Annotated in this window: 41 protein-coding genes (2 of these 41 running past the window's edge); 35 read left to right on the forward strand and 6 right to left on the reverse strand. The window is 45.9% G+C overall.

The features are described 5' to 3' along the window. A protein-coding gene (locus D829_RS0124205) for a diguanylate cyclase (protein WP_017691496.1) crosses the window boundary here: on the forward strand, positions 1 to 1634 show its 3' portion. The gene continues 76 nt to the left of window position 1, outside the view; the window shows 1634 of its 1710 coding nt (coding positions 77-1710); the start codon falls outside the window, past its left edge; it ends in the stop codon at positions 1632 to 1634. Positions 1635 to 1708: 74 nt separating this feature from the next. Here the strand turns inward: D829_RS0124205 and D829_RS0124210 are convergent, their stop codons facing one another. Beyond that, positions 1709 to 3430, reverse strand: a complete 1722-nt coding sequence (locus tag D829_RS0124210; RefSeq protein WP_017691497.1) for a hypothetical protein — start codon at positions 3428 to 3430, stop codon at positions 1709 to 1711. Between the two features lie 606 nt (positions 3431 to 4036). On the opposite strand from D829_RS0124210, the gene D829_RS0124215 reads away from it, so the two are divergent. Both D829_RS0124215 and D829_RS0124220 read left to right on the forward strand, forming a co-directional pair. Then, positions 4037 to 4396 (forward strand): type II toxin-antitoxin system RelE/ParE family toxin, encoded by a 360-nt coding sequence (locus D829_RS0124215; RefSeq protein ID WP_017691498.1) that lies wholly within the window; start codon positions 4037 to 4039, stop codon positions 4394 to 4396. A 376-nt stretch (positions 4397 to 4772) separates the two neighbouring features. Continuing rightward, positions 4773 to 5051 (forward strand): helix-turn-helix domain-containing protein, encoded by a 279-nt coding sequence (locus D829_RS0124220; protein ID WP_017691499.1) that lies wholly within the window; start codon positions 4773 to 4775, stop codon positions 5049 to 5051. A gap of 284 nt (positions 5052 to 5335) precedes the next feature. Here the strand turns inward: D829_RS0124220 and D829_RS0124225 are convergent, their stop codons facing one another. Further along, positions 5336 to 5683 (reverse strand): helix-turn-helix transcriptional regulator, encoded by a 348-nt coding sequence (locus D829_RS0124225; RefSeq protein ID WP_017691500.1) that lies wholly within the window; start codon positions 5681 to 5683, stop codon positions 5336 to 5338. Positions 5684 to 5848: 165 nt separating this feature from the next. Between D829_RS0124225 and D829_RS31790 the strand changes: the two genes are divergently transcribed. The 10 genes from D829_RS31790 (at position 5849) to D829_RS0124275 (ending at position 16664) form a co-directional block, all read left to right on the forward strand. Next, positions 5849 to 6655: a hypothetical protein gene (locus tag D829_RS31790; RefSeq protein WP_017691501.1), complete on the forward strand. Its 807-nt coding sequence runs from the start codon at positions 5849 to 5851 to the stop codon at positions 6653 to 6655. 96 nt (positions 6656 to 6751) lie between these two features. Then, complete coding sequence (locus D829_RS0124235; RefSeq protein WP_017691502.1) at positions 6752 to 7585, forward strand: hypothetical protein; 834 nt, start codon at positions 6752 to 6754, stop codon at positions 7583 to 7585. 244 nt (positions 7586 to 7829) lie between these two features. Continuing rightward, positions 7830 to 8990, forward strand: a complete 1161-nt coding sequence (locus D829_RS32645; protein ID WP_017691503.1) for a WXG100 family type VII secretion target — start codon at positions 7830 to 7832, stop codon at positions 8988 to 8990. Positions 8991 to 9011: 21 nt separating this feature from the next. Further along, entirely contained in the window at positions 9012 to 9416 is a 405-nt protein-coding gene (locus D829_RS0124245; RefSeq protein ID WP_017691504.1) for an Imm7 family immunity protein, read from the forward strand. A 223-nt stretch (positions 9417 to 9639) separates the two neighbouring features. Then, positions 9640 to 11190 carry a nickel ABC transporter substrate-binding protein gene (gene nikA / locus D829_RS0124250; RefSeq protein ID WP_017691505.1) on the forward strand — a complete coding sequence of 517 codons (1551 nt, stop codon included), beginning with the start codon at positions 9640 to 9642 and terminating at the stop codon, positions 11188 to 11190. Then, positions 11190 to 12137 carry a nickel ABC transporter permease gene (nikB, locus tag D829_RS0124255; protein ID WP_017691506.1) on the forward strand — a complete coding sequence of 316 codons (948 nt, stop codon included), beginning with the start codon at positions 11190 to 11192 and terminating at the stop codon, positions 12135 to 12137. Before nikA ends, nikB begins: the two co-directional genes overlap by 1 nt. Then, a complete protein-coding gene (gene nikC / locus D829_RS0124260; protein ID WP_017691507.1) occupies positions 12134 to 12988 on the forward strand; it encodes a nickel transporter permease in 855 nt (284 codons plus the stop codon). The genes nikB and nikC overlap by 4 nt, the downstream gene beginning before the upstream one ends. Continuing rightward, positions 12985 to 13785, forward strand: a complete 801-nt coding sequence (locus D829_RS0124265; protein WP_017691508.1) for an ABC transporter ATP-binding protein — start codon at positions 12985 to 12987, stop codon at positions 13783 to 13785. Before nikC ends, D829_RS0124265 begins: the two co-directional genes overlap by 4 nt. Then, a complete protein-coding gene (locus D829_RS0124270) occupies positions 13782 to 14780 on the forward strand; it encodes a dipeptide/oligopeptide/nickel ABC transporter ATP-binding protein (RefSeq protein WP_017691509.1) in 999 nt (332 codons plus the stop codon). Before D829_RS0124265 ends, D829_RS0124270 begins: the two co-directional genes overlap by 4 nt. Before the next feature lie 378 nt (positions 14781 to 15158). Continuing rightward, a complete protein-coding gene (locus tag D829_RS0124275) occupies positions 15159 to 16664 on the forward strand; it encodes a malate:quinone oxidoreductase (protein ID WP_017691510.1) in 1506 nt (501 codons plus the stop codon). Between the two features lie 233 nt (positions 16665 to 16897). Here the strand turns inward: D829_RS0124275 and D829_RS0124280 are convergent, their stop codons facing one another. Continuing rightward, positions 16898 to 20017 carry an ATP-binding protein gene (locus tag D829_RS0124280; RefSeq protein WP_017691511.1) on the reverse strand — a complete coding sequence of 1040 codons (3120 nt, stop codon included), beginning with the start codon at positions 20015 to 20017 and terminating at the stop codon, positions 16898 to 16900. Positions 20018 to 20169: 152 nt separating this feature from the next. On the opposite strand from D829_RS0124280, the gene D829_RS0124285 reads away from it, so the two are divergent. The 5 genes from D829_RS0124285 (at position 20170) to D829_RS0124305 (ending at position 30854) form a co-directional block, all read left to right on the forward strand. After that, positions 20170 to 21306 carry a response regulator gene (locus D829_RS0124285; protein WP_017691512.1) on the forward strand — a complete coding sequence of 379 codons (1137 nt, stop codon included), beginning with the start codon at positions 20170 to 20172 and terminating at the stop codon, positions 21304 to 21306. Positions 21307 to 21484: 178 nt separating this feature from the next. Then, positions 21485 to 25282 carry an S-layer homology domain-containing protein gene (locus D829_RS0124290; protein WP_017691513.1) on the forward strand — a complete coding sequence of 1266 codons (3798 nt, stop codon included), beginning with the start codon at positions 21485 to 21487 and terminating at the stop codon, positions 25280 to 25282. Between the two features lie 329 nt (positions 25283 to 25611). Next, positions 25612 to 27720, forward strand: a complete 2109-nt coding sequence (locus tag D829_RS0124295; RefSeq protein ID WP_017691514.1) for a TerD family protein — start codon at positions 25612 to 25614, stop codon at positions 27718 to 27720. Between the two features lie 343 nt (positions 27721 to 28063). Continuing rightward, entirely contained in the window at positions 28064 to 29689 is a 1626-nt protein-coding gene (locus tag D829_RS0124300; RefSeq protein ID WP_017691515.1) for a rhamnogalacturonan lyase B N-terminal domain-containing protein, read from the forward strand. Between the two features lie 214 nt (positions 29690 to 29903). After that, positions 29904 to 30854, forward strand: a complete 951-nt coding sequence (locus D829_RS0124305) for an SMI1/KNR4 family protein (protein ID WP_017691516.1) — start codon at positions 29904 to 29906, stop codon at positions 30852 to 30854. 138 nt (positions 30855 to 30992) lie between these two features. On the opposite strand, the gene D829_RS0124310 is transcribed toward D829_RS0124305, so the two are convergent. Continuing rightward, positions 30993 to 31490, reverse strand: coding sequence for a DinB family protein (locus D829_RS0124310; RefSeq protein WP_017691517.1), 498 nt, complete (start codon positions 31488 to 31490; stop codon positions 30993 to 30995). Between the two features lie 172 nt (positions 31491 to 31662). Between D829_RS0124310 and D829_RS0124315 the strand changes: the two genes are divergently transcribed. From D829_RS0124315 to D829_RS0124350, 8 genes are all read left to right on the forward strand, one after another. Continuing rightward, complete coding sequence (locus tag D829_RS0124315; protein ID WP_017691518.1) at positions 31663 to 32826, forward strand: response regulator; 1164 nt, start codon at positions 31663 to 31665, stop codon at positions 32824 to 32826. Then, entirely contained in the window at positions 32823 to 35963 is a 3141-nt protein-coding gene (locus D829_RS0124320; RefSeq protein WP_017691519.1) for an ATP-binding protein, read from the forward strand. The genes D829_RS0124315 and D829_RS0124320 overlap by 4 nt, the downstream gene beginning before the upstream one ends. Positions 35964 to 36130: 167 nt before the next feature. Further along, complete coding sequence (locus D829_RS31800) at positions 36131 to 37450, forward strand: ATP-binding protein (RefSeq protein ID WP_017691520.1); 1320 nt, start codon at positions 36131 to 36133, stop codon at positions 37448 to 37450. Continuing rightward, positions 37422 to 37586: a hypothetical protein gene (locus D829_RS33825; RefSeq protein ID WP_017691521.1), complete on the forward strand. Its 165-nt coding sequence runs from the start codon at positions 37422 to 37424 to the stop codon at positions 37584 to 37586. Before D829_RS31800 ends, D829_RS33825 begins: the two co-directional genes overlap by 29 nt. Positions 37587 to 37846: 260 nt before the next feature. Next, a complete protein-coding gene (locus D829_RS0124335) occupies positions 37847 to 38821 on the forward strand; it encodes an iron ABC transporter permease (RefSeq protein ID WP_277422762.1) in 975 nt (324 codons plus the stop codon). Next, the gene (locus tag D829_RS0124340; protein WP_017691523.1) at positions 38818 to 39843 is read left to right on the forward strand and encodes an iron ABC transporter permease; all 1026 of its coding nucleotides are present in this window, start codon (positions 38818 to 38820) and stop codon (positions 39841 to 39843) included. Before D829_RS0124335 ends, D829_RS0124340 begins: the two co-directional genes overlap by 4 nt. 23 nt (positions 39844 to 39866) lie before the next feature. Continuing rightward, the gene (locus D829_RS0124345) at positions 39867 to 40808 is read left to right on the forward strand and encodes an ABC transporter substrate-binding protein (protein ID WP_017691524.1); all 942 of its coding nucleotides are present in this window, start codon (positions 39867 to 39869) and stop codon (positions 40806 to 40808) included. Between the two features lie 160 nt (positions 40809 to 40968). Next, entirely contained in the window at positions 40969 to 42093 is a 1125-nt protein-coding gene (locus D829_RS0124350) for an SGNH/GDSL hydrolase family protein (protein ID WP_017691525.1), read from the forward strand. A 125-nt stretch (positions 42094 to 42218) separates the two neighbouring features. On the opposite strand, the gene D829_RS0124355 is transcribed toward D829_RS0124350, so the two are convergent. Then, positions 42219 to 42785, reverse strand: coding sequence for a dihydrofolate reductase family protein (locus D829_RS0124355; RefSeq protein WP_017691526.1), 567 nt, complete (start codon positions 42783 to 42785; stop codon positions 42219 to 42221). Positions 42786 to 42854: 69 nt separating this feature from the next. Between D829_RS0124355 and D829_RS0124360 the strand changes: the two genes are divergently transcribed. The 4 genes from D829_RS0124360 (at position 42855) to D829_RS0124375 (ending at position 46024) form a co-directional block, all read left to right on the forward strand. Then, the gene (locus D829_RS0124360) at positions 42855 to 43763 is read left to right on the forward strand and encodes a YafY family protein (protein ID WP_017691527.1); all 909 of its coding nucleotides are present in this window, start codon (positions 42855 to 42857) and stop codon (positions 43761 to 43763) included. 60 nt (positions 43764 to 43823) lie between these two features. Then, positions 43824 to 44750 (forward strand): oxidoreductase, encoded by a 927-nt coding sequence (locus D829_RS0124365; RefSeq protein ID WP_017691528.1) that lies wholly within the window; start codon positions 43824 to 43826, stop codon positions 44748 to 44750. A 271-nt stretch (positions 44751 to 45021) separates the two neighbouring features. Continuing rightward, positions 45022 to 45291 carry a CD3324 family protein gene (locus D829_RS0124370; protein WP_017691529.1) on the forward strand — a complete coding sequence of 90 codons (270 nt, stop codon included), beginning with the start codon at positions 45022 to 45024 and terminating at the stop codon, positions 45289 to 45291. Positions 45292 to 45475: 184 nt separating this feature from the next. Next, entirely contained in the window at positions 45476 to 46024 is a 549-nt protein-coding gene (locus tag D829_RS0124375) for a hypothetical protein (protein ID WP_017691530.1), read from the forward strand. 80 nt (positions 46025 to 46104) lie between these two features. On the opposite strand, the gene D829_RS0124380 is transcribed toward D829_RS0124375, so the two are convergent. Beyond that, on the reverse strand, positions 46105 to 46965 hold the full coding sequence (locus tag D829_RS0124380; protein WP_017691531.1) for a GNAT family N-acetyltransferase: 861 nt from the start codon (positions 46963 to 46965) through the stop codon (positions 46105 to 46107). Between the two features lie 231 nt (positions 46966 to 47196). On the opposite strand from D829_RS0124380, the gene D829_RS0124385 reads away from it, so the two are divergent. The 5 genes from D829_RS0124385 to D829_RS0124405 all read left to right on the forward strand — a co-directional run. Beyond that, positions 47197 to 47640, forward strand: a complete 444-nt coding sequence (locus D829_RS0124385; RefSeq protein ID WP_017691532.1) for a hypothetical protein — start codon at positions 47197 to 47199, stop codon at positions 47638 to 47640. Positions 47641 to 47908: 268 nt separating this feature from the next. Beyond that, positions 47909 to 50059: an ATP-binding protein gene (locus tag D829_RS0124390; RefSeq protein ID WP_017691533.1), complete on the forward strand. Its 2151-nt coding sequence runs from the start codon at positions 47909 to 47911 to the stop codon at positions 50057 to 50059. 4 nt (positions 50060 to 50063) lie between these two features. Then, positions 50064 to 50759, forward strand: a complete 696-nt coding sequence (locus D829_RS0124395) for a response regulator transcription factor (protein WP_017691534.1) — start codon at positions 50064 to 50066, stop codon at positions 50757 to 50759. 712 nt (positions 50760 to 51471) lie between these two features. Continuing rightward, complete coding sequence (gene minD, locus D829_RS0124400) at positions 51472 to 52260, forward strand: septum site-determining protein MinD (RefSeq protein WP_017691535.1); 789 nt, start codon at positions 51472 to 51474, stop codon at positions 52258 to 52260. A gap of 403 nt (positions 52261 to 52663) precedes the next feature. Beyond that, a protein-coding gene (locus tag D829_RS0124405) for an InlB B-repeat-containing protein (protein WP_193748504.1) crosses the window boundary here: on the forward strand, positions 52664 to 57671 show its 5' portion. It continues 2093 nt past the right edge of the window; only the first 5008 of its 7101 coding nucleotides appear in the window; its start codon is at positions 52664 to 52666; its stop codon lies beyond the right edge, outside the window.

Consider the following 57671-nt stretch of genomic DNA (forward strand, 5'->3'; position numbering starts at 1 on the left):
TTAGAATTACGAACTTACATAAGGTGTACTTTTTATTTCACGGGTTGATGATGCTCTGGCCTTTTTGTCAATTTGCGAGTACGCTCACAAATGATTCCGGTCTGCAATTGTTCTACGTTACCTTATCTTTCGTTGCGGTCTCCTTGCTTGGGAGCGGGTGGCTTCTACTGACGATCTTTATTACCGGTTATTCAGAGCGTCTGAGTGCAAAAGGAACCTTCTTGCTATTTGTCCCAGCGGTGATCGGGGCTATAGGTGTGGTAGCAAATCCATGGAACGAGTTCGTCATTCCACTGGAGGGCGGGTACATCGAGCGGGATTACGGCCCTTGGTTCTGGGTTGTGATGGTTATTCTGGTGAGCTATTTCTTGGCATCCCTCGTCGTTCTGTTCCGGGCGGTGTATTCATCGCAGACGTCTGCCATGATCAAAAAACAGGTGAGAATCACCCTATGGGGCATCTTTGTCTTGGCTGTTTTTGCAACGATCGATGCGATCCTAAATGTTGTTCTAGCCCGGTGGTTGCCGATCATTCCTGGCATGACTTCGCTGGGGATCTTTCTGTCGGACCTGTTCTTTGTCTATGTGATCAAAAGATACAATGTGTTCGATCTGGTCTCCATCGCGCATGAGGACGTGATCAATACCATTCCATATGGCATCCTGGTACTGGATGAGAATGAAGTCATTGTTGAAGCGAACAAAGCCTCTCGATCCTTTATGGATCTGCATGTGGGGGATTCTTTTGATATGGAGGTATTTCTGGAGTCTGTTCAAGTTGTGGGCAGCTGTCAGGCGTTCGTGAATCACTATAAGAAAAAAGAAAATACCCTCTCTCAGATTGAAGTGATCGTGGAGCGGGATAACAACATCCGGCACTTTATCCTGCAATCGTCTCCGATTGTGGATTCGGCTCTTGTGCCGATCGGTCATATCCTGACGTTCCAGGACGTCTCGCAAGAGCGCTTCTATGTGAAAGAGATGAATCGCCAGAACGAGACGCTCCAGGAGCGAAATCAGGCGCTAGATCTGATCCGTCAGGAGTTATCCGAGGCCAATCGCAAACTGGAGGAACTCGCGCTCACGGACAGTTTAACCAACTGTTACAACCGTCGTTATCTGACCCAACATCTGAATCACGAGGTCATTACCAATATTCAATACAAAACACCATTCTCACTCCTGCTGCTCGATATCGACTACTTCAAAGCGATCAATGATCGCTATGGGCATGTCATCGGGGACGAAGTGCTCGTCCGCACAGCGGAGGCCGTCAAACAATCGATTCGCAGTACCGATATCCTGACGCGTTATGGCGGGGAAGAGTTCATGATCTACCTTCCGCATACCGAGCATGACTTGGCGAACCAGATCGCGGAACGCGTGAGAACAGCTGTAGAGTCCAACCTCATTATGGTGGATCACGAGAGTACGCAGGTGTCCATTACGATTAGTATTGGAATTCTGTCCTTTGAGGATTTTGAAGTTGTGCATGTGCCGGACAATCCAGAGGGGTATTTGACGCAGCTATTCGCTGCGGTGGATAAGGCCTTGTATCAGGCGAAGCAGAACGGGCGGAACAGAGTGGAGTTTGCGGAGTTTGAGATTAGAGGAGTAGCAGAATTAAGTAATTAAACAAAAAATTGAATTATCTATTTTGAAGGTTTCCCTTATAAAATAGATAATTCAATCGTAATATCTAAAAGATTTTAATTTTCTGATTCATAATAATAGTTTTTCCCTTGTTTAGATACAATATTTATTAAGTTTTTCTTAGCTAATACAAAGGAACCCCAAGAAGAAACTTTTTGCCTACTGCAACCGACTGCGTCCGCAATTTCCTGCGCACTCATTGCTTCATGTAATTCAAGTGAACTAATCAAGCCGAGTATCTTTATCTCGACTTCTACATAATTTCCTTCTGTCCTAGGCATTTCTTTGTGAATGATTTCTTCAAGTTTTGTGTCGTCTTCAAAACATCTTTTAACTTTAAATTGCGAAACCGACTGCTCATCATAGATTGTTCCACAAGCATTGCAACGATAACTCTTTATTTTATCTTTTATGAAATAAGGGTCAAACTTAGAAAGTTCCACATCGTAAATGAAACGAACTGCTGTGAATTCATCTTTTTCTTCAGCATATTTTATATTATTATCTAAACATATATCATAGTCTATAGCATATAGATTATAGTTGCCACCTGCCTTTGATGCTCTACCTTCCTCTAGAAAGTGCACCAAAAAATTCTCGCTTAAGATGTTCAAGTAATCTTTTCTTATTGGATCAATTAAGAAATGACTGGCTGGTCTATCAGGAGATTTTGTTTTTTCTGATATTGCTTTATTAATTATAGCATCCCACAAATCCATATAGAAGGCTGGGATTAAGCGCTTCTTCACACTACCTTGGAATTGTTTGAAATATATTTTACGTGCACTTCTTATGCCAAAACTCAACTCTTGTAAGCCTATTCTATCCGTAGGGGTATTGTTATCTTGACATTGTTTCCAAGCATTTTGTAGAACCCAACCAATTGTCCTCGTTACACCCATAGATGCTCTTGCCAATCTATTCATAACAACTTCTTTTTTTATTTTAAAAACATCATTAAAAGACACATCAGGACAAAAAATGTCAAAACGTTTCTCTAGTAACTGTTCAATGAATACCTCCATTTTTTTTATTGCATAAATGGTACCGTTATACTTTTCTACGTGTTCATTGAGATCTAGTGGAATTGGATAGAGATCTCTGCCTAAAATAATCTTATCCCCAAAGGAATATCTATCTGTGATCACTCCAATTTTAAAAAACATATTAATTTTTGAAGCAAGTAGATTTTTCAATAATTTTGAAAAATTAATTTGGGCTTCGTCTGTTAAATCAGAGAACTCATCTATAAAAACATAAATACGATCAATATTTGCTTTTCTTTTAATATCACTGATTTTATTGATAAAGTCTTGTACATTAAGCCCCTTTATTTCAGTGTACTTTTGTGATTGAACCTTCTCATCGGATTGAGATATATCAGTTGAAATTGAAGGCTGTAAACTTAATGTACCCTTTATGCTTCCATTTTCGCTTCTCTTTAAACTATCTTCAATCGCAACTTTGCGTTCCCTTGAGATTGTAACTCCTTCAATTAATATCTTTTCAATAAATTCAAGATCATCAAGAGCAGGATTTTCTTTCTTGAAAATTAAAAGGCTCTTCTCATCATACATTACTTCCAATTGTCTTTTTAATGACTCTATTATTTGTCGTATAAAATGAACCTCAATATTAGTATCATCTGAGAAGAGTTCATTACAATTACTTAAATCAATAAATATAGGTAGAATTTTATTAGTGCCAAAAGTGTGAGACTTTCCTCTAAGCTTTGGAGAAATCGTTTTAAGACATTCGTAATAGCCTCGCAATAGCATCGTAGTTTTTCCGCATCCTCTTCTGCCGGAAATATAGTTGTCCTGTTGTTGTAATAAGAGACTGACACTGTTATAAACGTCTATGTAATACCTCTCCAAATCTTCTAACTGATCAAATCCATCAATTGATATATAGTCAGCTCGTAAAATGGATTCAAATGCGCTTTTTACATTTTGGTTTTGTTTAATGGTAATAATAAGAGATCCCCCCAGTCAAATTATCTCAATATTATAGTAACATATTCCTCTTAAACCTAATAATATATCTACTAGAGTTTGTATGATTAGTTAGCAAAGTGCATCTATATTTGTACAAGTTATGGATGTTAAGAAGGAGAACGAACTTAAACTTCTACTAGTACAGTTGAAGGAAAACTTGGAGGCTGTGAACGATACGCAGTGCTGCAGAAAGGTTTTTTTATAACTATGAATGGATCAGCATTTTGAAATTTACATAGTAATGCTGAAATAAATGCATGAAGAGGCAACAGCAGAGCAGATTTGACGGTGGGTGGATTGACAAATTGGTTTTAAAAGTGTTACCATTTTTGCTGGGAAGTTTCTTCCTATCATATATTTTATAATTATATATTGGGGGCTGGGTTCATGAATACATACCGAATTCAGCAGCAAGGTAATCTTGTTTTCTCCGAAGAGGCCTTCCAATTCAACAAAAGTCCAGAGGTATGTCAAGATGCCCTCAGAAAAATTTATGAGGCTTTGACACTTTTAAACCAGCATGGTACAGAAAGAGATTATCTTGGTAAAAGAATTAAGTTTACCAAGAGGTCTGGTCTTTGGGAATTGAGAATTAAAGGTAAATCCAAAACAGAATGGCGATTCTTGTTTAAACACCTTTCTGACTCGGAGTATGCACTTCTTCACTTCTTTTTAAAAAAAGATGAGAAAATCAAAGAACTAGATTTTGCTGCTGCGGAACGTATTGCGGAGAGAGAAGGGTGGTAACTCACCTTCTCTTCAAACACTGCCATCAATAAGTGAGAAATAAAATGAATATGTTTAGGAAAGAACTATAAGAGTCGGAAAAAACTAATTAAGAGAGGAGTTACTGCAGCTAAGTATTACTATCTATTTAAAACAATACTAAATATTTTATTTATTAATAAAAATTTGGAGGATTAACTATGCTTATAAACAATTGAGTAAACATTTTTAGAGTTGAGCGGACAGCATTTAAATAATATTCAATATTTATATAATAAAAGGGGATTAGTAAACACTGTGAACTTTATCAAAAAAAATATTATTCGTTTTATGACGTGACGCGTCTTCAACTAAGAATGTATTTGTATACTCGGATTTCAGAAAGGAGAACACATCTATGAAGAATGACAAAACCATTGTTCATGAACTCCAAGATCTGAATGTGCCCGCTGACTACTATGCAATTTCTATTCCTAAATTGGAGATTATTAAATCAATAAAAGACCAGTTGGGCAAAAGTAACGTTAGTGTCCGGAAATTGGCAGAAAGTATTGGTATGAGACACCCACAAATTGTACGTGTAACTAGCGGAGAAAACTACAATATAGAAACTTTGCTTAAAATTTTGTACGCTTTGGATTTAGAGATTGTGATTAGGGAAAAACAAAAAAAATGATTTTGTATAGTTATTAGAAGATATTACAATAAATAAAGGGCCCTATATATAGGGGCCCTTTGTTTAATTCAACCTGACTGATTTAAATTTTCCCCTAAGTCAAAGTGAGACTTGTGAGGATTAGAATTATCTAAATATTTTATCTGGATCAGTAATGTAATCTAGATAGTAATCTTTAGCGACAATATAAAGAAAGACGATGGCTTTAGAAAATCTCAAAAAAAAAGGATCAGTTGAAAAAATTATTATACTCTTTTTGGTGCTGCCTAAAGATTACCGATATATTAATTGGAACTTTTAAATGATTTTTCGATAGCATTAAAAATCTCTTTACTAATTTTGGTCAACGATACGATTTCATCTGTACTTTTGCCGCTTATTAAAGTTATATGTTCATCCAAGGCTCTTTTGTACTCAGAGTCTTCTTTAAATTTAAAGATTTCTTCAGCAGTGACCTGCAATCCATTCATTATTTTCTCAAGAGTCTCCAAAGAAATATTACGGTCTCCCCGTTCAACCCCACCAATATAGCTGTAATGAAGACCTGCTGCTTCCGCCAGTTGTTCCTGAGTCCAGCCTTTTGCCTTCCTTAACTCACGTATTCGATTTCCTACGTCCTCTGGTAAACTCATTTGATCACCTCCACTTAAGGTTAGAAGAGGTTATAGAATCCTTACAGACTAATATGTGCAAACTGTATTATTAAATAAAAGTACTTATAAGTACAATTTAGGTTGATCTTATTTTGATTTATCTATACAATTATAAGAAAATGGATAATTAAGGAGGATCTTCTTTTGCGAAAATCTATCCTAAAATCACTCAAACCGGACATCATTGTTGAAATGTTGGACATGGCTGTGGCCTTTGAAAATTGGAACAAGGTGATGGAGAGGGCGGACATGTTATATCAATGTGTGCAGTCTATTCATGAAGAGCGGCAGGAGTATCAGTCAAAGGGAATGCCTGCACCACATATACACATTGAGCGGCCCTTGGTCTACTATTACGGGTTCAGTCATTTGATGCGGGGGATGGCTCACCAGAAAATGGGACAGGTAGATCAGGCGCGAGCATGTATCGATCAATATGCAGATCTGGGATGGATGGAGGATCTGGATGAGGTAGGTATTCAGGTGGTGCAGGAGTTCAGGCATAAGGCAAAGGTGAATCGGTATGCTCTTGAGATTGAAGTTGGGCAGGTGGAACTGCTGGAGGAGTTTGTGAACTTTTTGCTTGAGCATTCGGAGGAATGGTTGGCAGGTCTGAAAGTAATTACGGAAGCAGCAGTGCGGCATAAATGGCAGATCGATCGAGTTTTACATATGTTTGAGGATCAGATGCTGGGCGATGGCACAGAAATGAATTCTTTAAACAACGATGATATGTACCATTACTGTTATCAGCGGGCTTTGTATGAACAGTGGATGGGAAGACCGCAGGAGGCCGTGGAGTTCATTTTGCAGGCGATTCGGTTAGCGGATAAGCTTGGGATGGATCGGTATTTTATAAGGTGCACAGCATTGTTGGAATCATTGCGGGAAGAGGCGACGGCGGAGCAGATTGGGCGGTATCGGGTGATTTTAGAGAGTGCTGGTTGTTGAGAATTCTATAAGATTTGAATATAAAATAATATCAGGTTACCATTCTCCCGTAATATGCGTATGATTATTCAGGAATATATTACGGGAGGCGTTTAAATGAGTCATTTTATTGATTTAATTAAAGAATTATTTGCTAGAGATATCAGTACTACCTTGGCCACCGTTTTTATTATTTTTATGGTTTGGATGTACAAAGAGTTAAGAACAAATTATTTGGAAAACAGGAAGATAGATCAACAACGTTTTGAGAAGGCATTAGAAATCTATACTGAAGCTGAAATGGAAGTTTACAAATACATAAATAATAGAAGCGATTTTTTTCTTTCAGTGGAGAAAATTTCAAAAGCCTCAGTATTATTTCCTCCTAGATTAGTTGAGAATTTTAATAAAATGAAAGAAGAAAATAATTCATTTGATCAGAGAGCTGCTATGATCAATTTTCGAAAGGAGCTTCATAAAGAAATTGCGTTGTTAAAAAGTGAACAAATCAATCCTATAATCACTAGTGATAGTAGCGGTGATCTTATGGTAAGTATTGAGAACTTCGCAAAGTCTAAAGTAGCTCCTTTTTTAACACCTGTTTTTCATACTTATCTTATATTCATTCTACTTTTTGTAGTATTGTTTTTTATCAGTTCCCTTTTTACAGCAAGATCAGCATTAGAAGGTATTGAGATAGTGTTACTATTTTTTGATCTCACTATTTATTTTATTCTTTTATGCGCAATTATCAGTGAAGGATTTATGAAGGGCAGATTCAATCACAAAGGATACAATTGGCCATTGTTTATTATTTTTTGTATTACGCCAGTAGTATTTATATTTACAACAGTTTGGTATGTAGTTTCTTGCATATTCTTATTATTCCTTTTTTATATGAGTTATGTTAGAAAGAAATCGTTTAACAGACCTCAGAATTCTCAGAGTTAAAAACCTCTATTAACGATCACCATCATCACTCTCCTCCAGCATTTTCTGATTTAATTGTAGGAGAGTTACGATGGTCTTCATAAGAGGTTCACAGAAAGTGGGTATATGCATATAGGACCATAGCACCGATGAGGAGCACAGCTTGTGTTTTTACCATGGTGAAATCAGGATGTTAGCCGGATAGTTTACATATTACACTTCTGCTAACATAGGATAATCCTATTTCAAATGAGCGGAGAAACGTATGAGTACAATCAAAGTTACCCCTGAACAACTACATCACGTATCGAATCAGGTGGATCAAGCCAGACAACAGTTAGAAAGTATACGAAGTGATCTGACGAGACAGATCATGTTCGTTCAGATGATGTGGATGGGTGCGACGCAGGAGCGATTTTACTATGAGTTCGAGCAGTCACGACCTATACTGGATAAAGCGCTGGAGAGTATGGTGAACACATCCAAGGAATTGAAGGATATCGCCACGCGTTTCCAAGATGCAGATGCTCAGAAGGGAAGTCTGGGTGGTGCGTTTGGAGCAGTCGGTGCCGCAGCTATGATGACCAAATCAACAGGTGATTCAGGTTCGGGTGATAAGGGCTATCGGATGGCGCAAATCAATATGTTTGGTAAATTGGTATGGATGCCTGTCAACGAGAATGGTGTTGCGGATCAGGCTGCTCTTCAGGCTTATCAGAGGGATCAGGGAAATCTGGACTTTAATCGCATGCAAGCTGTGAACGTTGAACCGCCTGGGGAAGATATTTTTGCGTTACAGATCAAGGCATTTGAGATGGGGATTCATCCTACGACGGGAGAGCCTGTATCAGATAAGTATGCTCAGATGATGGTGACCTCTCTGAAGTTTAGTCAGATATTCATGGCGATTCAGATGGTTCGTGGCAGTATGCCGGGTGGTAAAGGGCCTTACCGATTGCCTGCTTCTAATCCCGCAGTGGCGAAGATTAAGCAGCATATTGAGAAAGCTGAATCAAAAGCAGAGACTTCAAAAATAAATTTGTCTGAGGTACAAGCTAGCTCCAAATCGACCGTTACTGGGCAATATTCTGGTGGATTAGTGAAAGTTCCAAAGGAAGATCAGGCAGCTGATAGACTAGCCGAAAAGCTCGGTGGGGAGTCTAGGGTGAAATTTAGTAATGATCCTAAAGGCAGGGAGTTTGATACAGTAAGTGATGAGTATATTGCTCAAACGAAGCCACCATTAAATAGTTTAGATAAGCAGTTTAGGAAACAGGCTAAAGCAACCATAGAAGCAGCTATTGAAACAGGAAAAAAGGCATATTTTCATTTTGAGGGTAAACCTGATGATAGAGTGATAAGACAGTTAAATGAGTATGCTGACAGATATAAAGTCGAAATAGTCATCGATACTAAACCCTTATGATCATGAGAGGATGAGTAAAGCATGTACGAATATCATGGATGGGCAACTATAAGAGAGAGTGCTTCATTTGAAGAAGATGAAGATCAATACGATTTAGTGATCCAACATCTACAGAGTTATATAGAAGAACTAAATTGGACTTCAGGTGTTTTGGATTTGAGAGCAGTTAATGGTGACTCTCAACTATGGGTAGCAGGCCTTAATAATCACAAACCTGAATCTAAGCATGATCCAATCGAAGTAATGAAAAAGGTAGGTGAGATAGCTCAAGGTTCTTATGGAGTCCTTTATGTAAGAGATAGTGATGATGCGGAATCCTCCAATCAGTTTAAGGTCTACACACTAATTCGAGGTAAAGTAACAGAGAATGATGATCCGTTTCTTTCCCCATTCATACCAACACTAGAGGATGATTATGAAGGATAATCTGTACAAATAGTTCATACCACATTGAAGTATAGGCAACCAAAACTTATAGTTGATAGCCCCCATATGTAACAAAAAACATGAAGAATCCGCTCTCATTTGAGAGTCGGATTTTTTCTCGTTCTAACACCCATATAACTCTTGTCAAAACGTAATCATTACGATATGATAATACTCATTGTTTAGATCATAATGATTACGATTAAGAGAGAGGGGCATTACCTTGAATAAAAAGACGCCACTGCTAGCGCTGGTCTCCTTGGCTTTGAGCGCTGGACTGTTGAGCGCCTGCGGATCACCTGAGTCCAGTCCCGCTGCGCAGTCATCCACCGATAATAAAAATGTTCACTTCCTATATAACTTCTCCACCAGCTCGCTAGATCCACATGTGGATTCCAGCTATGTGCCGCTGCGCGCGGGCATTACGGAAACGCTGGTTCGTCTCGATGAAGAGAATCTGACTGTTGCTCCATGGCTCGCCGAGAGCTGGGAGAGCGAAGACGGGCAGCATTGGACGATCGACCTGCGAGATGATGTGACCTTCCAGAACGGTAAGCCAATGACAGGTGAATCCGTTAAGGCATCCCTTGAGCGGGCACTGGAAGAGAATGTAGCCATCCAGAACGCGCTGAAGATCGATACGATTGAAGCCGAGGGCGACAAGCTGGAGATCACTACAACTCAGCCGTTCCCAGAGTTCGCTTCGGAACTGGTGAACCCCAACACGGCGATTATCGACGTGAGTGAGCCGGACATTGTGAACAAGCCGATTGGTACAGGCCCGTTCAAGCTGACTTCTTTTACCCCAGGCAGCAAGCTGGAACTGGATCGTTATGATGAATATTGGGACGGAGCATCGCCTCTGGATTCCATCACGTTTTCATTTAATGAAGATGCCAATGCCCGCACACTAGCGCTCAAATCTGGGCAGGTTGATATCGTATACCGTCCGGAGGTCGAAAGCCTCGAATCGCTTAAAGCGATAGACGGCATGACGGTTGAATCCACGTCTACGTTCCGCGTGCATCAGCTAACGATGAACATGCAGCGGGAGAGTATGAAGGACCTCAATGTTCGTCGTGCGTTGGACGCGCTGATTGACCGTCAGGGTATCGTCGACACGATCTTGCTCGGCTACGGTGAAGCTGCTATCGGACCGTTCCTGCCATCGCTACCATTCGCACCAACCTATACGGATACAGCAACGGAATCCGGAGCTGATGTCGCTGTAAAATATCTGGGCGAAGCAGGGTACACGCAGCAAAACGGTGTTATGACCAAGGATGGCAAACCGTTACAATTGACCCTGCTGACATATTCAGCCCGTGCCGATCTGCCACTGATTGCTCAAGTGTTCCAATCTGATGCGAAGAAGATCGGTATCGACGTGCAGATTCGCCAGATTGACACGCCAGAAGATTATATGGCATCCAACCGTGACTGGGATATTGCAACGTACAGTAATTTGACGGCCCCTCGTGGAGATGCTGGTTATTACCTGAATGCGACGTACCACCCTAAGGGTGCTCTTAACTTCAGTGGATCGGAAGATCCGGAACTGACCAAGATCATCGACGAACTGAATCTCACAGTTGCACTGGAGAAGCGCACAGAACTTGCCGAGAAGGCAGCCAACTACGTGCATGACAATGTGCTGAATTCATTCGTGCTGCATCCAGGTACGATCGTTGCCTACAACGGTAAGAAGATCAAGAACTGGGTTACCGCCCGCAGTGAATATTACATGATTACCAATAAGCTGGATGTGATGTAATGTTTCGCATTTTGCTTCGGAAGTTCCTTGAGGTATTTATCTTTCTGCTGTTCATTATGTTTGTAAGTTTCCTGTTCATTCGTCTGGCTCCCGGTGACCCGGTACTGACGATCCTGAATGTTGACGAACTGTCCGTCAGTCAGGAGCAGGTCGAAGCTGTACGCGAGGAGATGGGCTTCAACGATTCGCTTCCTGTCCAGTTTGGCAACTGGTTACTCGATTTTGTTCGGCTCGACTTCGGTGTATCGTATTCGACAGGCCAGCCCGTCATGCAGACCTTGATGCGTGCGCTGCCTGCTACGGCTGAACTGACGATAGGCGCACTGCTGGTCATGCTCGTCATAGCGATCCCGCTCGGCTCGCTATCAGCACTCCATCGTGGCAGTTGGATTGACAGGGGCAGCCGCATACTCTCCATTGTGGGTGCGGCGGTGCCAAGTTTCTGGCTGGGTCTGATCCTGATCGACATGTTCGGCGTACGCTTCGGCAATCTGCCGACCATGGGCCGGGATGGATTCACATCACTTATTCTGCCATCTCTGACGCTGGGACTTGCCATCTCCAGCGTTTATGTGCGTCTTTTGCGTTCCAGCCTGCTAGATTCACTAAGTCAGGAGTTCGTTCGGTCCGCCAGGGCAAGAGGGTTATCCGAAGGCCGGATCTTCATGCTTCACGCCTTCCGGCACAGTCTGCCGCCTGTCATTACAGTATTCGGCGTCAGTCTCGGTAGCCTGATTGGCGGAGTTGTTGTGATTGAAGTGTTGTTCGCTTATCCGGGCATCGGTAAGCTTGTCGTTGACGCCATCCGCCAGCGTGATTATCCACTGATTCAGGGTTACATTCTGATCATGGCTATCGTGGTATTCCTCGTGAATACGGCGGTTGATCTGTCGTATCGTTATTTGAATCCCGAAATGAAACTCAAGGAAAAGGAGGCCCACCGATGAAAACCATGCCTCTGCCCATTCCAACGACAAAATCTAAAAAACATAGCTGGCAGGCGATCATTGGTTTGCTATTTGCACTTCTAGTCATCGCGGCCTCCTTGTATGCCTTTTTAGTACTGAAACATGATCATACCTTAACCGATCTGCGCGGACGATTGCAGGGCGCAAGTGCTCTCCATCCGTTCGGAACGGACCATCTGGGCCGCGATGTACTGACACGTCTGCTGCTTGGCGGCGGCCAAACACTGGGGTATAGCTTGCTGGCACTTGGTGCTGCATTGCTGATCGGTATTCCGTTTGGCTTGATCGCAGGATACAAACGTGGCTGGGTCGATAAACTGTTCATGCGCATCGCTGATGCCTTTCTTGCTTTCCCTGATACCATCGTGGCGATTGTGCTCAGTGGCCTGCTTGGCGCGGGAATCGGTAATTTGGTATTAGCGATCGTAATCGTAAAGTGGGTCAGCTACGCCCGTCTCGTTCGGAGTACAGTTTTATCTGAGTCACAAAAGGATTACATTCGCATCGCCCGGACCAACGGACTGTCGGACGGTCGAATCATGAGAAAACATCTGCTTCCGCATATCGCAGGGCATGTGCTCGTATTAGCCAGTCTCGATCTGGGCAAAATCATCCTGCTCATCTCATCATTGTCCTACATCGGGCTTGGCGCACAGCCGCCAACACCTGAATGGGGTGCGATGCTGAACGACTCGCGGCCTTACTTCCAGTCTCGGCCGGAGCTGATGATCTATCCGGGCCTTGCTATTGTCTCGGTAGTGCTGCTCGCCAACATGCTGGGTGACTATCTAAGAGACCGGTTTGACGTGAAGAAGGGGGTGCAGCCATGATTCTCTCCATTGAGGAACTGAGCATCTCCAGTCGGGATCGTACGATTGTAGATCAAGTCTCTCTGGCTGTTCGCGAAGGTGAGTTCATGGCATTGGTTGGACAGAGCGGCAGTGGAAAAAGCTTGCTCTCGCAAGCCATTGGTCGTCTGCTGCCGCCCAACCTGCATGCGTCGGGGCGAGTCATGTTTGAAGGCAGCAATCTGCTCGAACGGAAGCCAAAGGAGATGCGCGCCCTGCGGGGAAGCCGCATCTCATATATTTTTCAAGACTATCAGGGAGCGTTTACGCCATTTCGTAGCATTGGCGGACACTTTGATGAATACCAGAAGGTACATGGGGAAAAGTCTTCTGCTATCCGCAAGAAACGAGCGGAGGAAGCGCTGGAATCGGTTGGCCTTAGCGCTGAATTGCTGCGCCGCTATCCGTTCCAGTTGAGCGGTGGACAGCTTCAGCGGGCATCAATTGCCACATCGCTGATGCTGTCTCCTCGCCTGTTGATTGCTGACGAAGCAACAACGGCACTGGACAGTGTGTCTGGGCATCGCGTGTTGGAACTGCTGGCACGCAAACAAGCGGAGACGGGATGTGCCATTCTGTTTATCACGCATGATTGGCGCCATGTACGTCGCTATGCCAACCGCTTGGCTGTGATGAAGGAAGGGCAGATCGTCGAATCTGGCGGGAAACATCGCATTCTTGACCATCCCCAGCATGAATATACGCGCCAGCTGATTGAAGCGGCTCCCGTCCTGAGTCGCTCGCTGAAGTCGGGATTGAAGGAGGCAGGAACGGAATGAAGATGAACACAAATGATGAACGTCTTGGACTCGTGCAGTCGGAACAATCCGGTGTGCGAAGGTATGAATTTGCTACAGGCGCAAACCATGCGGATACAGACAATGTAGTCATAGATACTGCCTTTGCAGATCATGCAGTCACAAAGGTTACAGATACAGATCATGCGGATACAGGTGTGAATATAGATACTGCCGGTTCAGACAATGCTTCATCGCCCAGCATCCCCGGCCATCCCGTGCTTCACGTGGAACATCTCAGCCGAACGTATGCAGGTGCAGACCGACCGGCTGTAGATGATATTTCCTTCACTCTGAACCACGGCGAATGCCTTGGCTTGGTTGGCGAGAGCGGCTGTGGCAAGAGTACACTCGCACGCTGTCTGTTGAGGATCGAAGATGCAGATACGGGCTCAATTACACTGGGTGGACAGGATATTGCGCGGCTGAGCGGCCGACGGTTGCGACCTCATCGCCGGAAGATTCAGATTGTTTTCCAGAACCCGATGGCTGCATTGAATCCAAAGCTCAAGATTGCCGATTCGTTAATCGATCCGTACGAACAACTTGGACGGAACGCCGAGCTATCCCACTTTACCTATACTTCGAAGGATGCTTACGTCCAAAAGCTACTTGAAGCGGTCGAGCTTCCAAGTGATTTGGCTGGACGATATCCGCACGAGTTAAGTGGTGGACAGTGTCAGCGCGTCACGATTGCACGTGCTATTGGCATTGAACCGGACGTTGTTGTTCTGGATGAACCGACGGCCAGCCTGGACGTGATCTCGCAAGGAGCAGTTTTGCAGTTGCTCACCGATCTGCGGACATCGCTTGGTCTTTCATACGTGTTCATCTCGCATGACTTGGCCGCGGTACATCGCATGAGCCAGCGCATCATCGTCATGCGGGAAGGCCAGATCGTTGACCGCTTTGGCGCGAATGCGTTGTTCGCTGAAGAACGCCATCCGTATACGAAAGAGTTAATTTCGATCTTCTAAGTACTCCCGGAGACGCCGGGGGTGGTAATCGTTAATTTATATATGAAGCCGCCTTACGAAGAGATTCGAAAGCGGCTTTTGGTGCATCCATTTGATCACCCAAGTCCTACTAAAACCGGGCTCCTTTCTTTGTTTTGAACAAATATATCTTTCAGGCCTATAACCGGGCTAACGTTCCGATGTAAACTAGCGTATACTGATGGAATAGCTAATATCTTGAAATTGCATATTTATATTGCTCTATATTATTGATACACTAGTTCAAGGTTATAATCATTCAGAGAAGGTGCGATCCCGTTCAAGAATGGGCTTGCTGCAAATGCCAAATCGATAACGCTTACATCCTTTTGGCAAATATAGGATATAAGGACGGTAGACATGAGCCAGGGACAAACGAGTACAGATGTGATCTTGATTGGTGCCGGAATTATGAGTGCAACTTTGGGAACTTTGCTAAAAGAATTGGCACCAGACTGGAATATTAAGGTTTTCGAAAAGCTAGCCACTGCAGGAGAGGAAAGCTCCAACGAATGGAATAATGCCGGAACCGGGCATGCTGCATTGTGCGAACTTAACTATACCGTTGAACGACCAGACGGAACCGTAGATATTAGCAAAGCGATTAAAGTGAATGAACAATTTCAGATCTCAAAGCAATTTTGGTCCTATCTCGTCAATAGCCGTCTGATTCGTAATCCGCGGGACTTCATTATGCCGATTCCTCATTTGAGTTATGTACACGGAGAGAGCAATGTCCAGTTTTTGAAAAGACGTTATGACTCCTTGTCGCATCACCCGTTGTTCGCAGGCATGGAATTCTCGGATGACAAGAAAGAGCTGGCGAAATGGATGCCGCTGATGATGAAAGATCGTACAAGTAATGAACCTGTTGCAGCGACCAAAATTGACTCCGGTACGGACGTTAACTTTGGTGCTTTAACGCGTATGCTGATCAAACATTTGAAGGAACAACACGTGGGCATCCACTACCAACATAGCGTGAAGAATATGAAACGCACCAGCGATGGACAATGGGAATTATCTGTGAAAAATCTGAAGAGCGGTGCAGTCGAACGCCATCAGGCAAAATTCGTCTTTATCGGCGCGGGCGGCGGAAGTCTTCATTTACTCCAGAAGACGGGCATTCCGGAAGGTAAACATATCGGCGGATTCCCGGTCAGTGGGATCTTTATGGTGTGCAAAAATCAAAAAGTCGTGGAACAGCATCATGCCAAAGTATACGGCAAGGCTTCGGTAGGGGCTCCGCCGATGTCCGTTCCGCATCTGGACACTCGATTTATCGACAATAAGAAGTCGCTGTTATTCGGACCGTTTGCCGGGTTCTCGCCGAAGTTCCTGAAGACAGGTTCCAATGCCGACTTAATCACGTCTGTTAAGATGCATAATCTGCTTACGATGCTCGCAGCAGGTGTCAAAGAAATTTCTTTGACCAAGTACCTGATCCAACAACTGATGTTATCCAAAGAACAACGTATGGCAGAATTGCGTGACTTTGTTCCGGGTGCGAAGAGTGAGGATTGGGATATGGTTCTGGCGGGGCAGCGTGTGCAGGTGATCAAGGATACCGTTCAAGGTGGCAAGGGTACACTCCAATTCGGTACGGAAGTGGTCACGTCTGCAGATGGAACGATTGCGGCTTTGTTAGGTGCATCACCGGGTGCATCCACCGCGGTTCAGGTCATGCTTGAGATTCTTCAGCGGTGCTTCCCGCAGCATATGGAGGCATGGGAGCCAAAGATCAAGGAAATGATTCCATCCTATGGCATATCCCTTGTGGAGAATCTGGATCTCCTCAAAGAGGTTCATTCTTCAACAGCCAAGGCGCTGGGATTATCGGATGAAAAACATGTCCTGCACGTATAACGTTTAGCTTATCGTGTTAGATCATAATGAAGCCATAGAAAAGAGAGCTAAGCCGGGACGAAACCCGTGCTTAGCTCTCTTTTGGTTTATTTGGTATGTCAGAACCTGAACTTGAGCTTGGTGTTGAACTTGAACATGTCTGCTATCATCGCGTTCCCCGTAGACCTTACACAAAGCATACGGATACGGATCGTACAGTATGCGGCTGTAGAGTCATAGAACAATCTTATCGCTCAGGCTCTCATGCTGCGGTCCAAAGGGATGACAAAGGAAACTTTCGTACCTTGGCCCGGCGAGCTGACGATGGTCAAACCTTGTCCGTACATCTGGGTCAACCGGCGATGTGTATTGGTTAATCCAATGCCTCCGGTTCCGCCGGGACCTTTCTTGGGCCACGCCAGTGCCCGTTCGATCTGCTCGGGCTGCATCCCCACACCGTCATCCTCGATTTCGATCAAGGTGGACGCTGTTTGGTTGATGATTCGGATATGCACGGTTCCACCCTCAACTTTGCTGAGAATACCATGTCGAACAGCATTCTCAATGAGCGGTTGAATGGTGAGTGGCGGCAGGGATAGATCAAGATCATCGGGGATATCCCAGATGACGTTCAACCGATGCATGAATCGTTCTTTCTCAATGTAGAGATAGGCGCGGGAGAGATCCAACTCATGAGTGACCTCAACCATTTTCTCCGAATTGACAAAATGAAAGCTGGTCTGAAGGTACTCGATAAAAGCATCGCCCAGCTTCTGCATTCGCTCCGTGTCCATCTCACTAAGAACCATGATTGAATTGAGCGTATTAAAAAGAAAATGGGGCTGAATCTGTGCTTGTAAGTAAGCAGCCTCCATGCGCAGTCGCTCATCAATGGATTGTTTCAGTACGATCAGAGACCCGATGCGATGCCTTAATTCAACGGCATCCACGGGCTTGGTGACATAGTCTGTAGCACCGGCCATGAATCCGGCGTATACATCCGCTGGTTCGTTACGGGCCGTCAGCAACAGGATGGGGAGCTCTGATACCGAATAACGCTTGCGTACGTTCTCGGTCAATTCATAACCGGACATATGAGGCATCATGACATCGGCAATCAGTAAGTCCCACGGTTCCGTATCCAGCAACTCTAATGCTTCAAGTGCGGAAGCTGCTGGTTGAATGTGGTATGGTTCATTCGCAAGCATGGAGATTAGTACTCGCAGGTTAACGGGATCATCATCGACGGCAAGAATTCTTGCGGCAGTCTTATCATGAGATTGAGATAGGGTCTGCTGCTCCGGCTCTGCAATCGCAACTTCCTCGAAGCTGTGATCGTCCCATCGCTGCTCCGTCTGATCCGATAGCGATGCGGTATCTGACCGTGGAAGCGAGATCTGGAAGGTAGATCCTTGCCCGGGTACAGATTGCACGGTGAGCTGGCCGCCATGGAGTTCGGTGAGCTGTCTGCTGATATTGAGACCGAGGCCGATTCCTCCACTTAAGCGAGCCTCTGGGGTCCCTTGTTCATACGCTTCGAATATTCGCTGTTGTATCTCCTCACTCATACCAACCCCTGTATCTGAAACTTGAATCAAGACGTACTCTCCATGTTCCCGAACAGATACGGTAATGGTACCCTCATCGGTAAATTTGAGCGCATTATGCAACAAGTTGTAGAGAACTTGAACAAGCCTTCTCTCATCGGCCTGAATAAGAGGCAGCGATTCGGGAATATCCACCTTCATATGGACAGGCTTCCCTTCTGCCATGAATCGGAACATACCGATCACGCCTGGAATGACAGATGCAAGGGATAAAGGTTTCTTCTGAAGCTTAATGCGTTTTTCATTCAGGCGGACTACATCAAGCAGGTCATCTACCAGTTGGGACATGCGTCGGCCGATGGTAACTAACAGCTTCATGTCTTCTGCCTGTTGCCCTCCTGATTTACGCCGTTCACGGACCGCGATGCTCTCGGCAATATTGATGATGCCATGCAGTGGTGTACGCAGTTCATGAGCCGTATTCACAAGAAACTGATCCTTCTGCCGATCCTCTTCTTTGAGCTGTTCGTATAACTTCTCAATCTCACCTGAATTGCGGAAGTATTTCTTGAACCAATAGGTGGAGAAGCAGAATATGGCCGCGATGACATCAATCGGATAATACACGTTGGTAATCTCATTATGGGAGTTCACGACTCCCCACAGCGCACTTGATAAGCTACTGGTAGCCGCAAAGAGCAAAAAGCTTGCGTCACTTCGTTTCTCAGTGGCCATTCTGAAGAACAGGTACACAGACCAGCTGATGGCAAACAGATAAAGGAACTCAGTGAACCCGGTCTCAATTACGTGATAGATCATTGTTACTGGTGCAATCAGCAAAAATACAGAGTAGATACCAAGCACACTGGCATAGGTGCGGAAAAGTCTGCGCCCTTGCTGACTATGATAGAAACTTCTCGCCATCTGTAGAAGAAAGAAAGAGAACAAGGAATAGGACAACGCTGTGATCTTGACCATCCAAGAGAAGTTGAGCGGAATCCAGTTCAATAGAAGACTGTCATGGTCGCATGCAACCGTTAGGGCAACGGTCAGCGTTAACAGAGAAAACGTAAGCAGAGCTCGTTGCTTACGGTTAAACAGAAACATGACACAAGCATACAGACTGTGCAGGAGCAACACGGCGATCGTAATTTTTTGCAAATCCATGGATAATCCTCGCTCACTTCCAATCGCTTCTGGAGATCCAAAATAGAGGGAGCGCATAATTCCGCCGCTGTAAGGGTCATCAAAATTCGCTGTTTGTATAAGAAGATCAATTTCATTGGCTCCGTTAAGATCATAGGAGGCTGTAAACGCAGTCCTTTCTGGTTGATAGGCTTCGGCATGTGTAGCAAGTTGACCAAATTTGGCAACAATGGTCCCGTTCATCTCTACGCTCGATGAAGCCTTAATCATCTGGCCCCAGAGACTGACTTCTTCGACCGATGGGTTCAGAAGAATACGAATTCGGTACGTTCCATACCCGAATGATGATGAAGATGATGGTAACGCATTATGCCAATCTCCAGGAACTTGAATCCATGTCGATGGGTGGCTTGATATCCTTGTGTCGTGATTGGAGATTAAAGCTTGCGGGAAAAATTCCCATTCCCCATCGAGAGATATCGGTGAAGCGTTGGCAAGATCCCAGTCTCGAAGATCAAGAACGCCCTTATTGGGTTCAGGATGCTTGGGTATAGTGAAAGATTCGGACCAGATCCAGCGGAATCCAAGTAAGAGCGTCAGGAATACAATTGACAGCACTATATATCGGGGTATCTTTTTATAGGTTAGTTGTGTCATGGCAGACTTAACTTTCGACATCATACTTCAAACTCCTGCACACTTTCTGCCAATGAAGAACATTTTTTTGAATATCGGAACGTAAACTCTTTATCCAAATGATAGCGGTCCCACGTCAGGATTTATGGTAAAATTATAGATTAAAGGGTGATCAGTGAGCCAGAGGAGTTGTGCATATGAGAGTGATTTTGGTAGATGATGAATATCTCGCTCTGAGCAGGTTGAACAAACTGTTGCAAGAGAGAGAGGATTGCGAAGTTATCGGCTCTTTTCTGACGGCACAGGAAGCCATAGATCAGATCAAACTTCATCTGCCGGAAATCGTCTTCATGGACGTTCAAATGCCGGGGATGAACGGGATCGAGGCGACCGAACGTATCCATGAGGTTTCTCCTGGAACAGAAGTTATTTTCACAACCGCATATAACGAACATGCACTGACGGCCTATGGGCTTGAAGTGCTGGACTATATTATGAAGCCTGTAACGCGTGACCGTTTGGAAAAAACGATGAAGATGTATCAACGCCGAACGGTGTCAGCAAGTCTGAATATAGCAGAAGGGCCATCCATGTTGATCCGTTGTCTGGGGATGCTCCAAGTCCAAGTGCACCCAAATGAGCCGCCAAAACATATGAAGTTCAGAACATCCAAGATTAGAGAGTTATTCGCCTATTTGCTCCACCATCGGAACAAACCGATTAAGCGGGATACGCTACTTGAACTGTTGTGGCCAGAGTTGGATGAGCGTAGAGGTATATCCAATCTGCACAGTGGGATCCATCGCTTACGCAGCATGATGAACGAACTCATGGGTGAGGATAAGATGTCCATTCGTTATCAACAGTTTGGTTATCTATTGGAAACGGGTGAATTCAGGATTGACGCGGAAGAATGGGAAAGTCGTCTTAACCGATTGCCTCTATTATCTACGTCTACAATAGCTGAACATCGGCAGACCTCGGATCAATATGAAGGCAAATATTATGGCGAGGACGATTATGTATGGGCTGAGTTGGAGCGCCAGCGATTGCATGCACTCTGGCGTAACCACGCCATGCAACTCGCACAATATTACATTGATCTAGGACAGAATACGGAAGCACTCACGTTATATCACCGGGTACAACAATTAGAACCATCATTGGAGCAAGTCGGATTGGCCTTAATGAAGACCTATGATCGATTAGGCAATAAGGATCCTGTGGTCGCTCAATATAATCAGTTGGTTATCGCTTTAGAACAAGAGGCAGGTATACGTCCTGGCTTGGAAGTTGAGTTATGGTACCAACTATGGAAAAATTCAATTAATTGATTGAAATAACAGCCTTGTAGCTTCATTTGCAGGGCTGTTTTTTTTTTTTGTATTTGTTAGCGAGGAGTTTGGTAAGAGTTTGGTAAGAGGCCATGTGTAGAATAAGCAAGATGAGGGTAGATATGATGTTTTGAGCCAGTAAGCAGTCCAAAAATAACATATTAAGTAGGAGGAACCTATGTACACAGCAAAAATCCGGAAGAAACCATGGCAAAGAATTTCCATGCTAGTTCTTTCCTTTATTCTAGCAATTGGAACGTTGCCAATGAGTTTGGCTCAAGCGGAGGCGACTAACGAAACTCCTGTTGGTCCGGGTGGAGTTGGTGCCCCTGCACTATGGCTACGATCAGACCTGGGAATGGGAGTTACCAGCGGCCAAAAGGTTAGTAACTGGGAAGATCAAGGCAATAAAGTAAATAACGCAACGCAAGATGAGGTCAATAACCAACCAACTTATTGGGATGATAAGAGTCATAACATTAATTTCAATCCGGTATTGGAATATAACGGCACAAGTAGTTTTATGAATCTGGATGTAAGTAAGCTTCCTCAAGGGAAGAGCCCCAGATCGATCGTTACGGTTAGTAAAACCAATAGAACTGAAGGCATCAAGTATATCATTTCCTGGGGAGTCCAAACGAGTGGTTATACCGGTATAGGGATGCTTCAAAATGGCACAAGAGGCGGCTTGACCACATTTAACAGTACCAAGAGTCAGACATTATACACTCCTGACGGGTTCCTAGGAACGACGTTCCCGAACGAGCAATTTGTTACTTGGACAGGCGGGAATACTGAACCTAACATAGCTAGATTGTACAGTAAAATGAAGCAGGTACAGGAACTAGGTGGGTACGGACAGGATGTTCCTAAGTCATGGGATACTGGCAACTCTGGTGGAGCAGTAGTCGGTAAGCTTATTCCAGCAACTGCGAGTGTTGAACATTGGCAGGGTACAATTGAAGAAATTATCGTATACGATCATGCTCTGACGGACGCAGAACGCCAAAAAGTCAGCACATATTTGGCTATCAAATATGGCTACACGATGGATCAGACGACAGCAAATTCGTATGTTGATTCAAACATGGATACGATCTGGGATTCAAATGTGAACGCAGTCTATACCCATCGCATTACAAGCATCGGTCGAGATGACCAGAGCGGCTTGATGCAGAAACAAGCCAAGGCGCAGGAATTGGGATCCATATTAACGATTGCACTGGGCAACAGTATCGAGGATACAAATTCTGCTAATGAAAATGAATTCTCAAACGATTCTTCTTTCTTTACGTTTGGTGACAATGGAGCAAGTACTGAATTCAAAACATCGATTACGAAAGATGAGAAAAAACTGCTTGGGATGGAGCGTATCTACAAGATACAGAAAGCAAACTGGACTGAATCACAGATTAGACTTCAGGTAGACGGAACGGGAGGTAACCCGGCGTTGCCTCAATATGTTGTGATCAGCGATGATACTCAATTTGGTAATCCAAACACATTACATTTGATTGAGAACGGCCAAGTAACCCTTAATACATCAAATTTTGGTCCTAACTCGTACTTTACCATTGCAACTGCTGCTACTCCTTTATCGGCGCCAGACATCACACTGACCGACGATGAGTTGAAATGGGAAGCAGTTGAGCATGCAGATAAATATGAGGTAACAATCGAACTGGAAGACGGCACAAAGCGGACAGTGGAGGTACCTGGAACGGCGCTGAACCTGTCGCAATTGGTACCATCGCTAGAAGTTGGCACCTACAAAGTGACAGTAACAGCGAAGACGAACAATCCAGCCTATTCAGATTCAGAAGAGTCGAATTCGAAAAATTATGATGTTGCTATTGATAAGGCGAAGTTGAAAGCCAAAATCGATGAGATTAACGGTAAGATCGAATCAGGCGAACTGGACGAAGAGGAATACACACCAGAAACATGGCAAACGCTGCAAGATGCGTTAGGAGTTGCTGAATCCGTGTTCGACGACGAGAATGCAACACCGGAACAAGTGGAAAAGGCTTATCAGGATTTGGTGGATGCCCGGAAGGGGCTTACCAAAAAGCCTGGTACTGGTGTCGACACGTCAGTGCTGAAAAATGAACATGATAGAATCAAGGGTGAAAATCTAACCGAAACGGAATATACGCCAGCGAGCTGGACAGCACTGGATGACGCGATGAACGAAGCAGAGCGAGTGCTGAATGATCCAACGGCAACCCAAGCGCAGGTAGATGAGGCGCTTCTGGATCTGAGTAATGCGAGAACGGGACTTACAAAAGTGATTGGTAATGACATATCAACGTTACAAACGCTGGTCCCTTCCGTGGGAAGTTTGTCCCCGGCATTTGATCCAGCTAAAGATACGTACACCATCTCTGTACCGAATAGCGTATATCAATTTCAGTTAACGCCAACGGCACTTGATCCACTTGCTAAGATTGAAATAGCTGTTGGAGATGGAGAATGGAACGAGGTTTCAAGTGGTACTGTAAGTGAGAATCTACCGCTCCAAGTCGGTGGAAATATGATCGTTGTTAGAGTAACGGATTCACTTGGAAATGTTACGGCGTATAAAATCAACGTGACTAGAGCATCCAGTGACAATGGTAACAATGGTGGAGGCAACAATGGCGGCGGTGGAAATACGGGTGGTAACAGTGGAAGCACACCAGCACCTATACCTGCGCCAGTACCAACGCCAACTCCGGCACCCGTGAAGGATAATTTGGAAACAACTCGGGATGGTAGCCATCAACCATTTGCTACATCCAAACCATCTGACAACAAAGAAACGTTGGTTCAAGTTGATCCAGCCAAGCTGAATGTTGCCATGTCACAAGGCACAGGGCAGCAGTTCGCCATTCATTCACCGAATGATGGGGATATGAAGGTGGATGGTTTAACCCTCGAAACACTGAAACAACTAGTGGATCAAGGTTCCAAATTAAACATTAGCAATCCGCTGGCGATCTATCCGGTACCTGGCGGTAAAATGGACGTGAATGGTGTGTCCAGACAGCTGGGTAATGCAGCGTTGAATGATATTGATGTCCATGTTGATATCGCACGTTCCTCGGATGCTTTGATTGACAGTGCCGAGACAAGAGCCGCATCCCAAGGATACGAGCTACTTGTCACACCGGTTGATCTGGATCTCACCTTTACGAAAGATGGACAGACAGTTAGATCCGGCCAGTTGAACGGTTATGCACCGAAGTATATTGCACTTCCAGAAGGTATCGACCCGAACCGGATTACTACAGGCGTAATCATTAACCCGGACGGTAGCATTTTCCATGTACCAACGGTTGTCACTAAGATCAATAGTCGTTACTACGCGCTTATTAATGACTTGCGTAGCAGCGGAAGCTATTCGGTCATCTGGAACCCACAGGATTTTGAAGATGCCAGATCCCATTGGGGAAAAACTGATGTGAACAACATCGCTGCGAGATTAGATCTGAAAGGTAACGGAGATAACACATTCTCACCGAACCGTCAGGTTACTCGTTCTGAGTTTGCCGAGATTGTTGTGCTTGGACTGGGCTTAATGCGTCAGGATGCACCACAGAATCTATTCCCTGACGTTAACGAATCCGCATGGTTCCGCTCCGCGGTAGCCCTTGCAAATGAATTCGGTATCGTTCGCGGTTACGATAATGGGAACTTCTACGGTAATCAGGAAATCACACGTGAGCAGGGATTTGCAATGGTTGCTCGTGCGTATCGTCTGATTGAACCGGAAGCGGCAATTAGCCCGGATCAGATGAACTCTGAACTGGAACGTTACAGTGATGCAGCCGATGTATCGAATTGGGCGAAAGAAGATGTAGCCCAGTTGATTGCAGCTGGAATCATCCAAGGTAATGGGCCAGAGGTGCTGAGTCCGAAGACCACGATGACCCGTGCTGAGGTCACTGCATTGATTGCAAGAATGTTGAAAGTAACAAACTTGATTGATCAATAAACACAATCTGAAACGAAAAGCCTTTGCTGACATTGGGGGTCGGCAAAGGCTTTTTCATATTTCATCTTATCATGTCGTAATACTTTCGCCCTGTTGGCAGATCGTGGAATCTGAGATGATGGGTTCACCAGAGGTTCGGGTGACAAACTTCGAACCGCTGGCCTTCAGGCTATTGCGATCCTTCCTTCTAACTTCATTGGCGAAAATAGGGTCGCAGCTCTCCTGAAGATTTCATTTCAGAGAGGAGGCGTCCAGGCTATCACATTCCTTCCTTCTAAAGCCATCTACCAAATGTTAATAGGGATGTGGCTTTCCTGGACTCTTTTATCATGAACAATACAATCTATTTGCGCAGAGCGAACAAACTTATTATCGAATCTAACGAAGGGAAACAACAGTTGCCGAAGAATTATCTGGCGACTGCCCTTAAAAATATTGAAGCACTCGGTTACACCTTCTCGGATGAGTTAATGCAGGTGATGCGTCAGCTGTCCAAGGAACAATTTGAAACAGTATATATTCAACTTGTAGCTGATCTGAGAGTCATGGTCGGCGCACATGTGAAGTACACACCGATGTATGCAGGATTCCCGATGCAGGTGATGCAAGCAGATGAGGCTGAGTTATATCTCAATGCGATTATTCATTATCTAACTAACCTGACTGTGGTCTATCCGGATCAACAATCTGTGGAGCGAATGCCTTTGCTGGAGAAGACGGACTTGAAAGTCATTGGTCTGGGAAACCAACAAGCATTCCAGACGCTTATCCGCCAGATCATTGAAGCTAAGGGTTCTATCTCGGAAACGGACAAGGCGGATATCGACATGGTATTGGAGCATGCAGATCCGGAAGATGTGGATGCGCTATTACCCGCCGAGATTCCGTTCAAAGAAAATGTAGGCTTTGTGGTTGCCTCGCTGTTGAAGCATGAAAAAGCGAACATCGACCGGATCGGTCCGTATTTCAAAACGGCAAGTGATGTCCTGCGTCTGGCTGTTGCCTGGTCCAATGGAGATGTCAGCCTCGCAGCGGCTACTCCCTTCCGAAAATTCAAACGGCGTGAGAGACGCCTTTTGCTCGGATTACTGGAGCAATGTGGCTCCAGCACGGAGGATATGCTGCGTTATAAAGATCGCTGGATTCGTCTCGGCGAAATTCTTCATCCTTCGGAATATAAGTTTCGGTATCCACGATGCGAAGAAGCCTTTGATATTTTGCGTAATAATAAACCGTATTCGACCTTCAACGGAAGTGTGGAACTTGCCTTCCAATATCGGAATGTCTGGAGTCTGATCGATCTGTTGTCACAGCGTCCAGGCGAATTCGCGAGAAGACTGGATCACTTGTTGCGGATGACCGAAGATGAAGCGTATGTACTGCTGGCATTTGGTGAGGTACTGGAGCAAGTATCTACCCCAGTGTTATTGCAGGTGAGACAGCATTTTGCCCGCCGTAATGAACCGCAGGATCTGCGTATCTTTTTCCCGAAAGGCAATGTAGCCAAAGCTTTTGCTGTTCCGAATGAGCTGCCAGAGATCGATGAAGCCACGTGTCAGGATGTCGTGCAATTATGCGAGCAGGCACTGGTAGAGCGATTCGCTGCCCTTGCCCCGCTTGGGAAGACCTATGTTGATCTACAACTCCATGATTATCTGGTACCCTTTTCCCAGAGATCGGCGAGCAAGGCTCTGCATACCATCGTTCGTGGAAGCCGTGTGCCGATGGCAGAGGGTGATACCATTCGTTTCTTCAACTGGTGGAAAGAAGGGGACGTGGATGGAAAGTCTACAGGGCGCGTGGACATTGACTTGTCTGCGGTGATGTACGATAAGGACTGGAACTATGTGGAGCATATTTCCTATACGAATCTGCGATCCTCTAACTATAAGGCTGTCCATAGCGGAGATATCGTGACTGCACCTAACGGAGCAAGTGAGTTCATTGATCTGCATATTCCATCCATCGTGGCTTATGGTGGACGATATGTGGTGGCAACACTGCTTTCGTTTACCAGTCATCCGTATTGTGATCTGCCCGAATGTTTTGTGGGCTGGATGATGCGGAAGAAGCCGGGGTCTGGCGAGATTTTTGAACCGTCTACCGTAGCGAACAAAATCGATATTACCGCGGATACGCAGATTGCGATCCCTGTCATTATGGACCTGGTTGAACGTACCGTCATCTGGACAGACCTGGCGCTGACAAGCCATCCGGATTACTACAATAATGTGGAAGGTAATCAAAAAGGAATGGTCCTGATGGGTAAAGCACTAACGACTTTACGCAAACCCGATCTGCATGACTTGTTCATGCTGCACGCCAAGGCGAGAGGTGAGCTGGTGGATACGAAGGATCAGGCCGATACCATATATGCGGTCGATGAAGGCGTGACACCGTACGATATCGAGCAGATTATGGCGGAGTATCTGGTTTGAACTGTTTGATAGCTAAAGCGCAGCTTGTTGAAGCTGCGTTTTTTGTTTTCAGAATTTGCTATCGGATATACGAGCCGTTTTTCATTGCAAGTATATGTAATATAATGGTATTATTTTATTGGAATTGTAAGAATACTTGTATTTAGAAGAGTGATTTAAAAGGGGGGGGCGAGATCAAGTTTGCATGAAGTGATGACTCTATTCTATACGCACGCAGACATAACATTTCAGTGACTATGGACATGCCCGCATAGCAGACATATCGATATGAGACGGAAGTGTCAGTTGTTATATATCATTATGTAAGCGTTTTATTAAATGGATTACAAGGAGGGATTTACTCATGACCAAAAGTATAGTGAGAAAGGCGCTTGGTTTGTTTTTAATCATCGTTATGATCGCAACAGCTGTTGTATACCCTGCATCTACCGGACACGCGGCAACCATTAATGTTACCGATAACGGCTCCAGAATTGAAGTAAACACCGGTTCAGGATTAGTCTATGTGGTGAACAAAACCAATGGGGATATTATCTCAGCCAAAATGAACGGTACGGAGCTGAACAGCAATAGAGGATCGCATATCGGCTCAGGTTTGGGCTCCTCCGCCAATGTGACGTGGAATACCTCTCCTTCAGGATCAACCGTGTTAATCACGGTATCCACAAGCACACTGACTCACTATTATGCTTCGCGTGGTGGGGAGAATATCATATACATGGCAACGCATATCACGGCTCAACCTTCGATCGGCGAGCTACGGTACATTTTCCGTGGTAATGGTAGTGTGTTGACAGGTGTTCCGGCGAATTCCAATAATCGAGGTAACACAGGAGCAATCGAGAGTCAGGATGTGTTCGGGTTTGCTAATGGACAGTCGGCCTCTAAATATTATGGTAATGATCAGGCCAAAGATTTATCCGTTCGTGGAGTTACGGGTAATGGCGTTGGTGTATTTATGGCCTACGGCAATCGGGAAAAAAGCTCTGGTGGTCCATTCTTCCGCGACATCCAGTTCCAAAGTGGAACAGAGACGGAAGTATATAATTATATGAACTCGGGACATGCACAGACGGAGAATTGGCGCCTGGGCCTGCATGGGCCGTACGCTATGATCTTTACAACCGGAGGTACGCCAAATGTACCCGACTTCAGCTGGATGTCTAGTCTGAATCTGCAGGGTTGGGTATCCAGTCGGGGGAACGTGGTGCTTAATGGCCTCTCCGGGATGGATACAGGGTATGCTTACACAATTGGGTTCGCCAATAGCAATGCTCAGTATTGGGTGGGGACGTCTTCAAGTGGGGCGGCCGCCAAATACAGCATGATTCCGGGGACATACACCATGACAGCTTATAAGGGAGAACTGGCCGTATATACGGAAACGGTTAATGTCACGGCAGGACAAACGACAACACTGAATACACGTACGATCAACAATGACCCGAGTAAAGCCTCCAACATCTGGCGAATCGGTAACTGGGATGGTACGCCACGGGAGTTCCTGAATGGACAGACAATTCCGATTCGTCACCCATCCGATAGTCGCAACCCAAGCTGGGGACCTGTCACCTATGCTACCGGTAGCGCGACCAATCGATTCCCGGCAATCCAGTTCCGTGGTCAGAATTCTCCAACCACAATAACGTTTAACTTGAATGCATCTCAAGCGGCATCTTCTCATATGTTCAACATCGGTATTACCGCAGCTTACAATAATGGCAGACCTAGTGTAACGGTTAATGGACATGCTTTAACCAATCCTGCTGCATCTTCACAGCCCAATTCTCGTAGCTTCACCATTGGTACGTATCGTGGGAACAACACAACCTTTAGCTGGAATGTTCCAGCATCCTACTTCGTGAATGGTTCCAATACTATCACAATTACGCCGATCAGCGGTTCCAGTGACTTGGGTAACTGGTTAAGTGCAGGTTGGGTCTACGATTGTGTTGAGTTACTGAATTGAATTAAGAATTCAATATAGTGGAAGGAATAAAGGAGGTAGCCTGCCTGGTTTTCTTAACCGGGTTCAGGTTACCTCTTTTAGATTTGTCATCAGAGATGAAAAGATATCGCTTCATGATATCCCTAAGGATCTTGCTTTGCTGGAGATGGTGATCCGGATAGTGGTATAATTTTCAATACGTAATCATGAGTGAATGAACGGGGAGGAAAAAGGAATGAGAGACGATCTGTTGGTTCAATTGCAAGAGTGGCATGAAGAAGATGAATTTCAGGAAATTGTAGATGCAATTCAAGCGATTCCTGTGGAAGAAAGAGATTATGAGCTGGTTAACCATTTGGGACGAGCGCTGAGTAACCTGGAACAGTATGAAGAAGCGGTTGAACAATTCCTGACGGTTGCTAAAGAGGGCACAGGTGACCCACTCTGGCATTATCGGATTGGACTGGCTTATTATTATCTGGAGCAATATGCGCATGCACTGCAGGCGTTTGAAAGAGCGGATGAATTGGACCCTGAGGATGAAGATACGCTGGAGTTTCTGGGATGGATTCGAAGCAAAATGGAGGAGCCGTCCGAATCTGAACATGAAGTTGAAACGGATCCAGAGACTGTTGGAGAATTCCGTGTACCCGTTGACGTTGTAGCGACCTTTGAAGCGGTCCCCAGACCGGAATCCGGCGAATTCTGGAACGATAGTGAGCAGGCACTGGAGCACTATGTGTCCAATCCGCCAAGTGATGGTCTCATTGAGTCTGTGGAGGAGCAATTGGTGTTCCGGCTTCCTGCCTCCTACATTGAGATGATGAAGCTACATAACGGTGGCATTCCGTACAATCGTTATTTCCCTGTAGCGAACACAGATACGGGAGCTACGGATTATGTTGAAATTGAAGGCATATTGGGCATTGGTCGTGAGAAGCCTCGCTCGTTAGCTGGTGTACAAGGTAGCTGGACTTTGATTGAACGTGAAGGTTATCCGGAGATTGGTGTAGTCATCGCGGTATCTCCTTCGGAGTCGGGGGTTGTCATGCTCGATTATCGTTCATTCGGTAATGATGGAGAACCTGAGGTCGTTTATGTGAAAAGAGAGAATCCCAAAGAGATCATTCCGTTGGCACCGAACTTTGAGACGTTTATCCAAGGGCTGATGACTCCAGAAGTCTAGTATGAATAATATCATTGTGTTGAAGCGCCTCTATACTAGTGCTAACTAGACAATGTAGAGTATGGTAAAAACAATACAAGCCGCGAGGGAGAAACATTCCCTTGCGGCTTGCTTTCGTTCTATCGGAATCTTTCCGGTTTACGCCGGGAACCCGCCACCTGGAGGCGGCCATGCGCCGTAGAAGCGACGCAGCAGAACAATCTCCCCTAGATGATACGAGTTATGGGAGGCGATATTGCGCAGAAGTCCTGCTTTAGTTTCACCCGGGAAATAGAGCAGTGGATCATCTAATTGTGCAGTTTCTGCAATGGCTACGGCTTGACCAACCCCATCCAAGAATGCCTGAATATCTACCTTCCACGTGGCTTCGTCCTGTGGACCTTTCTCTTCAGGCCAGCTCTCACTCACGTTAGCAGGGAGTTGTGGCTTGCGTCCTTCCAAGTGTTCGAGCATGAATTGCTGCCAATAATGCATGTGCTTCACCAACTGATAGATCGTATATGGCATGGCATCGTGCGTACGAGCAGCAAGTGTGACATCGATATCGGGTAGAGCACGGGCGATGCGGATATGACCGCGTTCCCCCACTAATGATTTGACAAGGGCTTGCCCAAAGCTTTGATTCTCATCTGACATATGGAACCTTCCTCTCTTCCAGACAGGATCTATTGACCTGCCCTCTATTAAGTATTATACAATTAAATTGCTATAAATTGAAAATGGGGAACAAGAACCAAAATACTTAAAATGCCTATGATATAATAGTGAAAATAAATCTCGAGACCTCAGGGTCGAGGAGGAAGCTCCTGTGAAAGTGATATTGGTTGACGACGAACGTCTAGCGTTGATAGGCCTTCAAAAATCACTAGAAAAAGAAGTAAGCGGCATTGAAATTATCGCTACATATATGAATCCAACAGAGGCTGTGGCGGGGATTGTGGAGCACCGTCCTGATGTTGTATTTCTGGATATTCATATGCCGGAGATGGATGGTATGGATCTGGGAAGACAGATTCAGACGGCAATACCGGGCACCGAAATTATATTTGTGACCAGTTACGATCAATATGCGGTGCATGCTTTCGAACTACAGGCTTTGGACTATTTGATGAAGCCCATCAAAAAAGATCGATTGAAGCAGACGGTGAGCCGCGTAAGAGAGAAACTGAGCGTAAAACGCGAGCAGCGGTCAAAGGATACAAACGTACCTTTAATTTGCTGTTTTAATCAGATTCAGTTTAGGCTTCCAGGAAAGGATACCCAGGTTGCCAAATGGCGTACAAGCAAGGCGCAGGAGCTGTTTGCATACTTGCTTCACCATCGGAACCAGGTCATTCATCGCAGTGTTCTGCTGGAGCTTCTGTGGCCGGGAATGGAAGAGGGGAAGACGGCACACCAACTCTACACTACGATGTATCATGTCCGCCAAACCCTGAAAACTTGCAATATGGATATGATCACGATTCAGAGTGCACACCTGGAGGCAGGTTATCGACTCGAATTGGGTGAGGCTCAGTTGGATAGTGAGCAGTGGGAACGGGAAATCAGGCAATGGAAAGTCGTAGACGCAATTACCGTTCATGCGTATGAGCAAGCGCTTCATCTATATAAGGGTACCTATCTTGGTAATTATGAATACATGTGGGCTGAACCTGAGCGGGAAAGATTACGCTATCTGTGGCTGTATCATATGAGACAACTAAGTCTGTATTACCAGCAGCATGGGCTGGCGGAGAAAGTGGTCGAGAGTACACGACGTATCCAGCATATGCTTCCGGATGAAGAAGAAAGTTATTTTATGCTAATGAAGTTATATGATGAAATGCGCAACGATCTCGGTGTGGAGGAGCAGTATCGTCTCTTAACCACCAGAATGGAGCAAGACTTGGAGATACCGATTAGTGAAGAGGTTCGCGAATGGTACAGGGACTGGAAGCTCGGTTTGATCAAGTCAGGGCATCGTAACCAATGAATTTACGACATACAAATCCCGTGAAACGTTTCAAATACGTTCTGATCCTGTCGATCATTTTAGTGGCATTGGTCGGTATGCGCTGGGTATGGTCGCAGTTCTTCCCTGCCTTGGACAATCATCACGCTGTGAATGGTGTAGTTGATTTGCGAGGTGTCGATCTGGAACAAGTGCCGGTAATGCATCTGAACGGAGAATGGGAACTATATTCGAATCAATTACTGACCAGGAAGGATATTGTGGATGAGGGACGGGCACATGCGGCGGATGTGGTCCAGGTTCCGGGAGATTGGAATGCCGAGAACCGGGATCAGGAGAGTTCACTTGGATATGCCACATATCGATTGCGTGTGTTGACTGATCCGCTCCAGGTACCTGTGACCTTCTGGTTCAGAAACATCCGAAGTTCATCTGAAATTGAAATCAATGGGAATATCGTGGGCGGAATGGGGGAGGTGTCGGAGGATGCGGATACCTATGAACCGAGAAGTACCTCTTATACGGCATCCTACGAAGATGAAGGCGCAACAGAGATTGAATTACTCATTCGTGTAGCCAATTATGATAGCCCGTATATAGGCGGGATCGGCAAACCCGTTCGCTTCGGTTCCCAGGCGGCGGTTGATTACGCACGTTGGTATTCCATCGGTTTTCAACTGGCCATTTTTCTCGTTTTACTACTTCATGGCATGTATGCCTGTATCCTGTTTATGTTCAACCCACAGGAGCGGGCCTTACTCGTCGCAGCTATATTAACCTTATCTGTGGGCATCGTGGTTATGGTTGGTCATGATAACATTCTGATGTTATGGCTCCCTATTAACTATACGTGGGGGATCAAGCTTCGTCTGATCTGTCTGTTGCTGCAAAATGCTTGTATTCTGCTGTTGTTCCAGAGATTGACCTTGGTACATACACGAACAAAGATCCTTCAATTAGGCATTGTCACGACAATAGCTTATATTGCTGTTATTCTGGCGATGCCAATTCACGTTGTCTATGCCATGGTTCATTACTCTGTTATCGACGTGTTCTTTCTCGTCTCTTCTCTCTGGTTCCTGTACATTGTAGGTGTCATGCTCTTTAGGAAACAGGCTGATCGAGATATGGTTTTTCTACTCCTGACAGCTGGAGGTATCATATCCAATATGCTGTGGAGTACAAGTGAGACATCGAAAGATGTGACAACAGTCTATTATCCCATTGACATCATCTTTGCCATTACTGGCTTCTCCGCCTATTGGTTCAAGAAATACTTCAGGAATGCCAAGGAGAATATGAAGCTGAATACAGAACTGCAGAAGGGCGACAAAATTAAAGACCAGTTCTTGGCGAATACATCACATGAACTACGGACCCCGCTGCACGGGATCATTAACATCGCTCACAACGTGGTCACCCGAGAGAAGAACAGATTGGATGAACGGAGCCTGGAGGATATGGAGTTGCTGATTACGATCGGTCGACGGATGTCCCATCTCCTTGGTGATCTACTGGATGTAGTCCGGTTGAAGGAACACCGCATTGTGTTACGTCAGGTTCCTCTTTCCATACAGTCCGTGGTGCCTGGCATTATCGCCATGCTGCAATTCATGGCAGAACGGAAACCAGTCCGCCTTCATATGGAGATTCCGGAATCGTTCCCACTGGTCATGGCTGATGAAGAAAGACTCGTTCAGATTTTGTATAATCTGCTGCATAACGCGCTTAAACATACAGAGGAAGGAATGATCTCAGTAAGTGCCGAAATTCGTGAAGGACATGCTCTGATTCATGTGACGGATACAGGTATTGGCATGGATGAGGACACGCGGATGCGTATTTTCCTCCCGTATGAACAAGGGTCGTATGGAATCAGTGATGGACAAGGCATCGGGCTTGGACTGAACATCTGCAAAGAGCTCGTAGAACTGCACGGCGGGGCACTTACGGTTCGCTCGGAACTCGGAAAGGGCTCGGTATTCAGCTTCGATCTACCGCTCGCGGATGAAGCCGCCGATCAGGCTCAGTCACAACTTCCCCTGATATGGGAACAGGCCGCCGAGATGATGGAAGATGCACCTAGCGGATTCCTGTTACCCCGCCAAGGTATGGGGGACGCGGAAGCCTTGGCGACAGCAGAGATGGCTCCGTTGTTAAAAGAGGGGAAAGCCACCATTCTGGCTGTCGATGATGATCCGGTGAATCTGGATGTGCTGGTCAGCATTCTTTCGAATGAACCCTACACCATAATTACGGCTCGGTCGGGCCAGGAGGCGATGGAACTGCTGGGCACTCGCCAATGGGATCTGCTCATTACAGATGTGATGATGCCGAATATGTCCGGCTATGAGTTAACTCAGAAGGTGCGGGAACAATTCTCGATGTCAGAGCTTCCTGTGTTATTGTTGACGGCACGAAGTCAGCCGCCAGATATCTACACAGGGTTTGCATCGGGCGCGAATGATTATGTCACGAAGCCTGTAGATGCGGTGGAACTGAAATATCGGATACGTGCATTGACCATGCTAAATCGGTCTATCCAAGAGCGCCTGCGCATGGAGGCCGCTTATTTACAGGCGCAGATTCAGCCACACTTCCTGTTCAATACGCTGAATTCACTTATGGTTTTAAGTGATATTGATACAGAGCATATGCGGAAGCTTGGTGAAGCTTTTTCATCCTATTTACGGATCAGCTTCAACTATCTCAATACAGGGGAACTGGTGAAATTATCATACGAGCTGGAACTCGTTGAAGCCTATCTTTTTATTGAGAAAACACGATTTGAAGATCGATTGTCGGTGGTATTAAACGTAGAGCCGGACCTTCCGTTACTTCTCCCGCCGCTATCGATCCAGCCTTTGATTGAAAATGCTGTCAGACACGGACTATTAAGCCGCAATGTAGGCGGTACGTTATGTCTATCCATCACTCGCCATGAGGGTTATACCCGTATTGAGGTGAAGGATAATGGCAAAGGTATGGAACCGGAGAAGGTTGCAGAACTGCTACATGCTACGCCAGGTGGAAAAGGCGGAATAGGCATTGTGAATACAAACCGCAGATTGCTGCAACGGTATGGTCAGGGGTTATCGATCGTAAGTGAACCGGGTGAGGGTACGATGGTTTCATTTGATATTCCGGATGAGATATAAGGAAAAGGCCGCAGAAGTGAAAACTTCCGGCCTTTTTGTTTTGCTTGCGTGTTCATTCCCTAATTTTAATTATTTCTAATGCTTCTTTCATATGTTAGTATATTTAACATTAGAAGCGCGGTTCCGGCATTGGGCGCTAAACGTTGTTATAGTGGGTGAAGAGATCAATGCGCAATTGGGTCAAAAATGAGAATGTGCAGATGACGGCCATTGCCTTTGCCACTGCGGTAGGGGCGCAATTCAAGATAAATCCGTTCCGGGAAGATTACTTCCGAATCGGGCTCGGGGTTAGCATCCTTTTATTTCTGCTGATGATCATGCCACACTTGTCTTATGTGAAGACAGGAATCCTGACAGGCATCGCGAATTTGCTGTTTCAGTCAGCAGATCTCATCAATCATGTACAGACCGTGTCCATACTGGAAAGCATGCGGGACAATCTGGGGGCAGGCGTGTATTATGTGGTCTTTGCCTATGGGCTTAGCATGTTCAAGCATCGATTCCATGAGATGCAGCCTCTTCTGCTCGGCGGGTTAATCACATGTATCGATTTCTCCTCTAATCTTGTTGAGCTGCTTCTTCGCGGAATGTTAAGCGGGACCAATATCTTTTATATGAAGGAATGGTTGTATCTGCTTGTGGTAGGTGGTCTGCGAAGTTACTTTGTGATTGGGCTATATAACAGCATTGCGGTGAGGCAGATGCGGCTTTTACATGCAGAGCAGGAGAAGCGGATGGAGCAGATGCTGAGTGTGAACTCGGGCTTGTATGGCGAGGTCTTTTACCTGAAGAAAGCGATGAATACGATCGAAGGCATTACGGCAGACAGCTATGAACTATATCGCGATCTCCGGGAGCAGGACATGAACCAATACAGTCAGCGCACGCTGGGCATCGCTCAGCAGATTCATGAAGTGAAGAAGGATTCACAACGCATTCTCGCGGGTCTGCTGAAGCTGTATGATAACGAAAAAGCGGTCAACATGAGCTTATCCGAAGTGCTGAACTTTGCCAGTAAAGCAAACCGAAAATATAGCGAAATGCTGCATAAGCAGGTCGAGATCGACATCGAGCAACAGTATGATTGTGAGTCTCCGTATTACATTCCTCTTCTAACGGTAATGAATAACCTGATTGCCAATGCGGTAGAGGCGATTGAGCATGAAGGGACGGTCCGAATTCGTGTGTATGAGCAGGAAGATGACGTACATTTCGTTGTGATGGATACTGGAAAAGGCGTACCTGAAGCCAAACGGGATGTCATCTTTGAACCGGGCTATACAACGAAGTTTAATGAAGTCGGCATTGCCGCCACGGGTATTGGCCTGTCCCATGTACGTGATATCGTTCAGTCGTTGGCGGGACAGATTAAGGTAGAGTCGGCGCCTGCGGGAGCGAGAGGGACTACATTTCGTATAGCTATTCCCAAAATAAATCTGATCAAGGGGGCCGATGTCGATGACACTTTCTATCATGATCGTGGATGATGATGTGGTGAGCCGGAGTATGCTGCATGATATCATTGAATCCTGTGGAATCGGCGAGCTTGCGGGCACGCCTGAAGAGCTCTTTCAGAATATTCGGCATGAGCGGACCAAGGCATTTCTGGGTAAAATTTTATAACGCATACTTGAATGAAAATAATCCCCTATGGGCGGACGATGGTTCAAGCACATCTGGTGTGATGGACTTGAACGTGGTGTGCTTGTAGGGGCTTTTTCGCCAATTGAAGAAGGAGCTAGCTTTTTGAAATGGCAGGGAAAAGGTCATTTTGCTTGACTTCATAGAGAGAGCAGGGTAAAATTCATTAATTGAAAATGATTATCAATGAGAAATGAGACAATCGAGTGAAGAAGCAAACGGGAACCCCTCTTCGTTTCACGCTGATACTACTTTCAGCAATTGCGCTATTGTTATTCTCCATGTTTATAGCAATCTCTATGGGCGCAAAATCGTTAACACTCCATACCGTGTGGGATGCAGTCTTTAACTATAACCGTAGTCTGAGTACCCACCAGATCATTCAGGAAATTCGTCTACCCCGAGTGCTGGCTGCTGCTCTGGTCGGAGCCGCATTTGCTGTAGCGGGTGCTCTGATGCAAGGGGTTACCCGCAACCCTCTGGCTGATGTTGGTGTGCTTGGAATTAATGCGGGTGCCATGTTTGTGGTCGCGCTAAGCTTTGTATTTTTACCACAGCTTCCGTTCTCTGTATTAATGCTACTGTCATTCACGGGTGCTGTTCTAAGTACGTTGCTCATCTATCTATTGGGTTCGGGTTCTCCAGGTGGATTAACACCTATGAAGCTCACGTTGGCAGGTACCGTTGTTGCGGCCTTGCTGCATTCGTTGACTTCAGGGGTTGCTATCTATTTTGAACTCAGTCAGGATCTGGCGTTCTGGTATGCTGGCGGAGTAGCTGGGGTATCATGGGCGCAGCTTCGTATCGTGTTGCCGGTTATTCTGACTGCACTAATTCTCTCCATAACCTTGGGCAGATCCATTTCGATTATGGCTTTGGGCGCAGAGGTTGCATCTAATCTGGGCGTTCGCATAGCGAGAGTTCGTATGTACGCCATCATAATTGCGTTGGTACTAGCGGGAGTATCCGTTTCAGCCGTGGGTTCAATTGCCTTTGTGGGACTGGTTATTCCGCATATTGCAAGAAAGCTTGTAGGGGTGAACTATACATATGTCATTCCAATCTCAGCAGTGCTGGGAAGTATATTACTTGTTCTAGCTGACTTGGGTGCAAGAATTGCTGATCCTCCCAAGGAACTGGCTATTGGTGTTATTGTCGCCATGATCGGCGTACCTTTCTTCCTCTATGTTGCCCGAAAGGAACAGCGGAATTTATGAAAAACAAAGCAATTCATAGTTACCAACGCACACTGTTAACAGGTGGAATTCTGGTCCTTATCGTATTGACCTCAATTGCGATCGGACTGAATACAGGCTCTATGCAGATTGCATTGCCCGATCTTGTTCTGACGTTGCTAGGTAAAGGCACGGATATGCATCACATGGTGCTCTTTGATTATCGTTTACCTCGTATACTTATTACGATTCTTGCAGGAATGGGGCTCGGTATTGCGGGCGCTATGTTGCAGGGTATCACCCGTAATGCACTGGCAGACCCGGGAATTCTCGGGATTCATGCTGGAGCATCCTTTGGTCTGTTAATCTATGTTAGTTTTTTTCAATCATTAAATACACTTCCAGTGCTCATGATACCCTTGTTTACTTTTGTGGGAGGGGTACTGGCGGCAACCCTTATCATTCTGTTCGTGTGGGATCGGCAAAAGGGATTCATACCAGCTCGTTTGATCCTGATCGGGATTGCGGTAGCTGCGGGCTTTAATGCGGCAAGCCTTTATCTATCACTGCAACTGGATGAGAAGACGTATTCGTTTACCGCAAGTTGGCTACTGGGGAACATCTGGGGAAGAGACTGGATTAACGTTTATGCAATGCTACCTTGGATGGTTCTGCTCATACCACTGGCTTGGGCCAAGAGTAAAAGCTTAAATGCGCTAGCGCTTGAGGATTCGTCCGCAGTTAGCATCGGTACGCCGGTGGAGAGAGAACGAATTCAGATTTTATGTATTGCCGTTGCGCTCTCCTCGGTGAGCGTATCTATGGCTGGAGGTATTGGATTTATCGGACTGGTGGCCCCGCATATGGCACGTAGGCTGGTTGGCCCCGCGTTTCAGTACCTTATCCCCATATCGGCTCTGCTAGGCATGTTGATTCTTGTTGTGGCGGATACGGTAACGCGTGCAGTCTTTGATCCCAAATCCATCCCGGCGGGAATTGTAGTGGCCGCTGTAGGTGCTCCCTATTTTTTATATTTACTACGCAAGTCCAATAAAACCATCTAGAAGATGCCGAGAGGAAAAATGAAATGAAAAATTTAACAGCTATAGTGATGAGCTTATGTATGGTATTTATTCTGGCGGCCTGCGGGTCGGATAAAGATCTGAAGCAGGTCACAGACGATACAACCGCAAAGACGGAAACAGCACAAACTGCAAGTACGACTGAAACTACAAAGGGCGTTTATGGCAAAAAGGTTGCTTCCATCTCTATTTTCCTGACGGGAGACCTGATAGCTCTTGGAATTAAACCGGATGGCACAACAACGAGTGACTATCTGCCCATCACAGAGGCGCGGTATCAGAATATCGAATACCTAGGCTTCACAAAAGACCCGGATATGGAGGCTTTGATTGGTTTGCAACCAGAGGAGATCTTCATAGACGCAGAATTTGCTGAGAAATTGGGTCTGGAGAAGTTGGAGAAAATCGCTACAACTCATGTGATCAATTTGGATGAAGGTTCATGGAAGGATCAGCTCCGTAACATATCGAAGGTCGTTGACCGTGAAGAAACGGCTGAGGAATTTATTGCATCGTATGATGCTAAAGCGAAGGAAGTATCTATATTGGCCAAACAGGCAATAGGAGACGGAACGGTCATGGCAGTCCGCATCTCGGCCAAAGGTTTGCGCGTATATGGTATGGAACGTCCGTTGGGACCAATTCTGTTCGAGGATCTGGCTTTAACCCCAGCCAAGGGAGTCGAAGCCATCACGAAGAACTGGGAGAATATCTCCAAAGAAGTGTTGCCTGATTTCAACGCAGATGCCATCTTTGTACTGGTTTCTTCCGTAGATGAAGGTAGCGAAGAAGTTTTCGAACAACTGAAGTCTGATCCGATCTGGATGGGACTGAAGGCCGTTCAGAATGATAAAGTATATGTCATTACAGAACAACCTTGGCTCGATTATTCCGCTTCGGGCAATAAGCTGGCTCTGGAAGATCTGGAGCGCATCTTGTCCCAATAAGATCAATTGGAAAACCCTGTGATTATTCGATTAGCACAGGGTTTTTGTTGTGCCTGAATGGGAATGTTGTGGTTTTTCTGCATCCAGGGAAAGGGAATATGGGATGTTCAGCGAAAATAAGCTTACAGGATATCAGTTAACGATATAGGAGGAATGCACCGTGAAGACTAATGAGCAGTTACAGGTATATAGTCTGCCTGAGGTTGAACATCTCAAAGTACATGGGAGAACAACAGGTCAATTGTTACCGCTGACGTTATTTTGGACGGGGAGTGCAGCTGAACTCAATGTACGGGGCTCCGAACTATGGGTTGAGGTAGAGTCGCAGTATGACATGTATGAGTTATGGATCAGCATTCTGATCAACGGTGTTCCGGTGAGCAGACAGATGTTAACGGCGGGAAGGTACTGGGTCTGTGTATTCCGAGGTATGAACGCGAATGTGGTGAAGAATGTACGGATCGTCAAAGATGTTCAAGCGATGAGTGGTGACCCAGGTTGTTCCTTGCAGATTCATGCGGTGAAATCCGATGGAGCGTTCCTGCCTGTGCAGGAAAAACCGTATAAGATCGAGTTCATTGGTGACAGTATTACATCTGGCGAAGGTGCAATTGGAGCGAAAGCGGAGGAAGATTGGATTCCGATGTGGTTCAGCGCCATACATAATTATACGTTTATGACAGCAGAGGCATTGAATGCGGAGTATCGTGTCATCTCACAAAGTGGCTGGGGTGTGCTGGCAAGCTGGGATAACAATCCAAAGGGCAACATTCCTGATTATTATGAACAGGTCTGTGGCCTGCTTACTGGTGAACGTAACGTAGCGTTAGGTGCAGGAGATGAGCATGATTTTGGTTCGTGGCAGCCGGACGTGGTGGTCGTGAACCTGGGTAGCAATGATGGAGGTGCGTTCCAGTCACCTGAGTGGAAAGACCCCGACACGGGTAAGGTGTACAAGCAGCGTTTGAATGAAGATGGTACGTATCATGAAGAAGATCTGGCTGCTTTTGAGAAAGCGGTGGAACAGTTCCTGTTCAAACTTCGGAAAAACAATCCGACGGCACAACTCGTATGGGCTTATGGCATGCTTGGTTTTCCCATGATGCCCTCCATCTACCGCGCGGTTGATGCATATACGAAGGGGACAGGCGACCACAAGGTTACGGTTATCCAGCTTCCTGATACAACCGAAGAGACGGTAGGGGCGCGCACCCATCCAGGCGAGTTATCTCACCGTAGGACGGCAGAGGTGTTAGCGGAATATGTACGAGGACTGATAGGATAACTTGATACTTGAAATATGGTAATGGAAAGACCACTCTTTCATGAACGGTCCCCTAATGGTTAGATGGTGTCTAACTTTATGAGGTCCCTTCATCATAAGAATGGTCTTTTTCCTTTTCTACTTATCTAGACATTCGAAGGTGTATCCGCTGTGCCGCTGTTCTGCACCTCATAACGAATCGAAATGATCTGTCCCAGCGTCTGGGTTCGGACCATTTTGAATTGACTGGGCACAGTGCCTGTTGGGAATAAGGGGATGCCTTCGCCAAGAATTTTGGGAATGATGGCAACTTCAATCTCGTCCAGTAATTTTTTGGCTAACACAGCTCCAACCAGTATTCCGCCACCCACAATCCATACGTCTCCATCAGAAGTCTGCTTTAATCGGGGAATTAGCGTATCTACCGTCTCGGTTGTAAACTCTACATGCAGGGCGGGCGGCTGTTCCGAGCGGGAAAGCACATACGTTGGGCGATCCGCATAGGGAAATTCTTCGGAAAGTGTGAGCACCTCTTCATACGTGTAACGCCCCATAACGACGCTTTCAATCGTATGATAAAATGCCGCATACCCGTTGTCTCCACCGTCACCCTCCACATCAAACAACCAATCCACTGAACCGTCCAGCCTTGCAATATATCCATCCAAACTCATGGCAATGTACAAAATTGTTTTGTTATTCTTCATGTTCATCGCTCCCTTCTACAATGTATGATACACTTTAACTATGACAAAAGTTGACGTAGTTAGGATGTTGAATACATGAATCATCGGAAACTGGCGATCATGCGTCTCATGGATTCCAGACAGAAGTTCACTGCCCGGGAACTGGCAGAGCGGTTTGACGTCTCGGTTCGTACCATTCAGCGAGATCTGGATGCATTGCAGGCGCTGGGTTTTCCCTTGTACACAGAAGTTGGCGTGAACGGAGGATACCGGGTGTTGCCCAATCGGATTTTGCCACCTCTTCAACTGACACAGCAGGAGGCATTAGGGCTGTTTATGATGCTGGAATATCTACAGCAAGTCCCGGATTTTCCGTATGGATCGATGCGTGAGCATCTGGCTGAACAATACTTTTCTACTTTGCCCGAAGATGTACAGGATCTGATTATGCGAATGAGAGAGCATATCACCTTTGTCCAGCACCCCGGTGGGCATGCCGAGCCTTTAACAACCGAGATATTGGGTGCAGCGGTAGAAAAGAGAGAAATCGAATTTATGTATCATGCCCGCAGTGGGCGTAAAAAAGTCAAGGTCTTCCCCTATGGCATCTACTATGAGCAGGGACATTGGTACATGCCAGCACGAAATAAGGATCGTGTTCTGTTATATCGGGTGGATCGCATGCAGCAGTTGGTTGTTATGGAATCGGTCGATGAATCTGTTCCGAGTCTGAAGGCATGGCTTGATGCCAAAGAAGACAGAGCAAGCGTGGAAGTGGTGCTGCAATTCACGGAATTTGGAGCAAGAGTTGCCGCGTCAGATGTGTTGTTCAAATCGGTTGAAGGCCACGAATGGCGTGGATTGGTTCCGCCCGAGGAGTTCTCTTTTACAGCGCGAAAGTTACTCTCCTATGGGCCGGAAGTGAAGGTGGTGTCTCCGCTCGAACTGCAACAGCAGGTTAGAGGGATGCTGGAACGGAGTTTAAGCCAGTATGGTGGGGGATAAAAGCTTTCAAACGCTGGATATTAGGGTATCAAGGAAGAGATAAGAAAGGTGTGTAGACAAATGAGCGAAGTTTGGACTAAAGACCTCATCCCGACTGTATCCGATAAAGTAGTGATTGTGACAGGTTCGAACGGTGGGTTAGGGTATGAAACGGCATTAGCGTTAGCTGAGAAAGGCGCGAAAGTTATCCTTGCAGTTCGTAATCTGGAAAAAGGTGAAAAGGCAGCTAATAAAATAAAGTCGTCTGTGCATGTAGCTGGAGAGGTAATCGTTATGCAGCTCGACCTTAGCGATTTAGCTAGTATCCGTAAGTTCGCAGCCGCTTTTCTTGAGCAATACGATTCTTTGTCCATTCTCGTTAATAATGCAGGAATTATGAATCCTCCATTCCAGTTGACGAAAGATGGCTTTGAATTACAGTTTGGCAGTAATCATCTAGGCCATTTTGCGCTTACGGGTCTACTATTGCCTCGATTGATCTCTACTCCGAAATCGAGAGTAGTCACTGTTAGTAGTATGGCAGCTCATAATGGTGTAATTGATTTTAATAACTTAGATGGCTCCAAAGGATATAATCCCATGAAGTTCTACAGTCAAAGCAAGCTAGCCAATCTGATGTTTGCGAGAGAGCTGCATAATAAATTTAATTCCGCCCATATTGATTCCATGAGTATCGCCGCTCATCCAGGAATTTCGCATACCAATCTATTTTCCTTCGGTTCGGGGAAACAGACCAATATATTCATGCGCAGTCTTTTGAAAATCATTAGTCAACCGGCACATATGGGGGCATTACCTACCTTATATGCTGCAGCAGATCCGACGATCACGGGAGGGGAGTATATTGCTCCCAGTGGTATGGGCGGCACTAAGGGATATCCCAAGAGCGCTAAGATCATCGAAAAATTATATGACGCTAACATTTCAAACAAGCTATGGAGCGTATCAGAAGAATTAACAGGGGTATATTACAGATTCGACGTGTAGATTTTGCCATTAAGGAAAGTAAACCTTATTATGGAATAGACAGTTAAAAGTTCTTCAGCACGAATAAGATTAACTGAATGGGGGGCTACCATGATTCGTTTCATAAGAAGTTTCACGATCCGCTCTATGCAGAGTCCATGCGATGAACAACGGCGGTTGTTTGTATAGAGCGTGAAATCCATTTCCGCCATATCACTATAGTGCATATCCAATGCGTTCATCGTACGACTCTGCTGCCTTAAAGATTCTAACTTTTAAGGAGTGGAGCAACGTGAAATATATTAATGCGGATACAATCTTCCCGGAAGAATTGCTCAGAGAAATACAGCGTCATATCCCCGGAGGTTTGATTTATATTCCGAGGCCCAAGGATGCCCACAAGAAGTGGGGCGAGGACTCGGGTGGCAGAAGGATTGTCCGGGAGCGGAACGACGAGATCCGCCAGCTTTTCGCTGCGGGAACAACCATCGATCAGCTTGCGGACCAATACTGTTTATCCATCGATAGCATCAAGAAAATTGTGTATTGCAAAAAGGGATGAAACTATAGAAGCCATGTTCGATCAATCGAATATGGCTTTTTCCTGTAAGAATAAAGAATGGTTATTAAAGGTTTTTTACATATTCGAGGTTGTTAACTTCGCGTACAATTCATTTGACGGTACAAGGTTATGCGGTGAGAGTTACTGAAATATACCTTCAAATCATCTGGTAAGGTTGGTGAATATGAATATAGAAGTGAAATTAACGAATAAGGACGAGGCGTATGTGATTAAAAATATGTACGCGCTATACCTTCATGATCTATCTGGACATTATGGTCTGGGTGGAGAGCATACCCCGAACGAACATGGCATTTTTGAGCCAAGTCCTGATTATAAAACGTTACAGGATCAGTATAATGTACAGAACATATGGTGGGAAAAACCGGAGTGTCTTTATCCGTTCCTCATGATTGTGGATGGCCTACCGGCAGGTTTTGCATTTGTGGTTACTCCGCCATATTGCTCACAAGGCACGGATTTCTTTGTACATGATTTCTTTCTGATGCAGCCGTTTCGAGGTGTAGGCGTTGCTGAACACGCGGCATCGACGATCTTCGGAATGTTTAGAGGAAACTGGGAGTTGTTCACCAATCCATCGGAGAAAAATAAGATCGGCCAATCTTTCTGGCGAAAAACAGTGGATAATTATACTAAAGGTAACTATCGGGAGATGTACGGGCAAACGTTCGATGGTTATAAATTGATTTTTCAATTCTCCAATCATCTCTGAAAATAAATATACGGATCTGTATCTAATATAAAGAGAGAGACCGTCTCCCTTGGCGGAAAACGATCTCTCTCCATTGTCTTTTATAAACTACCGTTGAAATAGTGATACTCAGAATTTACTTCAAAACCAACACTGCGGTACAGATTCAAAGCGCGTTTGTTCTCGGTAACAACGGATAGGCGAATATCTGTGTAACTTTGTTTCCTTAGGAGATCAACCAGGATGCTAAGCGCAGTGCGCCCCCGGTTCTGTCCCTGATAAGCAGGCAAGATACAGAAGTTATGAATAAATGCAGTTGTGGCATTAATGGAGTTGACCCGTACCAGCCCAACAGGCAGTTGATCCTGCCATGCAATATAGGTGACTCGGCTGGGTTCATTTGTTTGCATAAAGTACTCGCGTGTCCAGTCCTCCAAATCTCCAAAGGCTTGGGATGAGCAAGTGACCATAAATTCCATATCCTCGGCTTCTGCCACGGACAACGTTAGTTCAGGCGGCTCCACAACCGAAAGGACCTCATTCACAAGTTGCATCGAGTACTCCGCACGATCATAAATGGCTCCAAGGGATTGGGCAGTAAGAAGACCCGGAGATAAGCCCTGAGGCACACGATAACTGAGTTGGTTGATTCCCTGTGGTTTCATGTCCAGGATTGCCCGTTTCAGTAGGCTGCTGAACACACCTTGGCGACGATACTGTGGATGTACGATGGCATTAATATTCCCGGTTACGCCGTCGGATGGATACCAGCTGAGCAGTCCTACCAAATCACCGTGGCGATAACAGAGGAGCGCGTGGTCTCCGTCTTTTTTGCTAATATGGTCAAGGTCAGCTTTCAGATGAATGGAATCAAGCTGCTTACATTGTTGTTCGAGTAAAATAATAGCTTCAATCTGTTCCTTGGAATCATAGATCATAGGAACGACTTGATAAGTTGACATAGCTTTCACACCTTCATTGTTGAAGGAAACACGCAGTTATTGGACCCGCAGGCGCTATCCTTCGAGAGTTGGTCCACTTCCCGATGACTATAACACAATCTATGATGAACATGACACCCATTGGATATGATTCGCTGGATATCTGTTCAGATGTGCCCAATAACTGGACATTATATCCTATTGAAGGGATAATTGAGAGTAATACTGACGAGAAAGGGAAGGGTTAACCATGTGCAAGTTGGCATATGTGATGGGTATATTATTTCTTTCCGCCAGACAGAAGAACTCACTGTGGATGGCAAGGACTATGAGGATATGTTAGAGATGGAAGGGTTATTGGCCAAGGGAGACACGATGAAGCCATTCCTGACCTCCAGGAATTATGAGGCTTATATGGCTAATCGATATATTGTCTTGCCTCTTCAGGTTGCACACATCGAACAAGCGAAACTGCATCCTGAAAATATACAAACCAAGATCAAAGATAACAAGAGCGACTGGATTCTGGTGGAATACACGCTTGATCTGAAATTTACAGATGAGAACGACAGAGAGTTCAAGTCTATTCCGCTATCGGGCGATATCACCTTTTTGCAGGATCAGGGAGAATGGCGCATTCAGGATGATACATACAACATGAAGCCCTTCACAGAAATCATTAATAATTCACTGTAGTTCATAAAGTGTCTGTGAATCTGCACATGGGGTTGTGTGCAAATTATTCATTACGAATAAACCACTTCAAAAAAGTACGCACTTCAAAGTGCGTACTTTTTTTGTGGTGGTGTGCCCAGCTAAGCGCGCGTCGTCAAAAGAGCTTCATCGTGATGTTTGTTAACGACACCTGCTAGAAATTTGCAGGGTACATTCTCTTGTAATGATGATATCATTTGGATAAATAAACTTACTTATTGCGCTCTTAGAGATTGGGGTTGGCTTCATCATGAGGGGAATTCTCCGAGTCGGTTCTCGTAAGGTGTGGTTTTATATCGTTGCTGCCGTTGTTGTTGGCTTGGTTGCAGGCTATGTCGTCCTCTCTGAGCAGGACTCTCCTAAGTTCCAAAGTGAAGAAGGTGTTCTGGATTTAACGCAGGTTCAGGTCAGTATGAATCCGCAACAGTTAACAGGGGAGTGGGCGTTCTATTGGCAAGAGCTGCTGTCGCCCGAGGACATACGGGTTCGTTCGGCAAAGGAAGGAAATCAGGACCACTGGATCAGTATCCCGAACTCCTGGCTGGGCTATCCGTTAGAGGGAGAGAAGCTGGGTGGGACAGGCTATGCAACCTTTCGACTGGTTATAAAGCTAAGTGAGCAGGATCGACACGAGCGGCTTGCTCTGCGGTTGCCCAGCATTTTTCATGCGTACAAATTATGGGTGAATGGCGAACTGCTTGTAGAAGTTGGTAAGGTTGGTCAGGACAAGAACAGCATGATCCCGCATCTGGCAACGAAGCTGTTGTTTATTCAGCCTGAAAACGATACGGTAGAGCTGGTTATGCAAGTAGCCAACTTTCAACATAATCGGGGCGGCATTACCAAGTACATCGAGCTGGGCGGCAGTGATGTACTAACGACCAAGACTAATTTGAATCTGGCCACAGACATGTTCATCACGGCGAGTTTGCTGGTGATTGGCTTGTATAATCTGCTGTTGTTCCTGCTGCGACGCAAGGACAGAGCCCCGTTATATTTTGGCCTGTTCACAGTACTGCTCTGTATCCGATCTTTGCTCAACGGCGAGCTTATCCTTACACAATGGCTGCCTCATTTCCCTTGGGAATTGCAGTTCAAGATCGAGTATCTGATTCTTTGCGTCAGCGGATATATCATCACCATGTACTTCGACTGTATTTTTCCGAATTATGTGTCGCGATGGTTTCGTTTTGGCACCCGGATTGCAACGGGGGCATTCTGTATCTTTATTGTGGTGACCCCTGCACTTATATATACTCAATTTTTGCTGATGATTGGTGTTATGGTTGTTCTACATATGGTTTATCTAATGGTCGGGCTGGTTCGAGTGGCTGTGCGACGTATGGAGGGAGCGTTGATCTTCCTGCTGGTGTCGGCGGTTACTTTGGTCACGGTCGTCAACGATTTTTTATATTACAACGGGTGGTCGCTGATCGGAAATACATCCCCGCTTGGCTTATTGATATTTACGATCGCACAGATGATTCTGCTTTCTTCGAGATTTACGAGGACGGCATCCAACGAGGAGAGAATCGCACATGAGTTGCAGGGCGCTAACCACAAGCTGATCGAAATGAATATAAGTTTGGAACGGACCGTGGATGAGCGCACACAGGCCTTATCTATGGCTCATAATGATCTCCGCACTTCGTATGACCGGTTGCTTCACTCCGAGCAAGGGAGGAAGAAACTTCTTGCCTACATTACGCATGATCTACGTATGCCGTTGTCCAGCATGTTAGGATATGTAGAAGCTATACAGGACAGGGTCAAGCCGGAACGTAATGAACAATATCTGAAGTATATCCAGGAGAACACGATAAGGATTAACCGCATGATCGAGGAGTTGTCCTTCTTGTCGCATTTGGAGACCGGACAAGTCTCGTACCGCATGGAGCCGGTTCAGATGATTCCCTTCTTGCGTGATTTTTTTGAACAATATGAGCTGGTTGTGCGTGACGCAGGATTAGATTTCATACTGGATATCGGAGATACGGAGGACCAGCGATCTAACTTGCCTGTTGTCGAGATGGATGCGAAAAGAGTAGAGCAGGCTTTATTTAATCTGGTGTCGAATGCAATGAAGTTCACCTCCAGCGGAGGGCTGGTGCGTATTGCGCTAGCTGTGGAAGAGGTGAAACATGCTCGCCATGCGATCATTAGCATACAGGATTCTGGCATGGGTATTCCTCCGGACCAGCTTGAGCAAATCTTCGAACGTAATTACAGATACGATCGACCGGGCTTGGGGAACGGAATAGAAGGCAGTGGGCTAGGGCTAGCGATTTGCAGGGAAATCGTACTCGCACACGGAGGGGCGGTTCGAGCGGAGAGCGACGGTAAGATGGGGGCGACTTTCTATGTCACGCTTCCTTGTATCGCGAATAAAGGAAGGGGATAATGGGATGCACACTCACAAAATAATGATCGTCGATGATGATCCCCATATATGCGAGATTGTTCAGGTGTATTGCGAACGGGAGGGGTTTATTTCCACCTACAGTCATAGCGGGACAGAAGCGATGGAGTTGCTTACATCGTTCGAGCCCGATTTGATTGTACTGGATATATTGCTGGCTAATGAAAATGGCATTGATTGGTGCAGGAATGCGCGTAACTTCACCAGTGCGCCGATCATGTTTCTGAGCAGCCAGGAGGAAGACGAAGTGAAAATTAGCGCATTATCCTATGGTGGCGACGATTATGTGACCAAGCCGTTCAGTCCGGGAGTACTCATGGCCAAGATCAAGGCGCACCTTCGCAGAGTGTCGACGGGCAGAAAGGAACAACTGCTGGAGTTACCGGGTTTGACACTGGATTTCTATACGCAGTCCGTCAACACGGGGAGTATATCGATCTCTTTATCGAAAAAAGAGTTCAGTCTGCTGTCCTATATGGCACAAAATGTGAATCGTGTTGTCAGTGTCGATAAGTTGTTTCAAATTATCTGGGGAATGGAAAGTCTGGAAGATACGAGAACAGTCGCTGTACATATCAGTAATTTACGCAAAAAAATTGAGACTGACCCTGCTGATCCTGAACGAATCATTACGGTTCGGGGGAGCGGGTATATGCTGGTTGCCGATAGTGCGTTAGCATGAACCTAACATTAAGGTTGGTAGCCTACCATAAGTGGGGCGAAATATTCGTAAAATATTGGGAGGGTAATTTGCCCGGACCGGTGTGGGATAGTTCTTTCTAAATGGGGAAATGGCGTTGGGGTAGTACTTGACGCCATTTGCCCTTTTTTTTGTTCTTTCCACTAGCTTAATAATCGAGTCAAGGTATTGAATTTCTTGGATCGTCCGGTGTGCTCAGACATCTCTTGGGGCCGGATATAGGCTGGTTGCCAGAAGTGTGTTAAAAGCGCGAATTTTAAAGTTTTCTTTAGGTTTCTCAAATAGGCTAAGCCACCATGATAAAATTACAATGGCCGAGATAACGATACTATAACTACTATTTGTACAGTAGCACTTGACGACAGGGCCGAACAAGATCAGCGTTACGTTTGTCTAGGGCGTAGCCACAGCAAATATAGTGAGCATCACGCTTGTAGCTTGAAGCGCGGCTTCGATGGCGCTGACGACAGAATTACAGCATCGGACGTAATGGATGCGCTTTCAAAACCTGTATCTCCAGAGCGAACACTGCAATTGATTTGTTGACACGCTAGAGAACTGGACATATTTTCATCAAATGGTAACTGATTAATAGCTACGAGGACGGTGCATTCAAGCCGGATCAAACGATAATACGTGAAGAAATGGTTGTCATGCTGTCCCGCATTAGCACTTGAAGAAGGAAGTGACTCCAATGGGACGAGTTATATGTATCACATCAGGTAAAGGTGGAGTTGGCAAGACAACGGTGACGGCTAATCTGGGGACTGCCCTTGCCATATCAGGGAACAGGGTTTGCCTGATCGACGCTGATTTTGGATTGAGCAATCTGGATATTCCACTTGGTTTGAGCAATAGGGTGATCTATCATATTTCCGATTTCCTGACCGGTCGTTGTGCTTTACATCAAGTGATCGTCAAAGACAAGCGAATCAGCACCTTGTCCTTTATCTCCTGTAGTAATGACGCGGTGCATCACGATGATCCGCAAGTGTTTCGCGTGGTTGTGCAGCAAATAGCCCAAGGTTATGATTATGTGCTGATCGATTCACCTGCAGGCATTGAAAATGGATTCTGGAATACAGCGTTAGCGGCAGATGAGGCTATTGTCGTTACTACCCCTCATCGTACGTCGCTTCAGGACGCGGATCGCGTAATCGGATTATTAGAAGATAGGATTCCGGCTCCTCCACAGCTCATCATTAATATGGCCGATAGACAGGAAATCCCTTCGGCAACGGTAAAGATGGAGGATATCATGGATATTCTCAATATCGGTGTGATTGGCGTGATTCATGCCGATGTAGAAGTTATACGTTCCGTACATAAAGGAATCCCGATTGCGCTTGATCCCGAGTTCGAAAGCGGGCAGCGCTTCCGGCATATCGCCCACAATGTGGTGAAGAATCAGCAGGAGCCTTTTATCTCATTAAAATCCAAGAAGCACAGAAGTATTTTTTCGCTTCCTCAAAGACTGAGCTAGGGGGAAAGTAGTTCAATGTAGTCGATTTTGGTATATGAGAGATCGTTTAGACGCGAATCATCTGGAATGGATTACAAACTAGCTAAAGAATTCATGAAAAATAGCGGTGTAGGAGTTACCTTCCCTACACCGCTATTTTTTTGTGTCTATCATGCTCTCGCTTGCGAGTTGTTGCTTACTTAAAGTTTTCTTTATAATTCACAAGCAGCTCATTCAGCATGATAGAATTCGAGTAGAAAAATCGATAGAATATGCCAATCCGCATCCATCAAATTTCGGTTGTTAGCGAGAAGAGCATTGAGTTTTGCCTAACGAAAGTGTCTTTAACCATGATGAATCTGCTCTTTGTAAGATTCTAGAATGTCAGTTCTTTTAGTTTTATACATAGAAGGGATGAATGAATGTGAAGAAAGCAACAAAACGGTTGTGGAAGTTGAGCTCACAGATTCTATTGTGGATGCTGGTTATCAGTTTAATAGTGTCTGCCGTGCCTGTATTTCCGGCGCAGTCTGCGGCAGCGGCTGAACTGCCGATGCAGCAGACAACAGTAACTAAATCTAGTGGGTTCCAAGATGTGAGTCCGACAGATTGGTTCTACGATGCGGTCGTCCATGTGCAGGAGAAGGGCATATTCAGCGGAACGAACGCGAATAGCTTCTCTCCTAAGGGGACAATGACACGTGCCATGTACGTGACGGCACTCGGACGGATGGCAGGGGTAGATACAGGTGCGTATTCTACTTCGAGCTTTGCCGATGTAAAAGCGGGCAGTTGGTATGCGCCGTATGTCGAATGGGCAGTTAAGGAAGGAATTACCGACGGTACAGGCGGAGGTAAGTACTCGCCGAATGCCACTGTATCCCGGGAGCAAATGGCAACGATGACGTTGCGATATTTCGAAAGCGAACAGATTCCTTATCAGACCGAAAATCCGGTCACGACAGAGCCGGGTGATCTCGCGGATGTTTCGCCGTGGGCTGCGGACGCGGTCGTCAAACTGTGGCAAGCCGGTGTGTTCACCGGGGACGAAAAGGGGAACTTCAATCCGCGTGAGCAAGCGACTCGCGCGGAAGCAGCGGTTCTCTTCATGCGCAACAACGCGGTTGTAGAGGCGTGGAAAAATCAGAATCAAACGCCGGTGACACCAACACCAACACCAACACCAACACCAACACCAACACCTCCGGTGACAACAACGCCGACACCTGGCGGTAATAATGGTGGCGGAACGCCTGGAGATAACGGAGGTAACCCCGGCACGGGTTCCACTGCGTATACGCTTACGTTTGAGAGCAACGGAGGCACGGCGGTCGCTGCGCAGACGGTACGAAAAGGCCAGGTGCTAAATAACCTGCCGGCTCCAACAAAAGAGGGATATATATTCCAAGGGTGGTTTACAGATAGCGATTTCTCACTCATCTTTGCAGAGGGTAGTACGCTAACTGAGGATATAAAGTTGTATGCAAAGTATACGGATAGCGTGGATCGTGCCGTACAAAGTACGCCTAGCTACTCGGTATTGGATGTCGCGCCGAACTTCACCATTAAGGTGCAGGATTCATCGGGCAGTCTAACAGAATCCCAGGTCAAAGAGGGGATGACCTTCGTGGATACGGCGAATCCCGAATTCGAAGGGGTTACCGTCTCTGGCGGGAACGGAGTTTTCACGGTATCGTCAGCAGCCGAAAATGGCAAGTTCGTTGAAGGTAACACATATCAACTTACGTTGACGGATGACAGTTTGTCCTTCCAAGGCCAAGATGCGACGACAAGTATTTATGTATTTAGCGTTGCTAAACAAGAAGTTATGAATGTTCCACTCAATCCGAACATGATCTACATTCCGTTCACGGATGTCACGGAAATGGTGATAAATGGAGCAGATGTCGATTCGCCCGCGATTTCAGTCGTTACTACGACGGTAGGCGGCGAAAATGCACTCGCCGAAGTGAATGCGAGTAGTGGAACGTTCAAGTACACCGGAAGCACTGGCACGGTGATTCAAGTCGGTGATACCGTAGCCATCTATGAGGGAGTTAGTCCCAAACTGCGCACAGTCGAAACGACTGGTGAAGACGATGGTGATGTGGCCTATGTCCAGATCACGTCGGTAGATGATAGCATCTATACCTATGATCACGCAGATGCCAAACAAGTGTTGCTCAAGCCAGATGTGCTACCGGTGAGCGTAGAGGCAGATACGGATGGAGATTCCAGTAACCACTCCATCACGGTCGATCATACCGCGATGAACTACAGCGACGGCCTGTACGAGCCCTTTGGTTTGGATCAACTGACCACGGTTGATGTGGGAGACTTTATCGGGTTCTATGAAGGTGAATTCGCCGAAGAAGGTTCTAAGGTAACCGGTTATGGGCGGATCACTTCGATTACGCCTGCAGCAGAGATGGACGTCATCGAATATACTGATGCCACGATTGAAGATATTGAGAATGCCTTCAACATCTATCAGAAGCAAGCAATTGACGGCGAAGATTTGTTATCGGAAGAGCAGATCGCGGAGCTTGAAGAGCAGATCGAGCAGCAAGCGAGAGATAGCGGATTCGTCGATCAAGCCGCAGATTATCTATCCGATCTAGCTATGGAAACGAAGGATATCAAGGATTTGAAAGAAATCCAGCAGATCAAGGCTCAGTCCTCCCTAGCGTCCGGTAAAGGGAGCCGGGTAAGTGTGGAGAAGCTGACCGTTGTTGCTTCACTCGGCACGAAGCTGAAGAACATTAACGGCCGAAGTTCTGGCGTCAGTGCTACACTGCAAGTCGGTGCCGATATCGTTGTTGATATCAATGAAGACAGCAATCTCGTTATCCATATGACCAGTACATTTGTTCAGGAGATGAGTCTGGATCTCGGCATTAATGGTGATATGCAGGGGCATTGGCTGAAAAAGTGGGGAATCCCTTACTGGTACAGCATCGACGATTATGTAATCACTGCGAATCTGGATGCCTACAGCTATACCGGACTTAATATTACAGCAGAGATAGCGCTCATCGAACCAGATAAGTTGCAGGCTGCATTGAATAACTGGGCCGGAGAGAAAAAAGCCGGCAGGTTAGGTCAGGTACAGGACATCGCCACACAGATCAAAGCATCTATGGATGGTGTACAAGGTACCTCCGTGGATACGGAGGAATTGAAAGAACAGTACCAAGAGATGTTGGAGCAAGATACGGAATGGGTTCCTTTGATCAAGAAAGAGCTCTTTGAAAAAAGTGTGCGCGTGGCATTCGGGATTGTAGAAGTGAAATTTGAAGCAGAGTTTGTAGTCAGTGCTCAGGTTAACTTAACGATGGGTGCAGATTTCTACTACAAGATGGCGAAGCGCTACTCGGTGACCTTACGTGTGCTAAGTTTCAGCGGTTCAAGCAATACGGTAAGCTTACCGGGAGACGGCGATTACCAGTTCACCTTCTATGTGATGGGGACGCTCGGGTTGCGAGCCGGCATTCATATGGAGGTCAAAGCGGGGATTGGCAGTGTCAAATTAAATAGTATTGGACTTGCCGTAGAACCTGGTGTGTATATCAATCTATGGGGTTACTTCTACTATCAGCTGAAAAATATTAGCGGGGTGAAGACCACCAAGTCTTTAGGGGCCCTGTTCGTCGAGATCGGCATCTATTTGGAGGTCGAACTCGGCGCTCAATTAGGCGATGGAGCGCTCTCGACCGGAGTAGAACTGGTCGATGAAGAGTGGCCGCTGTATACAATTGGGGAACCGCATAACGTCTATGACTTCGCCTATGCACAGGATGAATCACTTGGGCTTACCTTAGCAGGTTCCGCGTCATCCATCGCTGTGCCGGAGTTGTGGCTCACGATGAATACGTTTGATTTGACGACAGGCGACACGGATAATCGGGCATATAATCTTTCGAGGTTCGATATCCAGGTGGACAATCCGAATTTCAAGGTTAACGAGGCTGACGGGAAGATCGAAGTGGTAGACACCAGTCGTCCAGTAAGTAAGGGCAGCTTGGTAATTACTTGGAAGGGGGCGCCGCTTTCATTCACATCTGATCCAATTAAGCGTACAATTCCGTTGACGTGGCGCGTCACAGAAGGTGAATATATTTTCCAGTTACACCCAGGGAACGGTGGTGTGACTCAGGTTCTGCCTTTTGTTTATAATGCAGCGGTTAATGTACCTGCTCCGGTCTATCCGGGCTATACATTTGACGGATGGTATACGGCGGCTACAGGGGGGACGAAGGTAACGATTCCGAGCCGTATGCCTAAGGATGATTATGAATTGTACGCGCACTGGATCGCGAATAAGAATACGCCATATACCGTTGAACATTATCTGGTAGACCCAAATACCCGGACTTCAACTTCGCTTGTGGCTACGGAAACTTTGAGCGGAACAACAGACACTGAAATTCGGATCAGCTCTGACAGGTTCAAGGATCAAGGCTATAGGACGGGTACAGTAAGCGGCATATTGATCAAGGGAGACGGATCAACAGTCGTCAGGGTTGAGTACTACCCGACGAATCGCACGATGACGTTCGCTTGGGGTTATGTGGGTGCGCCTGGAAGCTCGCTAACAGAAGCAATCGGTAAGAACATCACCGCTCGTATACCGGTGCCGACAAGACCAGGCTATACGTTCGCCGGTTGGTCAACGGATGTTCCAAGTGCGATGCCGGATTCGGACACCACCTATACAGCAAAGTGGACAGCGAGAGAGGATACGCCTTATCAGGTCGCGTACTTGCTGCAAAATATCGGAAGTGACACCTATACGGTCGCGGATACGGAATCGTATCGCGGAGCTACAGATACGCAGGCAACTCTGGAAAATGTAACTCCAAGATCCTATCCAGGGTTTGAATTGGATGAAACTATTCCGGGAACGGTGCTGAAGAGCCAAATCGCAAGCAACGGCAAAACGGTGCTGAAGCTGTACTACAAGCGCGCTGCCCATACCCTGACGGTCGATTACAATGGCTCCGGCCAGGAGACCAAAGTTGTTGAAGTTCCATTAGGAGCTACGACGAAGCTCTACCTGGGTACACCAATTTGGCAGGGGCACGTCTTCGCGGGCTGGTCGCCGACTCCTCCGACCACCATGCCTGAGGAAAGCCTTACGTTTACTGCACAGTGGACGACGAACGCTTACACGGTGAGCTTTAACAGCAATGGCGGAGCCGAAGAAGTGGAGAACCAGACGGTGGGGTATGGTAGTATGGTCAGCGCCCCGATTGAACCGACGAATGAAGGTTATGTTTTCGGTGGTTGGTACAGTGACACCGATCTGACGAACCTCTACGACTTCGCGGCACCGGTAACGGGAGACCTTACGTTGTACGCAAAGTGGCTACTTCGTTATACGGTAAGCTTCGAGAGTAATGAAGGGTCGGCAGTAGATGCCCAAATGGTGA

The sequence above is a fragment of the Paenibacillus sp. PAMC 26794 genome (assembly GCF_000316035.1).
Taxonomy (GTDB): domain Bacteria; phylum Bacillota; class Bacilli; order Paenibacillales; family Paenibacillaceae; genus Paenibacillus.

Bases quoted from the DNA above. Each gene is read 5' to 3' on its own strand.
- D829_RS0124285 (WP_017691512.1), top strand. From the start codon at position 20,170: ATGAGAGTGATTTTGGTAGATGATGAATATCTCGCTCTGAGCAGGTTG.
- D829_RS0124340 (WP_017691523.1), top strand. From the start codon at position 38,818: ATGAAAAACAAAGCAATTCATAGTTACCAACGCACACTGTTAACAGGT.
- D829_RS0124395 (WP_017691534.1), top strand. From the start codon at position 50,064: ATGCACACTCACAAAATAATGATCGTCGATGATGATCCCCATATATGC.
- D829_RS0124275 (WP_017691510.1), top strand. From the start codon at position 15,159: ATGAGCCAGGGACAAACGAGTACAGATGTGATCTTGATTGGTGCCGGA.
- D829_RS0124375 (WP_017691530.1), top strand. From the start codon at position 45,476: ATGAATATAGAAGTGAAATTAACGAATAAGGACGAGGCGTATGTGATT.
- D829_RS0124320 (WP_017691519.1), top strand. From the start codon at position 32,823: ATGAATTTACGACATACAAATCCCGTGAAACGTTTCAAATACGTTCTG.
- D829_RS0124360 (WP_017691527.1), top strand. From the start codon at position 42,855: ATGAATCATCGGAAACTGGCGATCATGCGTCTCATGGATTCCAGACAG.
- D829_RS0124265 (WP_017691508.1), top strand. From the start codon at position 12,985: ATGATTCTCTCCATTGAGGAACTGAGCATCTCCAGTCGGGATCGTACG.
- D829_RS0124245 (WP_017691504.1), top strand. From the start codon at position 9,012: ATGTACGAATATCATGGATGGGCAACTATAAGAGAGAGTGCTTCATTT.
- D829_RS0124215 (WP_017691498.1), top strand. From the start codon at position 4,037: ATGAATACATACCGAATTCAGCAGCAAGGTAATCTTGTTTTCTCCGAA.
- D829_RS0124380 (WP_017691531.1), bottom strand. From the start codon at position 46,965: ATGTCAACTTATCAAGTCGTTCCTATGATCTATGATTCCAAGGAACAG.
- D829_RS0124295 (WP_017691514.1), top strand. From the start codon at position 25,612: ATGAACAATACAATCTATTTGCGCAGAGCGAACAAACTTATTATCGAA.
- minD (WP_017691535.1), top strand. From the start codon at position 51,472: ATGGGACGAGTTATATGTATCACATCAGGTAAAGGTGGAGTTGGCAAG.
- D829_RS0124270 (WP_017691509.1), top strand. From the start codon at position 13,782: ATGAAGATGAACACAAATGATGAACGTCTTGGACTCGTGCAGTCGGAA.
- D829_RS0124310 (WP_017691517.1), bottom strand. From the start codon at position 31,490: ATGTCAGATGAGAATCAAAGCTTTGGGCAAGCCCTTGTCAAATCATTA.
- D829_RS33825 (WP_017691521.1), top strand. From the start codon at position 37,422: ATGACACTTTCTATCATGATCGTGGATGATGATGTGGTGAGCCGGAGT.
- D829_RS0124390 (WP_017691533.1), top strand. From the start codon at position 47,909: ATGAGGGGAATTCTCCGAGTCGGTTCTCGTAAGGTGTGGTTTTATATC.
- D829_RS0124210 (WP_017691497.1), bottom strand. From the start codon at position 3,430: ATGCTATTGCGAGGCTATTACGAATGTCTTAAAACGATTTCTCCAAAG.
- D829_RS0124220 (WP_017691499.1), top strand. From the start codon at position 4,773: ATGAAGAATGACAAAACCATTGTTCATGAACTCCAAGATCTGAATGTG.
- D829_RS0124365 (WP_017691528.1), top strand. From the start codon at position 43,824: ATGAGCGAAGTTTGGACTAAAGACCTCATCCCGACTGTATCCGATAAA.
- nikC (WP_017691507.1), top strand. From the start codon at position 12,134: ATGAAAACCATGCCTCTGCCCATTCCAACGACAAAATCTAAAAAACAT.
- D829_RS0124225 (WP_017691500.1), bottom strand. From the start codon at position 5,683: ATGAGTTTACCAGAGGACGTAGGAAATCGAATACGTGAGTTAAGGAAG.
- D829_RS0124280 (WP_017691511.1), bottom strand. From the start codon at position 20,017: ATGATGTCGAAAGTTAAGTCTGCCATGACACAACTAACCTATAAAAAG.
- D829_RS31800 (WP_017691520.1), top strand. From the start codon at position 36,131: ATGCGCAATTGGGTCAAAAATGAGAATGTGCAGATGACGGCCATTGCC.
- D829_RS0124355 (WP_017691526.1), bottom strand. From the start codon at position 42,785: ATGAACATGAAGAATAACAAAACAATTTTGTACATTGCCATGAGTTTG.
- D829_RS0124300 (WP_017691515.1), top strand. From the start codon at position 28,064: ATGACCAAAAGTATAGTGAGAAAGGCGCTTGGTTTGTTTTTAATCATC.
- D829_RS32645 (WP_017691503.1), top strand. From the start codon at position 7,830: ATGAGTACAATCAAAGTTACCCCTGAACAACTACATCACGTATCGAAT.
- D829_RS0124290 (WP_017691513.1), top strand. From the start codon at position 21,485: ATGTACACAGCAAAAATCCGGAAGAAACCATGGCAAAGAATTTCCATG.
- D829_RS0124345 (WP_017691524.1), top strand. From the start codon at position 39,867: ATGAAAAATTTAACAGCTATAGTGATGAGCTTATGTATGGTATTTATT.
- nikB (WP_017691506.1), top strand. From the start codon at position 11,190: ATGTTTCGCATTTTGCTTCGGAAGTTCCTTGAGGTATTTATCTTTCTG.
- D829_RS0124305 (WP_017691516.1), top strand. From the start codon at position 29,904: ATGAGAGACGATCTGTTGGTTCAATTGCAAGAGTGGCATGAAGAAGAT.
- D829_RS0124235 (WP_017691502.1), top strand. From the start codon at position 6,752: ATGAGTCATTTTATTGATTTAATTAAAGAATTATTTGCTAGAGATATC.